The sequence below is a fragment of the Halomonas rhizosphaerae genome, assembly GCF_030012485.1.
GTDB classification, from domain to species: Bacteria; Pseudomonadota; Gammaproteobacteria; order Pseudomonadales; family Halomonadaceae; genus Halomonas; species Halomonas rhizosphaerae.
In genome coordinates this window covers 1-56,366 of record NZ_JASCQQ010000035.1, presented here as the reverse complement: position 1 = coordinate 56,366, position 56,366 = coordinate 1, and the positions used below count along the sequence as shown (strand labels likewise).

The 56,366-nt window shown below is 66.8% G+C and carries 51 protein-coding genes and 3 pseudogenes (1 of these 54 running past the window's edge); 29 read left to right on the top strand and 25 right to left on the bottom strand.

The window, feature by feature from the left end:
* On the top strand, positions 1-392 hold the 3' portion of the coding sequence (locus QLQ86_RS16370) for a DMT family transporter (protein WP_282736437.1). 520 nt of this gene lie to the left of the window's left edge; only the last 392 of its 912 coding nucleotides appear in the window; its start codon lies off the left edge, out of view; its stop codon occupies positions 390-392.
* Here QLQ86_RS16370 and QLQ86_RS16365 read toward each other — a convergent pair whose 3' ends face one another.
* The gene (locus QLQ86_RS16365) at positions 393-1,010 is read right to left on the bottom strand and encodes a class I SAM-dependent methyltransferase (protein ID WP_282817671.1); all 618 of its coding nucleotides are present in this window, start codon (positions 1,008-1,010) and stop codon (positions 393-395) included. It lies immediately after the preceding gene.
* A gap of 172 nt (positions 1,011-1,182) precedes the next feature.
* Between QLQ86_RS16365 and QLQ86_RS16360 the strand changes: the two genes are divergently transcribed.
* The 6 genes from QLQ86_RS16360 (at position 1,183) to zapE (ending at position 8,763) form a co-directional block, all read left to right on the top strand.
* Entirely contained in the window at positions 1,183-2,397 is a 1,215-nt protein-coding gene (locus QLQ86_RS16360; RefSeq protein ID WP_282817670.1) for an aspartate aminotransferase family protein, read from the top strand.
* Positions 2,398-2,447: 50 nt separating this feature from the next.
* Entirely contained in the window at positions 2,448-3,536 is a 1,089-nt protein-coding gene (locus tag QLQ86_RS16355; protein WP_282817669.1) for an arginine N-succinyltransferase, read from the top strand.
* Positions 3,536-4,582, top strand: a complete 1,047-nt coding sequence (astA, locus tag QLQ86_RS16350) for an arginine N-succinyltransferase (protein WP_282736441.1) — start codon at positions 3,536-3,538, stop codon at positions 4,580-4,582. The genes QLQ86_RS16355 and astA overlap by 1 nt, the downstream gene beginning before the upstream one ends.
* Positions 4,582-6,051 carry a succinylglutamate-semialdehyde dehydrogenase gene (astD, locus tag QLQ86_RS16345; RefSeq protein ID WP_282817668.1) on the top strand — a complete coding sequence of 490 codons (1,470 nt, stop codon included), beginning with the start codon at positions 4,582-4,584 and terminating at the stop codon, positions 6,049-6,051. Before astA ends, astD begins: the two co-directional genes overlap by 1 nt.
* Before the next feature lie 142 nt (positions 6,052-6,193).
* Complete coding sequence (gene astB, locus QLQ86_RS16340; RefSeq protein WP_282817667.1) at positions 6,194-7,558, top strand: N-succinylarginine dihydrolase; 1,365 nt, start codon at positions 6,194-6,196, stop codon at positions 7,556-7,558.
* 2 nt (positions 7,559-7,560) lie between these two features.
* Positions 7,561-8,763: a cell division protein ZapE gene (zapE, locus tag QLQ86_RS16335; RefSeq protein ID WP_282817666.1), complete on the top strand. Its 1,203-nt coding sequence runs from the start codon at positions 7,561-7,563 to the stop codon at positions 8,761-8,763.
* A 52-nt stretch (positions 8,764-8,815) separates the two neighbouring features.
* Here zapE and QLQ86_RS16330 read toward each other — a convergent pair whose 3' ends face one another.
* Both QLQ86_RS16330 and QLQ86_RS16325 read right to left on the bottom strand, forming a co-directional pair.
* Positions 8,816-9,865, bottom strand: a complete 1,050-nt coding sequence (locus tag QLQ86_RS16330) for an SPFH domain-containing protein (RefSeq protein WP_282817665.1) — start codon at positions 9,863-9,865, stop codon at positions 8,816-8,818.
* Between the two features lie 2 nt (positions 9,866-9,867).
* Positions 9,868-10,362, bottom strand: a complete 495-nt coding sequence (locus tag QLQ86_RS16325; RefSeq protein ID WP_282736446.1) for a nodulation efficiency, NfeD-like protein — start codon at positions 10,360-10,362, stop codon at positions 9,868-9,870.
* A 164-nt stretch (positions 10,363-10,526) separates the two neighbouring features.
* On the opposite strand from QLQ86_RS16325, the gene QLQ86_RS16320 reads away from it, so the two are divergent.
* On the top strand, positions 10,527-11,273 hold the full coding sequence (locus QLQ86_RS16320; RefSeq protein ID WP_282817664.1) for a trimeric intracellular cation channel family protein: 747 nt from the start codon (positions 10,527-10,529) through the stop codon (positions 11,271-11,273).
* Positions 11,274-11,275: 2 nt separating this feature from the next.
* On the top strand, positions 11,276-12,358 hold the full coding sequence (locus QLQ86_RS16315) for a DUF3541 domain-containing protein (protein ID WP_282817663.1): 1,083 nt from the start codon (positions 11,276-11,278) through the stop codon (positions 12,356-12,358).
* Here the strand turns inward: QLQ86_RS16315 and QLQ86_RS16310 are convergent.
* The 6 genes from QLQ86_RS16310 to QLQ86_RS16285 form a co-directional block, all read right to left on the bottom strand.
* Positions 12,348-13,187, bottom strand: a complete 840-nt coding sequence (locus tag QLQ86_RS16310; protein WP_282817662.1) for a PEP-CTERM/exosortase system-associated acyltransferase — start codon at positions 13,185-13,187, stop codon at positions 12,348-12,350. The genes QLQ86_RS16315 and QLQ86_RS16310 overlap by 11 nt on opposite strands.
* Positions 13,184-16,063, bottom strand: a complete 2,880-nt coding sequence (locus QLQ86_RS16305) for a bifunctional diguanylate cyclase/phosphodiesterase (protein WP_282817661.1) — start codon at positions 16,061-16,063, stop codon at positions 13,184-13,186. The genes QLQ86_RS16310 and QLQ86_RS16305 overlap by 4 nt, the downstream gene beginning before the upstream one ends.
* A 30-nt stretch (positions 16,064-16,093) precedes the next feature.
* Positions 16,094-17,299 (bottom strand): porin family protein, encoded by a 1,206-nt coding sequence (locus tag QLQ86_RS16300; RefSeq protein ID WP_282817660.1) that lies wholly within the window; start codon positions 17,297-17,299, stop codon positions 16,094-16,096.
* Positions 17,268-17,711 carry a hypothetical protein gene (locus QLQ86_RS16295; protein ID WP_282817659.1) on the bottom strand — a complete coding sequence of 148 codons (444 nt, stop codon included), beginning with the start codon at positions 17,709-17,711 and terminating at the stop codon, positions 17,268-17,270. Before QLQ86_RS16295 ends, QLQ86_RS16300 begins: the two co-directional genes overlap by 32 nt.
* 375 nt (positions 17,712-18,086) lie before the next feature.
* Positions 18,087-19,571, bottom strand: a complete 1,485-nt coding sequence (gene nhaD, locus QLQ86_RS16290; protein ID WP_282817658.1) for a sodium:proton antiporter NhaD — start codon at positions 19,569-19,571, stop codon at positions 18,087-18,089.
* Between the two features lie 124 nt (positions 19,572-19,695).
* Entirely contained in the window at positions 19,696-23,160 is a 3,465-nt protein-coding gene (locus tag QLQ86_RS16285; RefSeq protein ID WP_282817657.1) for a translocation/assembly module TamB domain-containing protein, read from the bottom strand.
* A 141-nt stretch (positions 23,161-23,301) separates the two neighbouring features.
* Between QLQ86_RS16285 and QLQ86_RS16280 the strand changes: the two genes are divergently transcribed.
* Complete coding sequence (locus QLQ86_RS16280) at positions 23,302-24,015, top strand: DUF3581 domain-containing protein (protein ID WP_282736455.1); 714 nt, start codon at positions 23,302-23,304, stop codon at positions 24,013-24,015.
* Positions 24,016-24,046: 31 nt separating this feature from the next.
* Here the strand turns inward: QLQ86_RS16280 and QLQ86_RS16275 are convergent, their stop codons facing one another.
* On the bottom strand, positions 24,047-24,943 hold the full coding sequence (locus QLQ86_RS16275; protein ID WP_282817656.1) for a universal stress protein: 897 nt from the start codon (positions 24,941-24,943) through the stop codon (positions 24,047-24,049).
* 111 nt (positions 24,944-25,054) lie between these two features.
* The gene (locus QLQ86_RS16270) at positions 25,055-26,071 is read right to left on the bottom strand and encodes an acyltransferase family protein (protein ID WP_282736457.1); all 1,017 of its coding nucleotides are present in this window, start codon (positions 26,069-26,071) and stop codon (positions 25,055-25,057) included.
* A 131-nt stretch (positions 26,072-26,202) separates the two neighbouring features.
* Here QLQ86_RS16270 and QLQ86_RS16265 point away from each other — a divergent pair, with 131 nt between their 5' ends.
* From QLQ86_RS16265 to QLQ86_RS16245, 5 genes are all read left to right on the top strand, one after another.
* A complete protein-coding gene (locus tag QLQ86_RS16265; RefSeq protein WP_282817655.1) occupies positions 26,203-27,117 on the top strand; it encodes an alpha/beta hydrolase in 915 nt (304 codons plus the stop codon).
* 109 nt (positions 27,118-27,226) lie between these two features.
* Positions 27,227-28,195 carry a magnesium transporter CorA family protein gene (locus tag QLQ86_RS16260; RefSeq protein ID WP_282817654.1) on the top strand — a complete coding sequence of 323 codons (969 nt, stop codon included), beginning with the start codon at positions 27,227-27,229 and terminating at the stop codon, positions 28,193-28,195.
* Between the two features lie 95 nt (positions 28,196-28,290).
* Entirely contained in the window at positions 28,291-29,523 is a 1,233-nt protein-coding gene (locus tag QLQ86_RS16255) for a DUF3422 domain-containing protein (protein ID WP_282736460.1), read from the top strand.
* A gap of 102 nt (positions 29,524-29,625) precedes the next feature.
* Positions 29,626-30,078: a hypothetical protein gene (locus QLQ86_RS16250; protein ID WP_282817653.1), complete on the top strand. Its 453-nt coding sequence runs from the start codon at positions 29,626-29,628 to the stop codon at positions 30,076-30,078.
* 118 nt (positions 30,079-30,196) lie between these two features.
* Positions 30,197-30,781, top strand: a complete 585-nt coding sequence (locus QLQ86_RS16245) for a GNAT family N-acetyltransferase (protein WP_282817652.1) — start codon at positions 30,197-30,199, stop codon at positions 30,779-30,781.
* 39 nt (positions 30,782-30,820) lie between these two features.
* Here QLQ86_RS16245 and QLQ86_RS16240 read toward each other — a convergent pair whose 3' ends face one another.
* From QLQ86_RS16240 to QLQ86_RS16220, 5 genes are all read right to left on the bottom strand, one after another.
* Positions 30,821-31,981 (bottom strand): MFS transporter, encoded by a 1,161-nt coding sequence (locus tag QLQ86_RS16240; RefSeq protein WP_282817651.1) that lies wholly within the window; start codon positions 31,979-31,981, stop codon positions 30,821-30,823.
* A 185-nt stretch (positions 31,982-32,166) separates the two neighbouring features.
* Positions 32,167-33,204 carry a GGDEF domain-containing protein gene (locus QLQ86_RS16235; protein ID WP_282817650.1) on the bottom strand — a complete coding sequence of 346 codons (1,038 nt, stop codon included), beginning with the start codon at positions 33,202-33,204 and terminating at the stop codon, positions 32,167-32,169.
* A 176-nt stretch (positions 33,205-33,380) separates the two neighbouring features.
* The gene (locus tag QLQ86_RS16230; RefSeq protein WP_282817649.1) at positions 33,381-33,566 is read right to left on the bottom strand and encodes a DUF1289 domain-containing protein; all 186 of its coding nucleotides are present in this window, start codon (positions 33,564-33,566) and stop codon (positions 33,381-33,383) included.
* A complete protein-coding gene (locus QLQ86_RS16225) occupies positions 33,563-34,552 on the bottom strand; it encodes an ion transporter (protein WP_282817648.1) in 990 nt (329 codons plus the stop codon). Before QLQ86_RS16225 ends, QLQ86_RS16230 begins: the two co-directional genes overlap by 4 nt.
* Complete coding sequence (locus QLQ86_RS16220; RefSeq protein ID WP_282736467.1) at positions 34,549-34,776, bottom strand: DUF3820 family protein; 228 nt, start codon at positions 34,774-34,776, stop codon at positions 34,549-34,551. Before QLQ86_RS16220 ends, QLQ86_RS16225 begins: the two co-directional genes overlap by 4 nt.
* Positions 34,777-34,812: 36 nt before the next feature.
* Between QLQ86_RS16220 and QLQ86_RS16215 the strand changes: the two genes are divergently transcribed.
* Positions 34,813-35,295 carry a metallophosphoesterase family protein gene (locus QLQ86_RS16215; protein ID WP_282817647.1) on the top strand — a complete coding sequence of 161 codons (483 nt, stop codon included), beginning with the start codon at positions 34,813-34,815 and terminating at the stop codon, positions 35,293-35,295.
* A gap of 85 nt (positions 35,296-35,380) precedes the next feature.
* Positions 35,381-36,013, top strand: a complete 633-nt coding sequence (locus QLQ86_RS16210) for an SDR family oxidoreductase (protein WP_282817646.1) — start codon at positions 35,381-35,383, stop codon at positions 36,011-36,013.
* 35 nt (positions 36,014-36,048) lie between these two features.
* Here the strand turns inward: QLQ86_RS16210 and QLQ86_RS16205 are convergent, their stop codons facing one another.
* Entirely contained in the window at positions 36,049-36,816 is a 768-nt protein-coding gene (locus QLQ86_RS16205) for a DUF1499 domain-containing protein (protein ID WP_282817645.1), read from the bottom strand.
* Positions 36,817-37,161: 345 nt separating this feature from the next.
* On the opposite strand from QLQ86_RS16205, the pseudogene QLQ86_RS16200 reads away from it, so the two are divergent.
* The 10 genes and pseudogenes from QLQ86_RS16200 to QLQ86_RS16145 form a co-directional block, all read left to right on the top strand.
* A pseudogene (locus QLQ86_RS16200) lies at positions 37,162-37,323 on the top strand (oxygen-insensitive NADPH nitroreductase); the annotation flags it as partial.
* A gap of 102 nt (positions 37,324-37,425) precedes the next feature.
* Positions 37,426-37,635 (top strand): hypothetical protein, encoded by a 210-nt coding sequence (locus QLQ86_RS16195; protein WP_282736471.1) that lies wholly within the window; start codon positions 37,426-37,428, stop codon positions 37,633-37,635.
* Complete coding sequence (locus QLQ86_RS16190; RefSeq protein WP_282817644.1) at positions 37,636-38,025, top strand: hypothetical protein; 390 nt, start codon at positions 37,636-37,638, stop codon at positions 38,023-38,025.
* A gap of 129 nt (positions 38,026-38,154) precedes the next feature.
* The gene (locus tag QLQ86_RS20125) at positions 38,155-40,425 is read left to right on the top strand and encodes an NADP-dependent malic enzyme (RefSeq protein ID WP_326521290.1); all 2,271 of its coding nucleotides are present in this window, start codon (positions 38,155-38,157) and stop codon (positions 40,423-40,425) included.
* A gap of 36 nt (positions 40,426-40,461) precedes the next feature.
* On the top strand, positions 40,462-43,140 hold the full coding sequence (gene aceE, locus QLQ86_RS16175) for a pyruvate dehydrogenase (acetyl-transferring), homodimeric type (RefSeq protein ID WP_282817643.1): 2,679 nt from the start codon (positions 40,462-40,464) through the stop codon (positions 43,138-43,140).
* A gap of 17 nt (positions 43,141-43,157) precedes the next feature.
* Positions 43,158-44,444: a dihydrolipoyllysine-residue acetyltransferase gene (aceF, locus tag QLQ86_RS16170; protein ID WP_282817642.1), complete on the top strand. Its 1,287-nt coding sequence runs from the start codon at positions 43,158-43,160 to the stop codon at positions 44,442-44,444.
* Between the two features lie 14 nt (positions 44,445-44,458).
* Entirely contained in the window at positions 44,459-46,555 is a 2,097-nt protein-coding gene (lpdA, locus tag QLQ86_RS16160) for a dihydrolipoyl dehydrogenase (protein ID WP_407650109.1), read from the top strand.
* Between the two features lie 111 nt (positions 46,556-46,666).
* Positions 46,667-48,274: an SLC13 family permease gene (locus QLQ86_RS16155; RefSeq protein ID WP_282736475.1), complete on the top strand. Its 1,608-nt coding sequence runs from the start codon at positions 46,667-46,669 to the stop codon at positions 48,272-48,274.
* A 219-nt stretch (positions 48,275-48,493) separates the two neighbouring features.
* Entirely contained in the window at positions 48,494-48,772 is a 279-nt protein-coding gene (locus QLQ86_RS16150) for a metallophosphoesterase family protein (protein WP_326521289.1), read from the top strand.
* 31 nt (positions 48,773-48,803) lie between these two features.
* Positions 48,804-49,163, top strand: a complete 360-nt coding sequence (locus QLQ86_RS16145; RefSeq protein ID WP_282817641.1) for a hypothetical protein — start codon at positions 48,804-48,806, stop codon at positions 49,161-49,163.
* A gap of 21 nt (positions 49,164-49,184) precedes the next feature.
* Here the strand turns inward: QLQ86_RS16145 and QLQ86_RS16140 are convergent.
* The 5 genes and pseudogenes from QLQ86_RS16140 to QLQ86_RS16120 form a co-directional block, all read right to left on the bottom strand.
* Positions 49,185-49,268, bottom strand: a pseudogene (locus tag QLQ86_RS16140) (hypothetical protein); the annotation flags it as partial.
* 42 nt (positions 49,269-49,310) lie between these two features.
* Entirely contained in the window at positions 49,311-49,928 is a 618-nt protein-coding gene (locus tag QLQ86_RS16135; RefSeq protein WP_282736477.1) for a TPM domain-containing protein, read from the bottom strand.
* Positions 49,929-49,990: 62 nt separating this feature from the next.
* Positions 49,991-50,764 (bottom strand): TPM domain-containing protein, encoded by a 774-nt coding sequence (locus QLQ86_RS16130; RefSeq protein WP_282817640.1) that lies wholly within the window; start codon positions 50,762-50,764, stop codon positions 49,991-49,993.
* Positions 50,761-51,381: a LemA family protein gene (locus tag QLQ86_RS16125; RefSeq protein WP_282736479.1), complete on the bottom strand. Its 621-nt coding sequence runs from the start codon at positions 51,379-51,381 to the stop codon at positions 50,761-50,763. Before QLQ86_RS16125 ends, QLQ86_RS16130 begins: the two co-directional genes overlap by 4 nt.
* Before the next feature lie 309 nt (positions 51,382-51,690).
* Positions 51,691-52,833, bottom strand: coding sequence for an endonuclease/exonuclease/phosphatase family protein (locus QLQ86_RS16120; protein WP_282817639.1), 1,143 nt, complete (start codon positions 52,831-52,833; stop codon positions 51,691-51,693).
* Positions 52,834-53,238: 405 nt separating this feature from the next.
* Between QLQ86_RS16120 and nfsA the strand changes: the two genes are divergently transcribed.
* Positions 53,239-53,970, top strand: coding sequence for an oxygen-insensitive NADPH nitroreductase (nfsA, locus tag QLQ86_RS16115; RefSeq protein ID WP_282817638.1), 732 nt, complete (start codon positions 53,239-53,241; stop codon positions 53,968-53,970).
* Between the two features lie 9 nt (positions 53,971-53,979).
* On the opposite strand, the gene QLQ86_RS16110 is transcribed toward nfsA, so the two are convergent.
* Positions 53,980-54,507: a YgjV family protein gene (locus tag QLQ86_RS16110; RefSeq protein WP_282817637.1), complete on the bottom strand. Its 528-nt coding sequence runs from the start codon at positions 54,505-54,507 to the stop codon at positions 53,980-53,982.
* A gap of 51 nt (positions 54,508-54,558) precedes the next feature.
* Positions 54,559-54,726, bottom strand: a pseudogene (locus QLQ86_RS16105) (dihydrodipicolinate synthase family protein); the annotation flags it as partial.
* A gap of 125 nt (positions 54,727-54,851) precedes the next feature.
* On the opposite strand from QLQ86_RS16105, the gene QLQ86_RS16100 reads away from it, so the two are divergent.
* A complete protein-coding gene (locus QLQ86_RS16100) occupies positions 54,852-55,202 on the top strand; it encodes a hypothetical protein (RefSeq protein WP_282817636.1) in 351 nt (116 codons plus the stop codon).
* Between the two features lie 192 nt (positions 55,203-55,394).
* Here QLQ86_RS16100 and QLQ86_RS16095 read toward each other — a convergent pair.
* Positions 55,395-56,366: BCCT family transporter (locus QLQ86_RS16095; protein WP_282817635.1), on the bottom strand; the 972-nt coding region annotated here is incomplete at its 5' end.

Here is a 56,366-nt window from a genome sequence, read left to right as displayed (position 1 = left end):
AGCACATGGCGCGCTTTCCGCGCTATGGCGGGCTGCTGGTCATGCTGGTCATCGCCAACCTGGCGCTGGCGCCCATCGCCCTGCTGGAGGGGGCCTGGCAGGTGGTGCCGCGGCTCTCCACCGCCGAGCTGGCCGGGCTTGGCTATCTCGGCATCTTCCCCTCGGTGGTGGCGCTGCTGCTCTACAACAGTGCCCTGGCCGACATCGGCCCGACGCGGGCCGCCGTCTATCTCAACCTGCTGCCGGTCTTCACCATGCTGGGTGCCTGGTGGTGGCTGGGAGACCACATCCTGCCGGTGCAGGTGGTCGGCAGCCTGGTGGTGATCGCCGGCGTCTGGTGCACCATCTCGCCACCCCGTCAGCGGGTGCCCCGTCCCGGCCGCCCCGACTGATCAGGCGGGGCGCGCCAGGAGGGCACGGAACAGCGAGCCCATCATCACCGGTGTGTCCTGCTCGATGACGAAGTCGGCCGCCTCCAGCAGCGGCCGGGCCTGGCGGGTGATGTCGGTGGCGATGGCCGAGGTGAGGGCGTTCAGCCCGCGTCGCGCCGGGCCGGCCGGACGGTTGTCGGCCTGGAACTTGTCCATCACGCAGAGCTGGCCGTCCGGCTTCAGCACCCGGCGGGCCTCGGCGAGCCCCCGCGCGGGGTCGGGCATCACCGCGAGGATCAGGTGCATCACCACCACGTCGAAGTGGTCGTCGGGGTAGTCGAGGCGTTCGGCGTCCATGATCTCGGCCTGTACGTCCCGGCCCAGCGCCTCGGCGCGCTGCCCGAGGCGCCTGACCATGGCCGGAGAGAGGTCGGTGGCGTGCAACTCGACGTCCCGCGGCAGCCAGGGCAGGTCGAGCCCGGTGCCGGCGCCGACCAGCAGCACCCGCATGCCGGGTTGCCAGGTCACCTGGCCCAGTGCCATGCGGCGGGCCCCGCGGAAGGCGCGCTCGGCCACCAGGTCGTAGACCGGGGCGTAGAGCCCGTAGCGGATCCGGTTCCAGGCCGTGGTGTTGAACATGTCGGACTCCTCGTCGGCGGGGGGGCGCGGCGCGCATGGGGCGGCATGACGGCTGCCTTTTACACAACTCGCCGTCCCATTGCTGAAAGCTTCCCGCGGCGGCGCTCCCTATACTCGAGTGTTAGTTGACCCGAATGATAGTTGATCCGTCATGCCAGGAATGGAGAGCGACATGAGCCAGACCCCGACCCGCGCCGACTTCGACCACTACATGGTGCCCAACTACGCCCCCCAGAAGGCGGTCCCGGTGCGCGGCGAGGGGAGTCGCCTGTGGGACCAGGAGGGGCGCGAGTACATCGACTTCGCCGGCGGCATCGCCGTCAACGGCCTGGGGCACTGCCACCCGGTGCTGGTCGAGGCGCTCACGGCCCAGGCGAACAGGCTCTGGCACCTCTCCAATGTCTACACCAACGAGCCGGCCCTGGCCCTGGCGCGCAGCCTGGTCGAGCGCACCTTCGCCGACAAGGTCTATCTCTGCTCCTCCGGGGGCGAGGCCAACGAGGCGGCCCTCAAGCTGGCGCGGCGTTGGGCCCATGACCACCATGGCGAGCACAAGCATCGCATCGTCTCCTTCTCGCAGTCCTTCCACGGCCGGACCTTCTTCACCGTCAGCGTCGGCGGGCAGCCCAAGTACTCCCAGGGCTTCGGTCCGGTCCCGGGGGGCATCGTCCATGGCCACTACAACGACCTCGACAGCGTGCGCAACCTGATCGACGACGACACCTGCGCGGTGATGGTCGAGCCGATGCAGGGGGAGGGCGGCATAATCCCCGCCGCGCCGGAGTTCCTGCAGGGGCTGCGCGACCTGTGCGACGCCTTCGATGCGCTGCTGATCTTCGACGAGGTGCAGACCGGGGCGGGGCGTACCGGCTCGCTCTATGCCTACCAGCAGTACGGCGTGACCCCGGACATCCTGACCAGCGCCAAGTCGCTGGGCGGCGGCTTCCCGGTGGGCGCCATGCTGACCACCGACCGGGTGGCCCCGGCCATGGCCATCGGCACTCACGGTTCCACCTACGGCGGCAACCCGCTGGCCTCGGCCGTGGCCCTGGCCGCCGTGGAGTTCATCGATACCCCGGAGGTGCTCGAGGGCGTCAAGCGGCGCCATGACCTCTTCCGCGAGCACCTCGAGGCGATCAACCGCCAGCATGGCGTGTTCCGGGAGATCCGCGGCATGGGCCTGCTGATCGGGGCCGAGATGGCGCCGGAATACGAGGGACGGGCCAAGGACATCCTGCCGCTGGCCCTCGAGGAGGGGCTGATGGCGCTGATCGCCGGTCCCAACGTGCTGCGCATGGCGCCCTCGCTGGTGATCCCCGAGGCCGATATCGCCGAAGGCATGGCGCGGCTGGAGCGGGCGGTGGCGCGGCTGGTGGCGGGGCAGTGAGCCCCGGTTCCGCGATGCGTGACGACTCATCCCCTTCCGGAGACCCTGCCATGCTGGTCATACGCCCCGTCCGCCCGGCGGACCTGCCGGCCCTGGAGCGGCTGGCCGGCAGCGCGACGCCACGGCTGACCAACCTGCCGGCCCACCGCGACCGCCTGGAGGAGCGCATCGCCCGCTCCCAGCGGGCCTTCGCCGGCGAGGTCGAGGCCCCCGGCGACGAGCACTACACCTTCGTGCTCGAGGACCTGGAGCGCGGCGAGGTGGCGGGGACCGCCACCATCCGGGCCCAGGCCGGCGCCCGCGAGGCCTACTACACCTATCGCCAGGAGACGCTGATCCACGCCTCCCAGCAGCTCGATGTGCGTCGCGAGGTGCCGACCCTGGCGCTCTCCCACGAGGTCTCCGAGGCGACCCTGCTCTGCGCCCTGTCGCTGGATGCCCGCTACAAGGGCACCAGCGCCGAGAGCCTGCTGCGCCGGGCGCGGCTGATGTTCATCGCCCAGTACCCGGAGCGCTTCGCCGGGATCCTGGCGATGGCCTTTCCCGGCTACCTGGATGAACAGGGCGAGTCGCCGTTCTGGAACAGCGTGGGGCGTCACTTCTTCGTGCGCGACTACCAGGAGATCAACTACCTGGCCGGCGTGCGCTCGAAGAGCTTCATCGCCGAGGTCATGCCGCAGTTCCCGCTCTACCTGGCATTGCTCACGCCCCAGGCTCGGGCCGCCATCGGCCGCGAGCACCCCGACCACGAGCCGGCCCTGACCGAGATGCTGGCCGAGGGCTTCCTGCGCTCCCGCCACGTGGACATCTTCGATGCCGGCCCGGTGATCAAGGGTGAGCGGGAGCGCCTGGCCAGCTTCCGCCGGGCCGCCTGGCACCCGGTGCGCATCCGTCCCGCCCACGCGCTGCCCGATGCCGAGCCGGCCATGGTCGCCAACCAGCGCCTCGGCGACTTCCGCTGCGTGGTGGCGCGCTATGCCTTGTCGCCCACGGGCCAGCTCATGCTCTCCCCGGAGCATGCCGAGCGACTGGGCGTGGAGGAGGGGCGTGCCGTGCTGGCCGCCCCCCTGGCGCTGACCGGGGCGGGCGACGGGAGTCTCGACGCGCACGATCCGGGTTATGACGAGGGAGAGCTGTGATGCGTATTCGACCGATCGCCGAGGGCGACCTGGACGAGCTGCAGGCCCTGGCCCGGGAAACCGGGGTGGGCTTCACCTCGCTGCCCGACAACCGCGACTTCCTGGCAGCCAAGATCGCCTCGACGGTGGCCGCCTTCGAGGAGCGCACGCCGCAGGACCAGCGGCTCTACTTCTTCGTGCTGGAGGACGAGGCGAGCGGTCGGCTGGCCGGCTGCTGTGCCATCGAGGGCCAGGTGGGGCGCGAGATCCCCTTCTACCACTACCGGCTGGGGACCCTGGCCCACTCCTCGGTGCAGCTCGACCTGCATCGCACCATCGACACCCTCTTCCTGAGCTCCGACCATACCGGCGACGCCGAGGTGGCCTCGCTGTTCCTGCGCCCCGAGTACCGCGGCCCCGACCGGCGCCACGAGCGTAACGGCGCGCTGCTGTCGATGATGCGCTGGCTGTTCATGGCCGAGTTCCGCGACCGCTTCCCCGACAAGGTGCTCGCCGAGATGCGCGGCGTCTTCGACGACCAGGGGCGCAGCCCCTTCTGGGAGTGCCTGGGCAGCCACTTCTTCCCGCTCGACTTCGACGAGGCGGACAAGCTCACGGGGCTCGGCCAGAAGAGCTTCATCGGCGAGCTGATGCCCAAGTTCCCGATCTACACCCCCTTCCTCAGCGAGGCGGCGCGGGCCTGCATCGGCCAGGTCCATGTCCATACCCGGCCGGCGCTGGCCATGCTCAAGAAGGAGGGGCTGCGCTGGGAGGGCTACATCGACATCTTCGACGGCGGCCCCACCGTGGAGGCCTACATCGATGACGTGCGCGGCGTGCGGCTGTCTCGGCGCTGCCGGGTGGAGGTCAAGGCCGGAACGCTCGAGCGGTCGCCACGGCCGCGCTGGCTGGCGGCCACCACCGGGATGGCCGGCTTCCGTGCCGCCTGGCTGGGACGAGGGCCCGACGCCGAGGGCGTGGTGACGCTCGACGAGGCCGAGGCGCGTGGGCTGGAGGTCGCCTCCGGCGACACCCTGCGCATACTGGATACCGAGGAGGAGGCGTGATGAAGGCAACACGACAGCTGTTGATCGGCAGCACCTGGCAGGCGGGTGAAGGGGAGGCCTTCACCAAGCACGACCCGGTGTCCGACGAGCGCCTTTGGGAGGGCGCCGCCGCCACCGAGGCCCAGGTGGACGCCGCGGTGGCGGCCGCCCGGGACGCCTTCCCGGCCTGGGCGCGCACTGCCTTCGACGAGCGACAGGCGCTGGTGGAGCGTTTCCGCGGGGTGCTGGAGCGTCACCGTGAGGACCTGGCCACGGCCATCGCCCAGGAGACCGGCAAGCCGCTCTGGGAGGCCCGCACCGAGGTCGGCGCGATGATCGGCAAGGTGGCGATCTCGATCCGTGCCTACCAGGAGCGCACCGGCGAGCGCAGCCGCGACCTGGGGGACGCCACCGCCGTGCTGCGCCATCGCCCGCACGGGGTGATGGCGGTCTACGGCCCCTACAACTTCCCCGGCCACCTGCCCAACGGCCACATGGTGCCCGCCCTGCTGGCCGGCAACACCGTGGTCTTCAAGCCCAGCGAGCAGACCCCGCTGACCGCCGACCTCACCCTGCAGTGCTGGCAGGAGGCGGGGCTGCCGGAGGGGGTGATCAACCTGGTGCAGGGCGCGGCCGGGACCGGCCAGGCGCTCTCGGCAAACCCCGGCATCGATGGCCTGCTCTTTACCGGTAGCGCCCGTGTGGGGGGCCTCCTGCATCGCCAGTTCGCCGACCAGCTGGACAAGATCCTGGCCCTGGAACTCGGCGGCAACAACCCGCTGGTGGTGAAGGACGTTCCCGACCAGGAGGCGGCCGTGCTGACCATCCTGCAGTCGGCCTTCCTCTCCGGCGGTCAGCGCTGCACCTGCGCCCGGCGGCTGATCGTTCCCGAGGGCCAGGTGGGGGACCACCTGCTGGATGCCCTCAGTGACGCCATCTCACGGCTGCGGGTGGCCAGCCAGTTCAGCGACCCCGCGCCCTTCTACGCCGGCCTGGTCAGCGTGGCGGCCGCCGATGGCCTGCTCAAGGCCCAGGACGACCTGGAGGCGCTGGGGGGTACGGTGCTGGCGCGCATGGCGCGCGTCGAGCCCGGTACCAGCCTGCTCAGCCCGGCGCTGATCGACGTCTCCGGCCTGCCGGTGCCCGACGAGGAGCACTTCGGCCCGCTGCTCAAGGTGCATCGCTATCGTGACTGGGACGAGGCGCTGCGCCTGGCCAACGACACCCGCTACGGCCTCTCCGCCGGGTTGATCGGCGGCGAGCGGGGCGACTGGGACGACTTCCTGCTGCGCATCCGCGCCGGCATCGTCAACTGGAATCGTCAGACCACCGGCGCCTCCGGCGACGCGCCCTTCGGTGGCGTGGGCGAGAGCGGTAACCATCGCCCAAGTGCCTACTACGCCGCCGACTACTGCGCCTACCCGGTTGCCTCCATGGAGAGCGATGACCTCCACCTGCCGGACCAGCTGCCGCCGGGGGTAATCCTATGATTCTGCAAGTCATCCCATCGCTGTCTGCGGCACTGCCAGTGCGCTCTTTCACTGGCGCCGCCGACTACTGCGCCTACCCGGTCGCTTCCATGGAGAGTGAGGCGCTGGTCCTGCCCGAGACGCTGCCACCGGGGGTGACGCTATGAGCCAGCCGATCCCGGATGTGCGCGAGGTCAACTTCGATGGCCTGGTCGGCCCGACCCACAACTATGCCGGCCTGGCCCTGGGCAACGTCGCCTCCATGACCCACGGGGGCCTGGAGGCCAATCCCCGGGAGGCTGCGCTGCAGGGCCTGGGCAAGATGAAGGCGCTGATGGAGGCCGGCTACGCCCAGGGCGTGCTGCCGCCCCAGCAGCGCCCCGACCTGGGGGCGCTTCGCCAGCTCGGCTTCTCCGGCAGCGATGAACGGGTACTGGCCCGGGCGGCGGGCGAGGCCCCGCAGATCCTGCGCGCGGTCTGCTCGGCCTCGAGCATGTGGACCGCCAATGCCGCCACCGTGACGCCCTCTGCGGATGCCCCCGACGGCCGGGTGCACTTCACCCCGGCCAACCTGCAGTCGAGCTTCCACCGCTTCCTGGAGCCAGCCACCACCGCCCGGGTGCTGGCGGCGATCTTCCGCGACGAGGCGCGCTTCGTCCACCATCCGGTGCTGCCGGCGACCCCGGCCTTCTCCGACGAGGGCGCGGCCAACCATACCCGCCTCGCCGCCGACCACGGCGAGCCCGGGGTGCACCTCTTCGTCTATGGCCGGGCGGCCTTCGGCTGGGGGGCGGAGGAGGGCGTGGCCCCCCGGCGCTACCCGGCGCGGCAGACCCTGGAGGCGAGCCAGGCCATTGCCCGCCAGCATGGTCTCACGGAGACCCGGGTGGTGTTCGCCCAGCAGCACCCCGAGGCCATCGACGCCGGCGTCTTCCACAACGACGTCATCAGCGTGGGCAACGGTCCGGTGCTGCTCTACCACGAGCGGGCCTTCCTCGACGAGCAGGCCACCCTGGACGAGCTGAGGACCAAGATGGCCACGCCGCTGGTCCCGATACGGATTCCCGAGGAGGCGGTCAGCCTCGAGGACGCCGTGGCCTCCTACCTGTTCAACTCCCAGCTGCTCTCCAACCCGGATGGCACCATGACGCTGGTGGTGCCCGGGGAGTGCCAGGAACGCGAGAGCGTCTGGCGCACCATCCAGGATCTCCTGCTGGCCGGCCACACTCCCATCAGCGAGGTCGTGGTCAAGGACGTCAAGCAGAGCATGCGCAACGGCGGCGGGCCTGCCTGCCTGCGCCTGAGGGTGGTGCTCTCGGCGGCCGAGCGCGCGGCCCTCTCCGGGCGGGTGCTGCTGGACGACGCCCTGCACGGCGAGCTTACCGCCTGGGTCGAGCGTCACTACCGCGACCGCCTGGCGCCCAAGGACCTGGCCGATCCGCAGCTGGCCGAGGAGACGCTGGCGGCGCTGGACGAGCTGACGGGGATCCTGAAACTGGGCCCGGTCTATCCCTTCCAGCGGGGGTGAGTATGGCGACGCGGCGAGTGCCCGGTGGCGGCGGCCGGGAGGCGGTCGACATGGACGGGGAGGCGGAGGGCATGAGGGCGTCAGCGTCGCCGGGGGACGCCTATCGCCGGGCGGTCGAGCAGGGCGGCTTCGCCTCGGACGAGGCCCAGTGGCAGGCGGTCGGCCATCTCGAGGCGTGCTTCCATGCCGTGCAGGAGGCACGGCGCGGCGCGGCCATCCCGGGGGTCTACCTCTGGGGCCCGGTCGGGCGGGGCAAGACCTGGCTGATGGATGGCTTCCATCGGCAGCTCCGGGTGCCCTCGCGTCGCCAGCACTTCCACCACTTCATGCGCTGGGTGCACCGGCGCCAGTTTCAGTTGCGCGGCACCGCCGACCCCTTGATGGCGCTGGCCCGGGAGCTGGGCGACGAGATTCGGGTGTTGTGCCTCGACGAGCTGTTCGTCGGCGATATCGCCGATGCGATGCTGCTCGGCCGGCTGCTGAGCGCGATGTTCGATCACGGGGTGACGCTGGTCTGCACCTCGAACCAGGCCCCCGACCAGCTCTATGCCGATGGCTTCAACCGTGAGCGGTTCCTGCCGGCCATCGCCGCCATCGAGCGCCATATGCAGGTGGTCGAGCTGGATGGCGGCCGCGATCACCGGCTACACCCCGGCAAGGCGCACCCGCGCTTCTGGGTGAAGCAGCCCGATCGGTCGAGTGCCCTGGAGGCGGTGTTCGAGCGGTTGAGCGCAGGCGAGGCACGCGACGACGATCCCATCGAGCTGGGACATCGGCGCATCGCCGTGCGGTGCCGCAGCGAGACGGTGGTCTGGTGTCGCTATGCGGATCTGTGCGAGCAACCGCTATCGGCGCTGGACTTCATCGCCCTGGTCGACCGCTTCGACCATGTCCTGATCGGCGAGGTGCCGCGGCTGAGCGACACGCATCGCATCGGTGGCATCGCACGTGGTACCGAGGATGGCACCGAACGCGTGACGGCCGGGGAACGGGAACTGCCGCCGCTGTCCCGCAAGGACGACGGCGTGCGGCGCTTCATCGCCCTGGTCGATGAGTGCTATGACCGACGCACGCCGCTCTACCTGGAGGCCGAGGTGGCACTGCCCGACCTCTACCCCCTCGGCCACCTGGCCTTCCCGTTCCGGCGTACCCTGAGTCGCCTGCAGGAGATGCAACTGGCGCGCTTCGGGGCAGAGGCCGGCTGAACCGACGGGCCGGGCAGGACGCCCGACGCGATGCTGCGGGGGCCGGGGATGCTCAGCCGCCCGTGGCGGCCCCCCCGACCACGCCGCCGCGCAGCCCGCTCTGGTTGCCGCTGGCCCTCAGGTGGCTGGCCACGGCGTCTTCCGGGGAACCGGCCATCTCGCGGAACATGCCCATGGAGCCGAGCAGGGCGCTGGACTCGTAGGGCACAAACACGCGCTCGCCCTCCTTGGCCATGGTCGGCAGGACCTTGATGTAACTCTGGCCCAGCAGGTAGCCGACCACGGTGCGCTTGTTCTCCTCGCTGTCGCCGATGGCATTGAGCACCAGCTTGATCGACTCCTGCTCGCCCTGGGCGCGCAGGATGGCGGACTCCTTGTCGCCCTGGGCGTTGAGGATCGCCGACTCGCGCTGCCCCTGGGCCTTGGCGATGGCCGCGGCCTTCTCGCCCTCGGCCTCGGTCACCGTGGCGCGACGCTTGCGCTCGGCGGCCATCTGCAGGCGCATGGCGGTCTCCACCTCCTCGGGCATGGCGATGTCCTGCACCTCGACCCGCGAGATCTTCACCCCCCACTTGGAGGCGGGTTCCTCCATGGCGGCCTGGATCTCGTTGTTGACCTCGGCCCGGGACTCGAACAGCTTGTCGAGCTCCATCTTGCCGACCACCGAGCGCAGGGTGGTCTTGGCCAGCACCTCCACCGCCTGGCTCATGTTCTCGACCTCGTAGACGGCGCGCTTGGGGTCGATGATCTGGTAGTAGAGCGCGCCGTTGATGGTCACCGTGACGTTGTCGGTGGTGACCACCGGCTGGCCGGGGAAGTCCATCACCGTCTCGCGGCGGTCGATGCGGATCTCGTCGCTGGTGATGGCGTGATAGTCATCGCCCATCTTGCGGTAGCGGATCATGGTGATGGCGCGAGGCTGCTCGATGAAGGGAATGATGATGTTGATCCCGCTCTCGAGCAGCCGGTGGAACGACCCCAGTCGCTCGATGACCAAGACCTCGGACTGGCGCACGATCACCAGCCCCTTGACGATGATCAGGATGCCGATGACGACGACGATCAGGCTGAGAATCAGGCCCGGGCCGAGTGGTAAATCCATGTTCACTGCTCCCTGTGTGGTGCGGATGAGACGCTTGTCGTGGAGGAATCGGAGGAGATGGGCGAGACGAGGGCGGTGGTGCCGTCGAACCGCCTGAAGGTCACCCGGGTACCCGCTGGCAGCTCGGTGGCGCCGGTTTCCACCACCCGCAGGCGGTAGAAGTCGCCGTTGACCTTGATACCGGTGGCCCCGTCGAAGTCGCGCTTGAGGGTGGTGTAGGTACGATGCTTCTCCACCCCGGTCCCGGTGGTGCCGTAGGCCACGCCACGGGGCGAGAAGCGAGGCCGGATCACCATCACCGCCAGCGGCACCAGCAGCCCCGAGAACACGCCCAGGCCCAGCAGCTGCCAGGGCAGTGACAGCCCCAGGGCGGCCAGGCCAGCGGTCAGGGCGGCGGCCCCGCCCAGCGCCAGCAGCACCAGGCCGCCGGACATCAGTTCCGCCAGGCCCAGCAGCAAGGCGATGGCCAGCCAGATGATGGCGGGATTCCAGCCCATGTCGGCTCCTTGTCGAGTCGTGTGACCCAGGCAACATAACCCGAGGCCCTCGCCATATCGAGGCATGGTCGCGAACTTTTTTGTGGCCAGCAGAAGAGCGCTGGAGCAGCGTGGGATCGGACAGATGCGCTATGCTGCCGCCCAACTGACAAGGGAGAGACACTGTGACGGGCGTGGTCTACTGGCTGGACATGGCGGGGGTGATCGTCTTCGCCCTCTCGGGCGTGATACTCGCCTGCCGCTCGCGGATGGACCCCTTCGGCATGCTGGTGCTGGCGGCGGTGACCGGCATTGGTGGTGGCACCCTGCGAGACCTGGTGCTGGGCGTGCGTCCGGTGTTCTGGGTGACGGATCCGACCTACCTCTGGGTGATACTCGCCACGGTGGGTCTGTCGATCCTCGGCTTCCATTACATCCATCGCCTCTCGCGGGGCTTCCTGCCGGTGGCAGACGCCTTCGGCCTGGCGCTCTTCACGGTGATCGGGGCCCACAAGGCCCTGATGCTGGAGTCGCCCGGCGTGGTGGCGGTGCTGATGGGGCTGCTGACCGGTGTGGCCGGTGGCATGGTTCGCGATGTGCTGGCGCGTCGGGTACCCATGGTGCTCCGGCAAGAGGTCTATGCCACCGCCTCGATTGCCGGTGGCGTGGTCTTCGTGGGCCTGGAGGCTCTCGCCGCGCCGCTGGCCGTCTCCATCGCCACGGGGCTGGTGGTTACCCTGGGGTTGCGGCTCTCGGCGATCCACTGGCACCTGTCCCTGCCGGTGTTCGCCTGGGTGGTGGTACAGCCGTCACCGACTTCCCAGGACCCTGAGGGTGACGGGCAGGAGCAGGCGATGCCCCACGGGCGTCCCAAGGCCCGGGTCAAGCTGATCCCGCCCGGGCGCAGCAGACGAAGGGGGAAGGCGAAATGAGCATGAACCTGACGATTCGAGGAAGGCCCCGCACGCCTGCCGTGCTCGTGACCTGGCTGATGGTGGCGCTCCTGTCGCTGGCCGGCTGTTCCCTCCAGCAACGGGACTTCCAGCAAAGTGAACAGGGGCTGGACCATGCGGCCGTGGCCGGGGCGATCCGCGAGAACTACGAGGCAGCGCTGCCCGACCTTCCCCGGAGCAAGCAGCGCCACTATGCCCAGCGACTCTACCGGATCACCGGCGACGCCCGTTACCTGCCCCTCAATCGGGTCTATGGTCACCGCCTCGTGGGCCGGATTCGCGAGGAGATCAAGGCGCTGGACACGCCGGGCCACGCCGAACGACGGGCCCGGGAGAAGGTGGCTGCCTATCCGACGGGCAGCGAGAAGCAGCGTCGTCGCAAGCGGATGCTCGCCGAGTGGGGAGAGATCGCCTACGCGAAGAGCCTGGCCTTTGACCTGACCCAGGCGAAATACCATGGCCTGTTGAACGAGGCCGACCTTCCCGGCCATCAACGGGCGCTGGACTACCTGGCGAGCGTCGACTTTCGTACCTTCCTGCTCGATTCCGACGTGATGGCGGTCTATGCCGCCCAGGTGGCCAACCTGGTGTATTACCTCGAGGACCTGGGCGTGACCGACCTGCGCGAGGAGGTCATCACCGCCTTCCGCCACCAGTACCCACCGCGGCGCGACCCGGGGCTCTCGACGGCCGAGTACCGCAACAAGATCTACGGCATGACCCACTTCGTGATCGCCGCCAGCGACTACTACCAGCAGCCGGTGTCAGCCGAGGAGTTCCGCTGGGTGCTGGACGAGTTCGCCGCGAGCCTGGATCGCATCCTCGCGGATACCAAGGAGGATATCTACACGGAGGTGGGCATCAGTTTCCTGCTGGCCGGGGAGGAGGATCATCCGGCCGTGACGCGACTGCAGGATGCGTTGGTCGAGGCCTATGACCCCGGAGCGAGGATGGTGCCGTCAGAGCAGGGAGGCACCGACCTGGCCAGCGGCGAACACCGCAACGTGCTGGCCATCATGCTGCTGGACTGGCCAAGATATTTACATATGGGACCTATGCTCTAGTATGTGAATAACTTGGAGAGAATTTGGGGTCGCTGTTTTCATGAATTTGTGACGAAAGCTCTTCTTTTATATGGTTGTAAAGAGGTGTTATTTCTTCGGGAAGGTTGTCTTCGGCTCGGTGTTGATCTATGTAGTAAGCTGCTCTGGTCCCGCAGTAGTCTATAGTTTCTCCTGCCTTTTGAAAGTGAAGGCCTGATGCTTTTAGCAGTCTATTAAATTTTGGTTCGATCATTGCAAAGACATGCCTTCGTCCAGAGAGGCCAACTATAGCAGTTGCGGCAAGGAATAAGCTCAAACCAATTAGTGCTGGTTCTTGTTTTTCACTTATTGAACATATTCTGTTAATGTCTTCATCTCTTATGCCCGTAGGTGGTTTTGATCTTTTTCTGAATGAAGGATGGACGGCAAGACGGGATACTTCACAAACTGTGCTTTTTGGGAAAGTGTTTGGATTCAAATCATAGCCTTGAAAGCTGCTTTTGCAATACTCTTCTAGCGGGAGGATGTGTGGTGAGCTATTGGCCTTGGTGTCTATAATCACTACCCTCAAGCAGCCAGCATCCATCCCACTTTCTTTGTGCTGGAGAAGGCAAAGTATTGAGTTCTGGTCATGTGAATCTTTTTCTAGCGGCGCATTTATTTTTTCTCCAATGTTGTAATGGAGTTCTTCGTGGAATACTTCATGCCTAAGTGAGAAGGCGCGCTGCTTCTCTTCTGGCGTGTGTGCAATGATGAATTTGAATCTCTCAGAGAAAGTGCGAGGGTCAATTCTTCTTTTTCGAAGAGTTGCTACAGATGCTTTTTCAGTGTTGGTTTCGAATGTGCTCATTGGTCATCATCTTTAGAGTTTGCGTATTTGGTTTTTTTGCCAAAAAGAGTTTGTGAATCATTAAAGGTGTCGTCCAGCCTTGATGGTCTTCCAAGATGGAAGCCTTGGCCGTATGTGATCCCGTAGTCTTGAAGGATTGGTACTAGAGTTTCTTGATCCACAAACTCAGCAATGGCCTGCTTTCCGAAACCTTTTGCTATATCCGCAATGGCTCTTACGATAACTTGGCTTTCAGGATTGGTAGTTAGCGTCCGTATAAAAGAACCGTCGATCTTGATAAAGTCCACCGGCAGCTGCCCCAGGTAATGGAAGCTGCTGAAGCCCACGCCGAAGTCGTCCAGGGCGGTTCGGCAGCCAAGGTCGCGGACCGCCTGCAACACGCCGCGTGCAGTGGAAAAATCGGTCACGGCGGCGGTCTCGGTCACCTCGAGGATGAGGTGGTGGGGGTCGGCACCGCTGGCGGCCAGTTCGTCGGCCAGGTACTGTTTCAGGCCTTCATCATGCAGGGACTGGCCGGACAGGTTGACCGCCAGGCTGATGCCTCGCTCCTGGAGTTGGCTGAGTATCCGCAGGCTGTGGCGCAGCACCCAGCGGTCGACCTGCACGATCTGGCCGCTGCGCTCCGCTACCGGGATGAAATAGGCGGGAGACACCAGGCTGCCATCGGCATCGCGCATGCGCAGCAGCACCTCGTAGTGCTTCACGTCGCGATCCTCCAGCCGCATGATCGGCTGCACCATCAGCTCGAAGCTCTCCTCTTCCAAGGCGCTGCGTACGCGTTCGACCCAGTAGACACGCTCCTGCAGTTCGTCCTTGGCATTCTCTGTCCTGGAGAGCAAGTGCCAATGCTGGATGCCACTATCCTTGGCCTTGTACATGGCCACGTCGGCACTGGCCATCAGGTCGGCCGGCGTCGCACCGTGGGTCGGGAACAGGGCAATGCCGATGCTCGCGGTGACCCGGTGACGTCGCCCTGCGGCCGTGAACCCCAGGCTGTCGAGTAACCGGTCGATATGCTGGGCAACCTGGACCGCCTGGTCCTCGTCGGCATGCTCCAGCAACAGCGAGAACTCGTCGCCTCCCAGGCGGGCGATGACGCCGCGATGGCCCAGGTTGAGCAGGAGGGTCTCGGCCACCTCTCGCAGCAGACGGTCTCCGACATGGTGGCCGCTGAGCTCGTTGACCTCCTTGAACTGATCCAGGTCCAGCAGCAGCACGGCACCATGCGACTCCCGCCACAGTGCCTTCTGCAGGGCGTCCTGGAAGTAGCGCCGGTTGTAGAGCTCGGTCAGGGGGTCGCGTTCGGCCAGCCAGGTCAGGCGGGCCTCCGCGGCCTTGCGCTCGGTGATGTCGAGCCCCACCGAGATCCGCGACATGCTCCCGTCAGTGCCGGACGGCAGCGGGGCATGGTACCAGGCGATGGTATGAATGCGGTGGTCCGGGGTCTGCAGGGTGCGTTCCTCCTGCTGCGGCGTGCCGAAGGCGCCGACCGGAGAAGGGCTGCCCGCCTCGAACACGTCCACGAAGTGGCGGCCCAGCAGGGAGGGCTCGTCCAGGTCCAGCATCGAGCGGGTGTAGTCGTTGACGAGGCTGATCCGTCCCCTGCTGTCCTGGGCGATGATGAAGACCCGGGCGGTATCCAGCAGGCTGTTCACGAAGTCCCTTTCCTGGGCCAGTTCCTCGACGCGCTCCGCCAGCTGGTCGCCGCGTTCCTGAACCTCCTGCTCCAGCATCTCGAGCTGTCCCGAGAGCTCCAGCGTGGTGCCTTCCAGCACGTCGATCTCGTCCGGCAGGCGGTGACGGACAGTCGGAATCGCGGCCCGGACATCGTCGAATCCCCCGCTGGCCAGTGTCGGCAGCAAGCCGGCGATCCGGCGCAGGCGGGCCATGGGCCGCAGCAGGATCAGCAGCAGCACCAGCTCCGCGGCGATCCAGCCCGCGAGGCCTACCCCCAGCAGGATGCGAGTGTCCTCGTTGATGGCCCTGATCTGGGCCGAGATATCCGAGACCAGCAGGAAGTACCCGGTGCTGCGCCGGTCCGCGTCCTCATCCATGCGGACCGCACTGAGCTCCAGGTACTGGCCCCGGTGCTGAAGCTGCAGGGGGGCTTGCAGTAGAGCGCTGATCGGTCCGAGTCGGGCTGCCCGTTGCAGGACGGGCAGGCTCTGCTCCTGGCGCGTCAGGGCCAGGAGATACCCATTCCAGGGGGCGAGATGGCGTGCCTCGGGAAGGTCTCGGCTCTCCAGCGAGCCGGTCACCAGAAGGGCCACCTCGGCGTTGGAGACCTCCCTGGCCTGGCGGGTCACATCGGCCAGCGACCGGGATAGCACGACCAGGCCGACGCTATCGCCATTCACCAGCACCGGAACGGCGGCATACTGTTGGCAGTCCGTCGTGCAGCGCAATGCCGTGATAGGCATCTCGGTGTCCATGATTCGCTGTACCCAGGCCTGGATAGGCAAACTGCCCTCCGGCTGGCTGGAGCCCCAGCGGCCCATGGTCCGTCCCCGGGTATCCACCACCAGGATCTCGTCGATGCCGGCCTCGAGCTGCAGGGTCGGCCACTGGGACGCCAGTGCCTCCTCGACTTCCTCCGCGTTGCCCGCCTCCAGGGGTGGTCCGAGGCGTGGCGAGGCCGCGGCCAGGCCCGCCAGCTGGCGAAGGTTCTCCGCCGAACGCTGAAGGGCCAGGCGGATCTCGCGCTGCTGGCGCTCATGGTGCTGGTTGCGGCTCTCCTGGAACTGGCGGGTCAGGTTGTCATGGCCCAGCCAGGTGAACAGCGCCACGAGCCCGACCAGCAGCAGGCTGCTCAGGGCGACGACACGCCATGTCAGGCTGAGTCGACGACGAGACCGGAGGGATGCGGGGAGGGTCATCTCTGCGGATTCCTGGCCAGATAGAGGACGTCAGAAGCGCAATGAGAGCTGGAACAGCAGCATGTTCCAGTGGCGCTCTGTTTCCGAGGGATCAGGATTATCTTGTAGGGGTAACCAGCCAGTGCCGTCGATACGGTGGTATTCGGCCGCGAGAAGAACACGTGGGTTTAGGTTCCATTGCAGACCAAGAGTAATGTCTTCGGCAAATCGCGAGTGTGCTGGTCCCAGGTTCTGCATCTCATATTCACTGCCTGAGCGGTCGCTTTTGTCGCTGACTAAATTGTCATAACGAATCAGCCACTGCCAATTGTCATGGAAGCGGCGTGAATATTGGATGTACCAGCTTTCGCCAGTAATGTCTGACTCGCGTATTGCGCCGGAGCCCGATAAGGAGAGGTTGCGAATGGCATATTCACCTGTAAGTGCCCAATTTTCCATGTCGTATTGGAGAGATAATATCCAGGGTTGGAAATTAAGCTCACCATTGCTGGGTCCAAGATTGATATCTAGATTTACGTCGGCAGTGCTGATGGCTGCAGTGAAATGGCCATTATTGTGCTCATAAATAAGCTGGGCAATTGAGGAGGTTTCGCCACTGACTTGAGAGTCTAGGGAAGGCGGGAAAAGCTGGGTTGCTAAATCTCGAGTTGTTGGTGTGCCCATGCCGCCTTTGAAACGAACTACGCCACTGTTAAATCGCTCCTCGGCATATACACTTGCACCATCTGCAGAGAGCCCCAATGATCGGGTTCTGTCGAAATAAATGGATTGAGGTAGCAGGATGCTGGGGCGAGTAAAGGCCACATCCCGAGTCTCGTTGTAGAAGCCGAAGGGGTTCTTGAAACGGCCGACCTGGATGCCGAAGGTGCGCTGCTGGTTCGAAAGCATCTGATAGTCGATAACACCATAGTCGAGGACCGGGCGTGCATCGCTGCCATCCCCCCCTGCGCGCCGGCTCAGTACCTGGGCGGCCAGCAGCACGTCCTCGTGGGGCCGCAGCGAGGCATTGGCGCCAATCTCGGTGAACTTGAAACTGCCTTCGTCCTCGCTGCTGGAACCAAAGAAGTTGTTGTCGTCGGTGATGACCAGCGCCTGGCTCAGGAAGCCATGCACCTGGAGGGTATCCAGTACGCCTTCGTCGCTGCGGGCCTGAGCAGACAGGCCCAGGGCCAAAACGGCGGCCATGGCGGTTATGGAGCGGAGATCACTCCATCGAAATGACTTGGACGCGATCATCCAGGTACTCCCTTTCAAGATATCCCAGGGCGCCGGGGGTGGTGGCGACCTGCTCGCGCATCTCCGCCTGGTCGCGAACACGGTCGGGCGCCTGGCCGGTGCCCGAGAACACCATGCGATCCCAGGCGAGCTGCAGCTGGTGCGGATAGACGGCCAGCTGCTCCTTGGCAAAGCGCGCATGCACGGGGTGGTTGTTGTCGAGCACGAAGACCCGCAAGGCCTGGCCGTTGGGCCAGGTGCGCTGTCTCATGGCGAAGATGGCGCGGGTGGTATCGCGCTTCAGCTGGCGGGTATTCACATCGGGGTGTGCCACCAGCAGGATCTGTGCCTCTTGGGCAATGGCCGGTGAGCCGGCCGGCAACAGGCCGGCCAGCATCACGGTGGCCAGGGCCAGGAGGCTCAGGCGCCGCATGAAGTGCGCCTCCCCGGCTGGCAGGCATCGGCAACGGCGCCTGCCGCCGCCAGGGAGCGGATCAGGACGAATGATGGCATCGGGGGTCGCGTTCCCGTTGTCTGATGAGCGCCAGGTTCATGCACCATGCAGGCGCGGCTTGCCCGTTACGTGTGTATGAGTCCATGACGCCTTCTCCCTGCAGCCCCTTGGGGCATTATCTTTTTTTATGCCCGATGCGTATCAGTTGTTTCCCACGATAGGCATCAGGAAGACCATCGTGCCTTTCTGACACGGGTCATTCTTATACGCTACATCACTTTAAGGAAATTTACAGGCCTGCGTATCAACGCGGAGCGAGAAACCCGGCGACGGAGGGCCGCCGGGGGGAAGGGGTCAGCCGAAGACGTGGAAGCTCTCGGCATTGATCCACAGGTGGGCCATCACGCTGGCGATGTAGCCCAGGGCGATCACCGGGGTCCAGCGCAGGTGACCCATGAAGGTGTAGTTGCCGCGGGCCTGGCCCATCAGGGCGACGCCGGCCGCCGAGCCGATCGACAGCAGGCTGCCGCCCACCCCGGCGGTGAGGGTGATCAGCAGCCAGTGGCCATGGGACATCTCCGGCTCCATGGTCAGCACGGCGAACATCACCGGGATGTTGTCGACCACCGCTGAGATCACCCCCAGGGCAATGTTGGCGCCGGTGGCGTTCCAGCCGGTGTAGAGGGCCTCGGAGAGCATGCCCAGGTAGCCCATGAAGCCGAGGCCACCCACGCACATCACCACGCCGTAGAAGAACAGCAGGGTGTCCCACTCGGCCCGCGCCACACGGTTGAAGACATCGAAGGGCACCACGCTGCCCAGGCTCTCGAGCTTCTTCCAGTCACCGCGCTGGCTGTAACGGGTACGCTTGCGCTCCAGGGAGCGCGGCAGGGTGCGGCGCAGGTAGTAACCGAAGAACTGCAGGTAGCCAAGCCCCGTCATCATGCCCAGCACCGGCGGCAGGTGCAGCAGGGTGTGGCAGGCCACGGCGGTGGCCACGGTGAGCAGGAAGAGGGCGATGATGCGGCGGGCGCCGCGCTTGAGCCAGACGTCCTCTTCCATGCTGGCGGGCTTGCGGTTCTTGATGAAGAAGCTCATCACCACGGCCGGGATCACGAAGTTGATCAGCGACGGGATCAGCAGGTCGAAGAACTCGTAGAACTGCACGATACCCGCCTGCCAGACCATCAGGGTGGTGATGTCACCAAAGGGGCTGAAGGCGCCGCCGGCATTGGCCGCCACCACGATGTTGACGCAGCAGAGGTTGATGAAGCGCTTGTCGCCCTCGGCGACCTTGGTCACCACCGCACACATCAGCAGCGCGGTGGTCAGGTTGTCGGCGATCGGCGAGATCACGAAGGCCAGCACACCGGTGATCCAGAACAGCGAGCGATAGCTGAAGCCCTTGCGGACCATCCAGGAGCGCAGCGCATCGAACACCCGGCGCTCGTCCATGGCGTTGATGTAGGTCATCGCCACCAGCAGGAACAACATCAGTTCGGTGAACTCGAGCAGGGTCACGCGGAAGGCGTGCTCCGATTCGGTGGGCATGCCCGCCTTGACATAGACCCAGCCGATCAGCGCCCAGATGATGCCGGCCGCGACCAGGACCGGCTTCGACTTGCGCATGTGGATCTTTTCTTCGGCCATGACCAGGGCGTAGGCCAGCACGAAGACGGCGACGGCGAGCATGCCCACGAAGGAGCCGGTCAGGTCGAGCTCGCCGGTGGCGGCGAGCACGGGCCCGCTGGCCAGCAGCGAGAGCATGGTGAGCACGAGCATGCCCGGCCAACGGGCGATTTGCCGTGGCCGGGGGGGTATACGACAGGTTGTCAGCATGGCTGCGATCATCCTGAGGCAGGAGGTGGGGGAAGGGTTAGAAAGCGGCAGAATCTTATCACAGCGTGTTGCGATGCAGTATGCCACTTATTTATTACCCCCGATTCTTTGGTAGGGGGAGAGGTCAGTCGCTGTTCCCGTCGGGCCGAGCCTGGGTCTCCAGGGCCTGCTGCCACTGGCTCACGGTGACCTCTTCCAGGTCCTCTTCGGGCGAGGGACGGTGGCGTTCATACCAGCGTCGCGGACGCAGCAGGCGAACCTCGGGATGCCCCTTGTCGAGGGAGACACCGGCGGCGAGGATGCCCAGGCGCGCATAGAGCGAGCCGTCCGGCGCCTCGTCACGAAAGACCAGGTCGGCGAGCATCTCCAGGGAGTCGCCAGCCAGGCGCGCCTCGCGCAGCTGCAGGGTATCGTCGTCGAGGTGGAGCAGGGCGTTGCCACGGATGTCGTTGACCGTCAGTCGCCGACCCAGCCACTCCCATTCCCGGGCACGGGACAGGAACAGGCGCGCCAGCAGGCCGCTGTCGCGCATCGCCATGTCGAGCCGCGCATCCAGTTGCAGGGGGCGGGTCCAGTCAAGACGGCCCTCGGTGATGTCGAGCTGCGCCCACCAGCCGGCCTCGCCGCGCGTCTGCTCATCCCGGCGCTGGATGTTGTCCAGCCGCAGCCGGGAGCCGGAGGCATCGAAGCGGCGAGTGACAAGGTTGCCATCACGCAGGCGGGCCTCGAGCCGCAGGTCGCCCTCCAGGCGCTGATCGCCGAGCCGGATGGCCGTGTCGAAGGCCTGAAGGCCGAGATCCCCGCGAGCCTGGAGCCCCTCCAGGTGGAGGTCCACTTCCAGCCCGGCACGGCCGCCCAGCAGTGCCAGGCCCGACTCCTCGGGGAGGTAGGCGTTGTAGCGAGAGAGGTCATCCACCTCGGCGATGGGCAGGCGGATGCGGGTGCTGAAGTTCTGCAGCGAACGTTCGTCGGGGTCGAGGCCGAAGCGCGGCGTCTCGGTCTCGAGGCTGAAATGACGACCTTCGACGTGGGCGTTTGCCTCGCCGATGCGGTGCAGGCTGAAACGGGGCAGCGTCAGGGCCAGTCGGGCTCCCGGAGCCTCGCGTTCGCCGTCGATCTCGGCCTCGAGGCGGCCCTGGCCACTGGCGACGAAGTCAAGGAAGCCGACTGCCAGGTCGTCCGCCTCGACCCGGAGCTGGCTGCCCGGGCGAAGGTGGTCATCCGCGAGGCGCAGCTCGGCCCGGAATCGGCCGCTGCCCTCCAGGGTCAGGCCGTGGGCAGGCGGGAGGAAGTCGTCGAGGAATCCAAGGTTGGCGACCAGGCCATCGAGCACCAGTTGCCCGTCCATTCCCGGCGCGGCTCCTTTCCGTCCCGGCATCGGCAGCGGCCCGATGCGGGCCTCGCGTGCCACGATCCGGGTACGCAGGCGCGGACCCGATGCCGTCGCTGCCGCCTGCATCGACAGCCGTGATCCGGAGAGGTCCAGGCGACCGTTGTCCAGGTCGGCCTCCTGAATCTGGAGGTCCAGTGCCAGTTCGCCTTCCACCTCCCGGCCGAGCAGGCGGCCGGTGATGCGCTGGCCGGCCAGGTCGGCCTGGCCACGGGCCTGGCCCCCCTCGACCGTGACCCGACCCCGGGTGGTGCCCCGTCCGGACTGCAGCGTCACCGGTGCGGCCGCAGGCAGGTAGGCCTGCAGCACCGTGACATCGGGCATCGTGGCGTCTTCCCAGGCGAGCGACAGGCGTGGTCCCGCCAGCGCGGCACTGAGCCCTGGGGCGTCGCTCTCGGCCGTCAGGACCAGGCGCCCATCGCGCATCAGCAGGCGACGGTCGGAGGATCTCGCCACACGGGTCTCTTCCAGGCTGGCGTCCAGCCGGGCCCTGGGTCGACCCAGGGCTTCCTGCCAGCTGGCGGTAACGCTGCCCCGCCCCCAGGCCTCCAGGTCGAACAGGCGGGCCCGCAACGACTGGGTGGTCACGGCCAGGCGGCTGCCCGAGGCCACCCGGCCCCGCTCCAGTTGCAGGCTGGCCGCCAGGTCACCGCCGCCCTCCAGGGTCAGGCCGCCGTCGACGGCGTGGATCAGGAAGTCATCGAGGACATCGAGCCGGGCCACGCGTCCCCTGATCACCACCCGGCCATCCAGCGGCGGTGGGCCCTGTCCCCCGATGAGCCTGGCCAGGGGCACCATCGAGGTCAGGTTGGCCTCTTCCAGGGTGACCTCGGTGGTCAACGGCAGCTCGTCCTCCTCACCGCGCGCCGAGACCTCGAGGTGGGTGCCCGACAGGTCGAGACGCCGCTGGCGCGGGTCGACCTCGGGAAGGGCCAGGTCCAGGGTCATGCTGCCTTCCAGCGGACGTCCGGCCAGGGTCAGGGCCACCTGGTCGCCGGCCAGGTGGAAGTCGCCCTCGAGCAGGCCATCCCGGTACGCCAGGTACCCCTCCAGTCGCGCACTGCCGCTCTGCAGCGTCAGTGGGCCGCCCTCGGGGAGGTAGACCGCCAGGGCGCCCACGTTGGGCAGCCGGGCATCCTCCCACTCGAGCCGGGCGGAGGCCAGTCGTCGCGGGGCGTCGGCGAGGTCGGCACCGGGCAGCCGCGCGGAGAGCCGGAAGCGCCGGCTGGTCATGAAGGGATCGTCCAGCCCCGCCCGCAGCATCCGCATCTCGTCGAGGGTCACGCCGAGTTCCATGACCGGCCCCTCCTCGCCTTCCACGACCCGGCCGGCGACGCGGCCCCCGCCGCTCAGCCGATGGCGGTCGGACGTGCCCTCGGCCCGCTCCCGGCCTGGCCGCTTTCCCTCCTCGGGCTCCGGGGGCGGCGACAGCAGCACCCGTTCGTCCAGTTCCACCATCAGCGATGGGGAATCCAGCGTGAGGTCGCTACCCGGGGCGAGCTCGCCACGCTCGAGCGACAGCTCGCCGCTCAGCCTGCCGTGGCCGGCCAGGTCGAGCCAGCCCAGCTGGCGCAGGTAGGGATTGAAGACGTCCCAGGCGTCGGCCGTGGCATCCAGGGACAGCGTGCCCGACACGAAACGGGCCGCCGCCAGGTCGGGGTGTTCACGCAGGCGAAAGGGCGCCACCTGCAGGTCGGTTGCCAGGCGAATGTCGTTGGCCAGCACGGTACTGCCGCGCCTGACCCGGGCCTCTGCCAGGGAGAGCTCGAGGCCCTGGATCGATACCCGGCCTTCGTCAAGGCGCAGGCCGGAGAGCGCGATACCACCATCGCCCTCCAGGCGGTGGTGGCCCAGGCGAAAGCGGCGAAGCCCCTGTGCCGTGAAGGTGGAGACCTCCAGCCGGCGCTCGAGCAGCGCCGCCAGCGAGACCCGTAGACGTGCCCGGTCCACCGCCAGCTCGAGGGCCGGGTCCTCGCTCTCGACGTACAGTGCCTCGAGGGCGAGGTGGCCGGGGAAGGCGCTCCATCCCGACGCCCAGCGGATCGACATGCCGGACTTCTCGGCCAGCCACACCTGGGTGTATCGGGCGTTGATCAGCCCGTTGGCCACCACCAGGTAGAGGGCCAGGGCCAGCAGGGGCAGGGCCAGCAGCCAGGTCAGGCGTCGGCGTCTTGAGCTATCGGCATCCAGGCGCTGCATGTGACTTCCTCGACCCGCGGTGTCCCGGATCATGGTACACGGCCTCGTCGGCCTGCGTTGTCGCGGGGTTTTGTGGCATCATCTGCCCTCCCGGCAATCGCCGGCAGGGTACAGACCGCCAACGACTCAGGCATACAGTGCATGTTTCTCGATGATTTCCATACGCTTACGGATGGGCGTATCCGCATTTCCGCACGGCAGGCCAGCCAGTTCGCCAAGCGCATTGCCGGCGACTACAACCCCATCCACAACCCGGATGCACGTCGCTTCTGTGTGCCCGGTGACCTGCTGTTCGCCCTGGTGCTGGCACGCTTCGGCCTCTCCCAGCGCATGACCTTCCGCTTCCTGAGCATGGTCGGGGACGGCACGCCGCTGTGCTTCAGCGAACAGGACGATGGCCGGATCCGCGTCTGCGACGAGAGCGGCAAGTGCTATCTGGAAGTCGAGCGCAGCGGCGAGGCGACCCGTGACGAGTCGGTGGTGGAGGCCTTCACCCGCAGCTATGTCGCCTTCTCGGGCAAGAACTTCCCCCACTACCTCAAGCCGCTGATGGAAGAGAAGGGGGTGATGTTCAACCCGCGTCGCCCGTTGGTGATCTACGACAGCATGGGCTTCTGCCTGGACCGCCTGGATGCGCCCGCGCCGGGCCTGGAATTCGTGGATTCCTCGCTGGAGGTGAGCGGCAAGCGCGGCGATGCGCTGCTCGAGTTCCGCATCATGGCGGGCAACGAGGCGATCGGCACCGGCTCCAAGAAGCTGGTGGTCAGCGGGCTCTGCGACTACGACGCCGAGGCCATGGACGAGGTGGTCGCGGAGTTCTACCGTCTCAAGGCCTACCACGAGGCCGAGGCCTGAGGCGACACCCCGGAGACTTGTCACTCGGTGCTCAGGCCACCACGGTGACCGGGCAGGGCGCCAGGTCGATGACCCGATGACTGACGCTACCCAGCAGGGATGACTGCCACTTGCCCAGGCCACGGCGGCCCATGACGACCATCGGCGCCGCCTCGGCGTGATGCCGGGCCCGGGCGACGATGGCCTCGGGAACGCGTTTCCCCTCGCTCACCACCTCCTCGATGCCGCGCGGCACCTCGCCCAGCGCTTCCCTGGCCCGCTGGAAGGCCTCGTCGGACGGGCTGTCGTCCGCGTGCTCGGCAGCCGCCGAGAGGCCGTCCGGCCGACAGAAGACCAGTTCCACCGGCACGTCGGCACGGCGGGCCAGCTCGCCTGCCAGGGCGGTCGCCTTCAGGCAGTGAGGGGAGCCATCCACCGGCACCAGCACCTGCCCCAGGCGTGACGCATCGGACGGGCCAGCCTGGGCGTGCACGATGGTCACCGGGCAGCGGGCTCGATGCACCACCTCGTTGCTGATGCTGCCCTGCATGAACTTGCCGACCTCACTCAGCTGGCGTGCCCCCAGTACCAGCAGGCATCCGGGCTGCCGGGCAGCATGCTCGAGGATGACGCGGTCGGGGTGGCGGATGAAGGTGGCATCCTCGAGGATCACCTCGGCGGGCGGCTGCGTCAGGTCCGGGTCGAGCGCCTGCCGCGCCCGGGCAAACGCCTCGGCGGCGATGTCCTGGCGTCGCGCCCTGTCGTGGTCGGCTTCCGCCTGGCGGTTGGCGGGTATATCGCTGAGCTCGGCGGGGTTGAGCGGCATCACGTGGAGCAGCTGCAGCGGCGTCTCCAGCAGCCTGGCCAGCAGGCTGGCGTGGCGGGCGGCTGCCTGCGCCGAGGGTGATCCATCCACGGGCACGATCACCAGCGAGATCGGCTCACTCATCGATATTTCCTCCCCGTTCCAGAACCGCGGACCTGCAGGCACTGTAATCGACAGCCGGTGTCGAGGGGTAGGCCCGGGGCGCCATCCCCTGGTGTTCCGCTGCCTGTCGCCTCAGGCCACCCGCAAGCGCTTGCCCAGCAGGATGCTGCTCCAGTCGGCCTGGTTGGCCAGCCGATTGAGCAGTATCGACCCGCCCATGCCCACCAGCGCCAGGGCGATCACGTACAGCCACAGCGGGATGGGGACCTGCCAGCCGATGAAGTCCACGACCGAGAAGAACAGCGGGTGGGCCAGGTAGATGCCGAAGGAGTACTCGTTGACCTTCTTGACCAGGGGCGTCGCCCTCAGGCCCACCAGCCAGCGCATGGCCCACAGCAGCGAGAAGATGAACAGCGGCACCACCCAGGTCTCCTTGGAGGAGTACTCCAGCTCACCGCGCAGGGTGAAGGCGACGATGCCGCCCACCAGCACGACCAGCCAGCCGGGGTGCGACAGACGGCGGAACCAGGCCTGTTCCTGGAGGTCCGGGTAGTGCTTGACGATCAGCAGGGCCAGGAAGAACAGGTAGATCCAGCCCAGCGGCGCGATCCAGTGCAGGTAGCCCGGTGGCTCGATCGCCTGCCAGCGAAAGAAGCCCCACCAGCCGATGCTGATCACGGATCCGACCACCAGCCAGGGGCCGGAGGGCAGCCAACGCTGCAGGTCGAACCGGTTGTAGAGCCAGAACAGCACGTAGAACTGCATGGCGATGATCAGGAAGTAGCCATGCCAGCCGGCAAAGACCAGGTATTCGGTCATGTGGTAGCCGAAGCTGACACGCTCTTCGCTGGCCAGCATGCGCAGGTATTCTGCCAGGGAGTAGATCATCCCGTAGACGACGTAGGGCACCATCACGTACTTGAAGCGATTGGCGAGGAAGTTGTGCGGCGTCTCGTTGCCGTAGCGGGCCGAGAACAGGAAGATCGAGATGAAGATGAAGATCGGCGTGCCCAGCACGGTGGGGATCCGCGCCAGGTCGAGACTGAGGTGTTCCAGGTAGTTATCCTCGACGCGCCCTACCAGATGGAAGATGAAGACCGCCAGGCAGCCATAGAATCGAAGCCAGTAGATTTCCTCGATGCGTTTCATGGGCTCTCCGTGGCCGCCGATGGATATTGGTGGAACGCGTCGCGCCGATCTGGTGTCCGACCGCGGGTAACGCCCCGAATTCCCTGCATGAAGGAATTCCCTCTCATTCTCTCGCACCTGGAGGATCGCGCATGATCCGCAAGATCGGAGTGACCACCCTGTTGCTGCTGGGCCTGCTGTCGGGTGCCACGGCCTCGGCCAGCGGCCAGGTCAGCGAGCAGCGTTTCCACTCCGAGCATCTCGGGCGCGAGTATCCCTATACCCTCTATCTGCCCGAGGGCTATGCGGTCAGCAACCAGGCCTATCCTGTGGTCTATCTGCTGCACGGCTCCTTCGGCAGCGAGAGCGACTGGGCCCGGAAGGGTCGACTGCGCCGCACGGCCGACCGGCTGATCCGGCTGGGCGTCATCCCGCCGGCCATCATCGTCATGCCCGGCAGCCAGAGCTGGTGGATCGACGGCCACAACGAGCCGGCGCGCTCGGCCTTCCTGCAGGAGCTGGTTCCGCATATCGAGGAGAACTGGCACGTGGTGCCCGACCGCGAGTGGCGAGGGGTGGCCGGCCTCTCGGCGGGAGGCTTCGGCGCGGTGAACTTTGCCCTGTCCTACCCCGGTCTCTTCGGTGCCGCGGCCGCCTTCAGTCCCGCCAGCTACCATCCGCTGCCTCCGGACAACTCCTCCGCCTGGCGCCATCCCGCCTTCATAAGGGACGGCGAGTTCGACACCGGCCTCTGGGAGCGGACCAACTATACCGCGCACCTCGATGGCTACCTCTCCCAGGAGCTCGTCGTTCCCCTCTACCTCACTGCCGGGGATCGCGACCGGCTGAATGCCGTGCACCATGCCCGGCTGCTCAAGAGCGCGCTGGAGCCGCACCAGCTCGGCCAGGTGCACCTGGATGTGCTGCCCGGTGGCCACACCTGGCGGGTATGGCGCGCCAGCCTGCCGCGAGGGCTCGACTTCATGTTCCGCCATCTCCAGGGGCCGGTGCCGATCGAGAGCGAGGATGCCCGGGTCGAGGACCCCGAGCCTGCCACGCCGGGCTGACACCCGCCAGGCCGGCAAGGGAGAACAGCATCTTCTCGGCCGGTGCTGGGCAAGGGCGCCAGCCGTGCCGTAAGGTTCAGGGATTGTCTCGCCGGAGGATGACGACCCGATGATGCGTACGCTGCTGCTGGAGGCCGATGGCCGTGTGACGAGGGGCGGGGAGGAGCTGATCGCACGCTGGCGCGACGAGGCCGGGAGTCGTATCTGGATCGACCTGCAGGGCGAGAGTCAGGGGCGCGAGCGGGAACTGCTCGAGGCCTTCGACTGCCACCCTCTGGCCATCGACGACGCCCACCGCGAGCGCCACCCGCCCAAGATCGAGGAGTTCGAGACCCATACCCTGGTCCTCTATCGCGGCATCTCCTCCTTCGATGCCGAGCTCAACTTCGCGCCCCAGCAGATCGCCTTCTTCCTCGGCGAGCGCTCCCTGATCAGCCTGCATCCCGGCCTGGCGCTGAGCATCGACCGTCTGCTGGCCCACGAGGGCGAGACGCTGCTGCGCCGCTCCCCCGAGCATGTGGCGCTGCGGGTCATGTACGTCTCCGCCGGCTACTACCTGGACAGCCTGCTCGAGTTCGAGAATGCCCTGAGCGACCTGGAGGACGAGCTGATGGAAGACGGCAGCGACGCCCTGATGCGCCGGGTCATCGCCTACCGCTCCCGGCTGGTGAAGATGCGTCGGGTGTTCCGCTACCATGTCGGCATCACACAGGAGCTCACCGCCTACGACTACGAGCACCTGCCCCGCGATAACGAGGACACCCTGCACGCGATCAACGACGTGCACGAGCGCTTCGAGCGCCTGTACAGCCTGACCCAGATGTACTACGACATCTGCGGCGACCTGATCGATGGCTACATCTCGCTCTCCTCGCACCAGCTCAACATCACCATGCGGGTGCTCACGGTGATCACCGCCATCTTCGTGCCGCTCACCTTCATCGCCGGCATCTACGGCATGAACTTCGCGCACATGCCGGAGCTCGCCTATCGCTTTGGCTATTTCGTGGTGCTGGGAGTGATGCTCGCCATCGGCCTCGGCCTGCTGTGGCTGTTCCGGCGCAGGAAGTGGCTGTGAGCCTGGCCGCCGTCGCGGCACGTTGACGCGGCACACTTGGCCCGGGCGAGGCCAGCCTCTAGTCTCGGGGGACTTTCCCCTATCCTGGCCCCGACATGCACCCACAGCGCGCCCGACTGCATAACGAACTCCACGCCCGGCCCTCGATCTACTTCGAGGAGCCGGCGCACCTCCACCACTATGCCTTCCTCGATGATGACGACATCGCCGCGGACATCCTCGGCCGGGTCGCCGAGGTGGTCGGCAGGACCCCCGACATCGAGGCGGCCCAGGAGATCCTCGATCTCGGCGACCAGACCCTGAAGTGGGAGCGCCACACCGAGTTCTTCACCCTCACGCTGCTGGTGCCCAAGCCAGCCCGGGGCGAGCCCTGGCCCTCACCCCCGCCGCTGCTGGCGGAGATCGCCGCCGAACACAGCCGGGCGCTGATCAACGCCAGCCTGATCCTGGTGGAGGCCGAGGCCGCCTGGGGCGGCGACGCCGAGGCCTACGGCTTTCGCGACCCCGCCGGTTCCAGCGTGGGCGATGGCGACGCCACCGTATGGAGCGACTTCCGGCTCACGGCGGCCGGCGTCAACCGCCTGTTGCTGGTCAACCGCGGCCTCAATGCCTTTCGCCTGGGACGCATGACCCGGCGGCTGCTGGAGATCGAGACCTATCGCATGATGGCCTCGCTGGCCCTGCCGGTGGCCAAGGAGATGAGCCTCGAGCTGCGCGACCACGAGCTCGAGCTCGGCGAGCTCTCGGAGCGCAATACCGAGGACGAGGAGGAGAGCTCCCGGCCGCTGCTGGCGGCCATCTCCGCGCTCTCGGCGCGGCTCGAACGCTCCGGGGCCCGCTCTCGCCAGCGCTTCAGCGCCACCGAGGCCTATGCGCGGATCGTCTTCAACCGCATCGAGGAACTGCGCGAGGAGCGCCTCGGCGACCGCCCCCGGCTGGGGACCTTCATCCTGCGCCGCTTCCGGCCGACGGTGCACTACTGCGCCGCGATCAACCAGCGCCAGGAGAGCCTGGCGGAGAGCGTGGCGCGGCTCAACGACCTGCTGCGGACCCGCGCCCAGGTGGAGATCGAGGCGCAGAACTCCGAGATCCTGCAGAGCCTCAACGAGCGCACCAGCAGCCAGCTGAAGATCCAGAAGGCCGTCGAGGGGCTGTCGATCATCGTGATCAGCTACTACCTCTTCAGCCTGTTCAAGCTGGGGCTGCAGAGCCTCGACGCCCTGGGCGTGGCAATCGAGCCGAGTGTCGCCGCCGCCGTGCTGGGGCCGCTGGGGCTGGGGATCATCGGCCTGCTGGCCTGGCGGATCCAGCGCGTCAAGAATCACTGATGGCAGGGCCCCTCACCCCGGCAGGGGACAAGGGTTGGCACTATGCTGGGAACAGGCCCCTCAGGGCCTGAGGCTCACCTTTACCCCTTCGGGAGGTGCATCATGACAACGCCAACCATCCTTTCCAGCCCCCTGTCTCGCTGGATGCTGCTTTCCCTGCTGTTCGCCGCCCCCCTGGCCCTGGCCAGCGAGGGCCATGACCTGACCTTCCAGGGCGACGCCAGCTTCGGCGGCCCCCACGGCGGCCAGGCGATCCAGGTGGCCGTGGTCGACGCCGAGTCCGGCGAGGTGCTGGCCGAGGAATCCGGCACCGTCTCCGCTGACGGCGACCCGGCATTTTCCTTCGACTTCCCCGGCGCCCTGCAGGACGGCAAGGGTCACGAGGTCCACTACTGGATCGACTCCAACTTCGGCGGTGGCAGCGAGGGCAGCTGCGACCCCATGGAGAATGACCACCAGTGGAGCGTATCGCTGGAGCCCGCCAGTGACGCGGTCACCCACGTGGAAAGCCACGACCCCGGCGCACAGTCGGAGGTCTGCGCCACCTTCGAGTAACGCCCGCAACGTCCAGGCCCGCGGGGCCGCTGGTCGGCCGTGCGGGCCCTGTTGCCCTGGCCGCGACGCGGCCCACCGAGCTGCCAGGGCCGTGGCGTGAGGGTGCCGGGAGGTGATCATGCGATTACGTGATGCGGTCCGGGCCGATGCCCGAGACCTGGCCTACCTGATCAACCTGGCGGGGGAAGGGCTGCCCGAGTACCTCTGGGGGCTGATGGCCGAGGGGGGTGAATCCCCCCTGGAGGTCGGCATGCAACGTGCCGCCAGGCAGGAGGGCGGTTTCAGCTACCGCCACGCCAGGGTGTGCATCGACCGGGGGCGGCTGGTCGGGATGATCCTCGCCTATCGGCTGCCGGAGGCCATCGACCCCGAGGACCTGGAGGAGTGTCCCGCCGTGGTCGAGCCGCTCCTGCGCCTCGAGGCCAGGGTCCCGGGCAGCTGGTACATCAACGCCATCGCCACCCTGCCGGCGGCACGCCGCAAGGGCATCGGCCGCCTGTTGATGGCCCAGGCCGAGGCCTCGGCGATCGCCGCCGGCTGCGACCAGATGAGCCTGATCGTGGCTGCGGAGAATGCCGTTGCCCGGTCGTTCTACCAGCGGCTGGGCTTCCTCGATGCCGCGTCCCTGCCGCTGGTTCCCTGGCCCGGCTGCGCGCAGGGTGGTGACTGGGTACTGATGACCCGTCGCCTGGAAAGTGGCTAGGCGACCTCGTGCCGGGCGCCGGGCCAACGCCCCTCGACCTCATGGACGGGGGGAGGTGCGCGCCACCCTGGCCTGCAGGGCAGACAGCGCCATGGCCAGCAGGCCCACCAGTGCCATCAGCAGCAGCGGGAAGCTGCGTGTCCCGAGCCCTTCCAGCAGCGGGCCGGCCAGCGAGGGCACCGCCATGGCGCCGCTGCCGGCGGCCAGGAAGATCATCCCGGTGGTGCGACCGCTCATCGCCATCAGCTGGTTGCTCAGCCCGAACAGGGTGGGAAAGATTGCCGAGGCGGCGAGCCCGAAGAGCAGCGAGACCGCCCCCAGCGGCAGCCAGTCCAGCTGCAGCGCCAGGGCGCTGGCCAGCCCCAGGGCCAGGCAGCCGCGCAGCACCCACCAGGGCGAGAAGCGGCGCAGCAGCGGGATCGCCAGCAGGCGCCCCACCGAGAGCGCCAGCCAGAACAGGGTAGCCAGCATGGCGGCCGCCTCGCCGGGCATGCCGCGCAGGGTGGCATAGGCGGTGACCCAGCCGGCGAAGGTGATCTCCATGCCCACGTAGAGGCCGAACATGAACAGGAACAGGGCCAGCCGCCAGGCATCGGCGGGTGGCACGAGGGCATCGTCCGCGCGGGCGGCCGGCGCCCGGGGGCTCTCCAGGCGGGCCAGTGGCCAGAGCAGCAGCAGCGTATAGAGTGCCACCGCCCAGAAGGCCCAGGCGAAGTGGCCGGTCAGCGCCAGCATCGCCACCAGCACCAGGGGCACCAGCGTATTGCCCAGCCCGAAGCAGAAGTGCAGGGCGCTGATCCAGGGCGGCGAGTCCTTGCCGTGGGCCCACAGCAGCAGGGTGTTGGCGCCGGCATTGGCCGAGACCTCGGCCAGGCCCAGCACGAAGACGACCCCGGTCAGCACCGCCAGTTCCTGCCCGAACGGCACCGCCACGAGCCCTGCCGCCATCAGCAGCAGCATGGCGGCGACTACGCGGTGGCCCGGGAAACGGTCCACCAGCCGCCCCGAGAGCAGCGAGCCGAGCATGTTGCCCAGCGCCCGGGCGGTGAACAGCACCGAGATCTGGCCCATGGTCGAGCCGGTCATCGCCGCCAGGTGCGGTAGCGCCGGCCCGAGCAGGCCGCCGCTCATGCCGACGGCCAGCATGACCAGGAAGTAGCGGTGGGTGACCCGGCGGGCGTGGGGCGTCGTGGCCGGCATGTCCCCTCCTTGGCAGGCGGCAAAGGGCGCGATTGTGCCATCTTTGCCGGCCCGGCGACTCCTCCCCGCCGCGCTTCGCCGGGGACGGGTGGGGGAGACCGACCACCTGTGGTGGCTGCTGACGCTGCCGTGGCGGGGCCGTTCTTGTCTTCTTGCAGCTGCCAGTTCGGCTCCGGGGTCCTGCTTCAGGCCGCCGCCCGGGCCGACACACGATTACCGCCCGAGCTCTTGCTGAGGTACATGGCGCTGTCGGCGTGGCCGACCAGCTCCTCGAACGATTCGCCCTGTTCGGGGTAGGAGGCAACGCCGATGCTGATGGATTGCGGGTTGTGCCATCTGGCATTGATGACGCGCTCCATCATTTTCTTGCCCCCGACCGCATCGGTATCGGGAAGCAGCATCACGAACTCGTCACCGCCATAGCGAGCCAGGAGGTCGCTGCTGCGCTTGCACGCCTGAAGCCGTTTCGCCAGGCCCAGGATGGCGCGGTCACCGGCGGCGTGTCCCTGGGTATCGTTGATGACCTTGAGGCCATCCATGTCGATGACGACCACGCAATAGGGACGCTGCGCCCGTCTGGCCATCTCGTGGATCGGGCTGGACAGGTCGTCGAAGGCACGGCGGTTGAACAGGCCGGTCAATGCGTCCCGGCTGGCCATCTTGAGCAGGGTGCGGTTGGAGAGGTGGATGGTATGGACCAGTGCTGCGGTGAGGTAGCCGACGATCAACAGGGCGATGATGCTGGTGCCGACCGGTGCCAGGCTGTCGGTGGCCAGGATGTCGGTGCCCTGCAGATGGAGCAGCAGGAGCTGGCAGGCCGCTATGGCCGCCACCTCGAGCATCGTGACCATGACGCCAAGGGTCAGCGCGCTGGTGACGATCGCCAGCAGGTAGAGACTCGCCAGCGGACCGGTGACGCCCTCGGTGCCGTGGAGAAACCAGGTGATGAAGCCGATCATGGCCCAGGTGTGCAGGGCCAGCAGCCAGCGCTGCCTTTCCCCGAAGAAACGCAGCCGGCTGGCCAGCAGGCTGAAGCCGAAATAGCTGATGGTAGCCACCAGCACCCCCAGGCCCCCCTCGGCGGGCAGGCCCATGATCACCAGATAGAGGATGACGATCGTGACCAGCAGCCATTCGATCTGATACAGGCCGGCCGAGAAGCCCTGGATCTGGACGCCCTCAGGATCCCATTCCAGAGGTGGCAGGGGGTCTTGTTCGGACATGGCGCTCTCTCGTTGGACCGGGGCATCCGTTGCGTCACGCTATCCCATGTGACGCGGCACTTCACGCCGAACGCGTCATCGGACTTTCCACGCACCGGGCCGGCCGGTTGCGGCTCCCGCCCCCGAGACAGGCCTGGATGGCTGCGGGCCCCTCTGCGCAGGCTATCCTCGCCCGGCTAGACCGGTTCGGTCCGTCCCTCGCGTGCCAGCCGCTGCCAGACCGCCACCCGCTCGGCCTCGTCCATGCGGGTCCAGCGGGCGATCTCGTCCAGGGTGCGCCCGCATCCCTCGCAGTGCGTGCCCTCCGGCGTTAGGCGACAGACCTGCACGCAGGGGGAAGGGCGGTATTCGGGGGGGATCACTCATACTTTTCACGCCACTGCCTGACGGCGATCTGTTCCTTGAGCATCTCGAGCGTGTCGATCATCACCTGCTCGGTCACCCGGTCGGTGTGCTTGTCGACCTGCAGCCAGGTATCGAAGCCGCTCTCCGTCATGTGCTCCACCAGGTGCCCGAACTCCGGTGAGCGCATGCCCCTCACGGCCTCGTCCAGCAGCCGACAGGCCAGGTCGCGGAGTGTCTCGTCCAGCCCCCTGGCCACCTGGCTGCCCATGGGTAGGCGTTTCAGGCGCCGTATCTCGGGGCTCTCGGCCAGGGTGCGGCCCACCAGGGCGGCGACATAGCGCATCAGCTCATCGCGGTTCGCGACATAGGCACTGTCGGCCATCTCCTCCAGGCGGCGGGAGACCTCGGCGATCAGCTGATGCTTGCGCGGCAGGATCACATCGCCGACGACGCGGCGGGAGAGCGAGTCGCTGGCGCGGACCTGCTGCTGCACATTGTCGAGCAGTCGGATGGCGATGCGATCGGAGAGCTCCTCCAGCAGGATGTCGTAGTACTTGGCATAGACGCCATACAGTCGCCAGCGACGGATATCGATCATTCCCACCCGCTGCAGGCGATGCAGCAGCGAGATGACGCGCAGCACCCGCAGCAGGCGAAAGCCGCCAAGGGGAATGCAGCCCAGCACGTCATACCAGTGCACGAAGGGATAGAAGAACCAGCGATGGTAGCGCCGCTCGGCGATGGCCACGGTCCAGCCCAGCAGCACATCGAGCAGGAAGATGCTGACGAAGGCCAGGTCGATGGCGATGAAGTTGGCGTGGATGTGCTGGTCGTAGGCGGCATGCCAGCCCGGGGCCACGGCCGCGAAGGCATCGTTGAGCGGCGGCAGCAGGAAGAGGGTATCGAACAGCAGCAGCGCCAGGTTGGCTATCACCAGGACCAGGATCAGCAGGTCCCAGGCGATATGCAGGCGCTCCAGGGCCAGGCCGACGGGCCGCTTCACCGTTTCCCCCCGGCGGTCGTGCGCAGCGGGTCGAGCAGCTCGCTCAGGCCGTTGTGGTCGATCTCGTGCATCAGGTGCAGCAGTCGGCCGATCTGTCCCTCGGGAAAGCCCTCCCGGGCGAACCAGTTGAGGTAGGGGCCGGGCAGGTCGGCGATCAGGCAGCCCGCGTGCTTGCCGAAGGGCATGCGCAGGGTGACCAGTTTCTCAAGGTCTTCAGGATTCACTATGCTGGCTCCATGACGGACAGAGGCGACCTTACCATGCCGGATGTGAGGCTCGAAGGGCCCATCGGAGTGATTTCCGATACCCACGGGCTGCTGCGCCCCGAGGCGCTGGCGATGCTCCAGGGCTGCGAGTTGATCCTGCATCTCGGCGACGTCGGCAGCAAGGACGAGGACGCCGCCCTCCTCGAGCGGCTCGCCGAGCTGGCGCCCCTGCACGCCGTGCGTGGCAACCTCGACACCGCGGCCTGGGCCGAGCGGCTGCCCCACACCCTGGACCTGAGGGTCAATGGCTGGCGGCTGCACCTGGTGCACGACATCGCCCATCTCGACGCGGCCATCGCCTGCGACGCCGTGCTCCACGGCCACTCCCACAAGCCACGGCACGAATGGCGGGGTGAGCGGCTGCTGTTCAACCCGGGCGCCGCCGGCAAGCGCCGCTTCCGGCTACCCATCACCCTGGGCAAGCTGTGGGCGGACGCGCGCGGCCTGCGCGGGGCGATCCAGCACCTGCCGCTGTGAGGCGGCCACGCCTTGATCCCGCACACCTGTGCCCGCATGCAGGAGGGTGTAACCCCATGCCCCTGACCCAACGCGAGGAGAGCCCATGACGACCCTGGTGATCGGCGCCAACGGCCAGATTGGCCGCCAGTTCTGCGCGCTGGCGCAGGCCGCCGGCGAGCCCATCAAGGCAATGATCCGCGACCCGGCCCAGCAGCCCTGGTTCGAGGAGCGCGGCATCGAGACGGTGATCGCCGACCTGGAGGGCGACTTCCGCCCCGCCTTCGACGGCTGCGACCAGGTGGTCTTCACCGCCGGTTCGGGCCCGCATACCGGCCCCGACAAGACCCTGCTGATCGACCTCTACGGGGCGATCCGCGCCGTCGACATCGCTCGTGAGGTGGGCATCGGGCGCTTCCTGATGGTCAGCGCCATGCGCGCCGAGAATCCCCAGGAGGCGCCGGAGAAGCTGCGCCCCTACATGGCGGCCAAGTTTGCCGCCGATGCCCACCTGCGCCTGGCCGGGGTGCCCCACGTGATCCTCAAGCCGGGCCGACTCACCGACGAGCCCGCGACCGAGCGCGTCGCCACCTCGCTCGCCGAGACCGGCGGCGAGAACCGGGTCTCGCGGGCCAACGTCGCCCACGCCCTGCTGCACCTGCTCAAGGCCCGGGAACGGGTCGACCGCGAGTTCGTGCTGCTCGACGGCGATCGGGAGATCGGCGAGGCGCTGGCATAGCGCGGGCAGCGGCCGGCTGACCTGACCATTGCCCCTTACTCCAGGCGTTGCTCCAGGTCTGACAGGAAGGCCCGGATACGCGCCGCGTTGGTGCCCACGTCGCTGGTGCCGAGCCGCGAGGCGGAGCGCATGTCGACCCGGACCCCGTCCGGCGTCTCGGTCAGGCGGACCACCACGTCGTCCTTGAAGCCGAACCAGGTGGTGGTATCGGTGGCCTCCAGCCTGGCGTCGCCCACCGCGGCAATCTCCCAACCGGCGTCGCGGGCCGCGGCCTCGGCGGCGGCCAGCACCTCGGGGAGGGGAGCGTCGAGCACCAGCGGCTGGATGTCCGGGTAGGCCTCGCGCTGCTGGCGGGCGGTCGCCTCGCCGGGGTAGTCCACGGCATTGGGCGCGGCCTTCCGGGCCGCGACCAGGGCCTCGAAGGCCGGCGGGTCCTGCAGGTCGGTGGTGATGTCGTGGATGGGCGGCACCGCCTGGGCCTGCTGCAGCTGCATCCAGGGCACCGCGACCAGCACCAGGCCGGCCAGGATCACCAGCCCACCGAGCAGCGCCGGCAGAGCGCGGCGGGTGAAGGCGGCCATGACCAACCCCACCACACCCAGCCCGGCGGCGCCGAGGGCGACGAAGGCGCCGTAGCGCAGCATGCTGAAGGCGTCCCCCAGCGCGAGCAGCCCGGCGCGATAGGCCGGCCCCGCGCCGGCCATGGAGAGCGCCGCCAGGATGGCCAGGATGCCCCCGGCCAGTGCCACCTTGAAGGCCAGTCCCGTGCCTCGATGTCCCGATGTCATGTGGTCACGCGTCATGCCGGTTCCTCGCATCTTTCTGCCCATGGCGAATAGAGGCCCTCGGCCAGGAGAGACCCCTCTCCTGCGCCGGGCGCAGCTGGCCGCCAACATGCCACGGCGGGGTCCCGCCAGCGAGCGCCCGCCTGGCCCGCTCCGGCACGCGGCAACGTATCGGCACGACGTCTCCAGGGCCTTGGCCGAGAAAGGAAACCCTGAAAGAGAGTAAGCTGGCTAGCTAAACTCGCCGGACACTGGACCCCGTCGTTCGGGCCGGCCGACCCTGGCAACGACCCAAGAGACGCCATGAATCCCACCATCGATCTGCTCAAGTCCCAGCGCTCGATTTGCAAGCTCAATGACTAGCAGGTCGAGGCCTTCGACGCGGCCATGCAGGCCTACTACCAGGCGCGCAGTGGCGGCAACAAGAACACCGACTGGTCACACAACCTCCAGCCGCTCTTCGACACCAAGCTACGCCCGCATATGCGCGACTTCCTGATCAAGCGCGGCTTCGAGATGAAGTGATAACAGCATAGAAGATAAGGCTGTCGCTCGTACTAAAGGCGTTTGCGGCGCGTTGCGATAAATCGACTAGCATGAGTACAAACAACGGGCGGAGGCATTCTGATGGTCGAACAGAATCGCCAACCGGGAGAGTCCGAAGAGTCGTACGTGGAGCAAGAGCCAGTCGGTCGATCTGCCAGGATGACGTGGGGCCTGCGCGCCTTCGGGTTGATCGTGGCGTTGGTGGTATGGATCGCCATGAGTTTCGCCGAGGGACTGTCGTCGGACGCGCGCTGGGTCGTAACGATCGCCACCCTGATGGCGATCTGGTAGATGATCGAGGCGATCCCGCTCTCGGCCACGGCCCTGTTGCCGATCGGGCTCTCCGTGCTCCGCTTGGTGGCGGAGCGCAGCGGCGAATCCGTGAAAACCACCACGCCCGGCCATGACCATCACCAGGCCTGCCACGTTGACTTCATCTTCGACGACAACATCAAGCGGTTCGGTGTCTGCTTGCTTATCGCGATCGCCTGGCCGGCGAGCATGGGCGGCCTCGGCAATGCTACCGGTCGGCATGCCCCGAACGCCATCGTCTTCGACACCGGCGCGGTCAACATCGCCCGGATGGCGCGCGGCGGCGTCATTCTCAACGTCCTCGGGATCGCCTTGATCACCCTCTTCTGCTACATGCTCGGCGGCTTTGCGTTCGGGCTGCAGTTCTGATCACCGGCAGTGGGCGGTGCCGCGCCGGGTTTCTGTCCGGAGCCGCCCAGTTGCCCCGACGCCCCGGCCGGTGGCAAAGCGGTATCGACGCCGCTGTCGCCGCTAGTAAAAGCGAGTGAGGTAAAGCACATGGCAGACGATTTGCGCGACAGCGCCTTGCAGTACCATCGATTCCCCCGCCCCGGCAAGCTGGCGATCCAGGCGATCAAGCCCATGGCCAGCCAGCGGGATCTGTCGCTGGCCTATTCGCCCGGGGTGGCCGCGGCCTGCGAGGAGATCGAACGTGACCCCTTGCAGGCGGCCGAGTACACCGCCCGCGGCAACCTGGTTGCCGTGGTCAGCAATGGCACGGCGGTGCTGGGGCTGGGTGCCATCGGCGCCCTGGCCTCCAAGCCGGTCATGGAAGGCAAGGCCGTCCTGTTCAAGAAGTTCGCCGACGTGGACGTGTTCGACATCGAGATCGAGGAGCGCGACCCGGACAAGCTGATCGAGATCATCGCCGGTCTGGAGGCCACCTTCGGCGGCATCAATCTGGAAGACATCAAGGCACCGGAATGCTTCGAGATCGAGCGGCGCCTGCGCGAGCGGATGAAGATCCCGGTCTTCCACGACGACCAGCACGGTACCGCCATCGTCTCGGCGGCCGCCCTGCTCAATGGCCTGCGGGTGGTGGGCAAGGAGCTCGGCGATATCCGCCTGGTCTGCAACGGCGCGGGCTCCGCGGCCCTGGCCTGTCTGGACCTGGCGGTGTCCCTGGGGGTACGCAAGGACAACATCCTGGTCTGCGACCGCAGTGGCGTGATCCACACCGACCGTACCGAGGACCTCGATCCCTACAAGGCGCGATACGCGGCACGGACCGAGGCCCGCACCCTGGCCGATGCCGTCAACGGGGCCGACGTGTTCTTCGGTCTCTCGGCCGGGGGCGCGCTCAAACCGGAGATGGTGGCGACCATGGCCGATCGCCCATTGATCCTGGCCATGGCCAACCCCATCCCGGAAATCATGCCGGAGGACGCCAAGGCGGTACGTCCGGATGCGGTGATCGCCACCGGGCGCTCGGATTACCCCAACCAGGTCAACAACGTCCTGTGCTTCCCGTTCATCTTTCGGGGCGCCCTGGACTGCGGCGCCACCACCATCAACGAGGAGATGAAACTGGCCACCGTCAAGGCCATCGCCGACATGGCGACCACCACGGTGCCGGAAACGGTGGCGGTGGCCTATGGCGGACAGGCGCTGAGCTTCGGCCCGGAGTACATTCTGCCCAAACCCTTCGACCCGCGCCTGATCGACACCATCCCGCCGGCGGTGGCCAAGGCCGCCATGGACAGCGGTGTGGCGGCTCGACCCATCGCCGACCTGGAGGCGTATGCCCGCTCGCTGTCAAAACTGGTCTACCGCTCCGGCAATGTGATGGAGCCGGTGTTCGAGCGGGCTGGACAGAATCCACTCCGCTTGCTGTACGCCGAAGGCGAGGACGAGCGCGTCCTCCGCGCCATGGAGGTCTGCGTCAGTCAGCACTATGCCAAACCCGTGCTGATCGGCCGCCGTGCGGTCATCGAGGCCCGCATCGAGGAATTGGGCCTGCCGGTGAAGCCCGGCGTCGATTTCGAGCTGATCGACGCGCAGGACTATCCCGGCTACCCCGAACTGGCCAGCGAGTACCACAAGCTGATGGGACGGCGTGGTGTACAGCCGGAGGCCGCCGAAAAGCGAGTAAGGAGCCGGGCCACCATCCTGGCCTCGCTGCTGCTGCGCCGGGGCGAGGTGGACGCCATGATCGCCGGTCCGGTGGGCACCTACCACGAGCACCTGGACTTGGTGCTGGACGTCATCGGCCTGCGCGAGGGCGTCAGCACGCCTGCCGCCCTGCAACTGCTGATCCTCGAACGGGCCACCCTGTTCATTGCCGATCCCTTCGTCAATTACGATCCCGATGCCGGTCAGATCGCCGAGATCACCCTGCTGGCCGCGGAGCAGGTTCGCCGCTTCGGCATCACGCCCCGGGCTGCCCTGGTCTCCCACTCCAATTTCGGCAGTTCCGACTTCGACAGTGCCGGGAAGATGCGCCAGGCACTGGCACTGATCCGGGAACGCGCGCCGGATCTGGTGGTGGACGGCGAAATGCAAGCTGACTCGGCGCTATCCACGGGCGTGCGCGGGCGCATCCTGCCCGATTCGCTGCTCGACGGCGAGGCCAATCTGTTGATCATGCCCAATCTGGACGCGGCCAACATCGCCTTTACCGCCCTGAAGGTACTTGGTAACGGCGTGTCCGTGGGGCCCATCCTGCTGGGGGCCGCCAAGCCGGTTCATGTGCTCAACCGCACGGTCACCGCACGGGGGATCGCCAACATGAGTGCCTTCGCCGTGGTCGAGGCACAGGCCGATCGATAACTACAACAATTCCGACCCAACCAAGGGAGACGCTCCATGGCCTTCGAAAACTACAACGACTTCGATCCACAGGAAACCCGGGAGTGGCAGGAAGCCGTCGACGTGGTGGTGGAGCGGGTGGGCGCCGAGCGGGCCACCTATCTGCTGCACAAGGCAGTGGAAGAAGCCTATCGGACCGGTGCCGAGGCGCCGGACACGACCCGCACGCCCTATGTAAACACCATACCGCCCCACAAGGAGCCCAAGCTGCCCGGCGACGAGGCCTTGCTGCAGCGGCTGACCGCCTATCTGCGCTGGAACGCCATGGCCATGGTGGTGCGCGCCAACAAGAAACCCGCCGAACCCGGGGGACATATCGCCAGCTACGCGTCCTCAGCGGTGATGTACGAGGTGGGCTTCAACCATTTCTGGCATGCCCCCAGCGACAGCCACGGGGGCGACATCATCTACGTTCAGGGCCATTGCGCGCCGGGTATCTACGCGCGGGCGTTTCTGGAGGGACGGCTCACCGAGGAGCAGCTGGAGAACTTCCGCCTGGAAGTGGATGGCAAGGGGCTCTCCTCCTACCCCCACCCTTACCTGATGCCGGACTTCTGGCAAGTCTCCACCGTGTCCATGGGGCTGGCGCCAATCATGGCCATCTATCAGGCACGCTTCATGAAGTACCTCCAGCACCGGGGGCTTGCCGATACCGAGGGACGCAAGGTCTGGGCGTTTCTGGGCGACGGCGAGATGGACGAGCCACAATCCCAGGGCGCCATCGCCCTGGCCAATCGGGAGAAACTGGACAATCTGATCTTCGTGATCAACTGCAACTTGCAGCGTCTGGACGGCCCGGTGCGCGGCAACAGCAAGATCGTCCAGGAACTGGAAGGCAACTTCCGGGGTGCGGGGTGGAACGTCATCAAGTGCCTGTGGGGGTCGGGCTGGGACGAACTGCTGGCCAAGGACACCAAGGGATTGTTGCGCAAGCGCATGGAGGAGTGTGTCGACGGCGAGTATCAGAACTTCAAGGTCAAGGGCGGCGGCTACATCCGCGAGCACTTCTTCGGCAAGTATCCGGAGCTCAAGGAAATGGTCGCCCACATGTCGGACGACGACATCTACTACAAGCTGATTCGCGGTGGCCACGACCCGCAGAAGGTTTACGCGGCCTATCACGCGGCGGTCAACACCAAGGACAAGCCCTCGGTGCTGCTGATGAAGACCGTCAAGGGCTATGGCATGGGCGAGGGCGGTGAGGGCCAGAATATCACCCACCAGAAGAAGAAACTGGGCGAGGATCACCTCAGGCACTTTCACCAGCGCTTTGACCTGCCCTTCAGTGACGAACAGGTCACCAAGGCGGAATTCTTCAAGCCCCCCGAGGACAGCGCCGAGATGCAGTTCCTGCACGAGCAGCGCAAGGCGCTGGGCGGCTACCTGCCTCAGCGCCGGCTCAACGGCGATGTGCTCAAGGCCCCGCCTTTGGACATGTTCAAGCAGGTACTGGCGGACACCGGTGAACGTACCATGTCCACCACCATGGCCATGGTGCGCATCATGGTGTCCCTGGCCCGGGACAAGACCCTGGGGCCGCGGCTGACCCCGATCGTCGCCGACGAGTCGCGCACCTTCGGCATGGAGGGCATGTTCCGACAGATCGGTATCTACGCTCCCGAAGGGCAGAAGTACGTGCCCATGGATGCCGAGGAGATCATGCCCTACCGGGAGGACCAGAAAGGCCAGATCCTGCAGGAGGGCATCAACGAGGACGGGGCCATGTCGTCGTGGATCGCCGTGGCCACCTCGTACAGCAACCACGGGGTCACCATGATCCCGTTCTACGTCTACTACTCCATGTTTGGCTTCCAGCGCATCGGCGACCTGGCCTGGGCGGCCGGCGACATGCTGGCACGCGGTTTCCTGATCGGCGGTACCTCGGGGCGCACTACCCTGAACGGCGAGGGCTTGCAGCACCAGGATGGCCACAGCCAGCTGTTCGCCCAGTTCATTCCCAACTGCATGGCCTATGACCCCACTTTCCACTACGAGGTGGCGGTGATCGTGCGCGATGGCATCAAGCGCATGTACGAGGACCAGGAGAACGTCTTCTACTATATCACCACGCTGAACGAGAACTACCATCATCCGGCGCTGCCCGAAGGTGCCGAAGACGCCATCATCAAGGGCATGTATTCGTTCAGCAAGGCCGAGGAAGGCAAGGGCAAGAGCAAGAGCCCGCGTGTACAGCTGCTGGGCTGCGGCAGCATCCTCAACGAGGTGATTGCCGCGGTGGACCTGCTACGCGACGACTGGGGCGTGGCGGCGGATGTCTGGAGTTGCCCGAGCTTCAATGAACTGGCCCGCGATGGCCACGCCGTCAAGCGCTGGAACCGGCTGCATCCCGGGAAGAAACCGCGCAAGAGCCACGTCGAGCAGTGCCTGGAAGGCACCGAAGGCCCGGTCATCGCCTCCACGGACTACATACGCATGTTCGCCGAACAGATTCGGCCCTTTGTGCCGCGGCGTTACGAGGTGTTGGGCACCGATGGCTTCGGCCGTTCCGACAGCCGTCAGGCCCTGCGCAGCCACTTCGAGGTGGATCGTCATTACGTCACCGTGACCGCGCTGCAGGCCCTGGTCGAGGAGGGCAAGCTCAAGAGCGGCAAGGTCCGGGACGCCATCGCCAAATACGGCATCGACCCCGAAAAGCCTAACCCCCTGTACGCCTGAGCCGGAGGAGAAGAACAGTGGCCATCCAAGAAATCAAGGTACCGGACATCGGCGACTTCACCGATGTCCCGATCATCGAAATCCACGTTCAGGCCGGTGACAGCGTCCAGGTCGAGGACCCGCTGATCACCGTGGAGTCCGACAAGGCCTCAATGGATGTGCCCGCGCCTAAGGCCGGCACTGTCAAGGAGGTCAAGGTCAAGGTCGGTGACTCGGTTTCCGAGGGCAGCTCGATATTGCTGCTGGAGAGCGCGGCGGGAGCGGGAGTAAAGGCCGCGGCTCCCGCCGGGGAAGAAGGGCAGAAACCGCCGCCGGCGGCGGCTCCCTCAGCCGCACCTTCTACTACACCCTCGAGCGCACCGCCGACCGGCCAGATTGCCGATTTCAGCCGGGTTCACGCCAGCCCTTCGGCTCGCCGCATAGCCCGCGAACTGGAAGTGGACCTGAACCGAGTGCCGCCGACCGGTCTCAAGGGTCGAGTCACCCAGGAGGACATCCAGAACTTCGCCAAGGGCGGCACACCGGCGACGCAGCCGGCGGCTGCGTCCTCGTCCGGCGGAGGAGAAGGCATGGATCTGCTGCCCTGGCCCAAGGTCGACTTCAGCAAGTTCGGTCCGGTGGAAACCAAGCCGCTGTCGCGCATCAAGAAGATCTCCGGCGCCAATCTGCATCGCAACTGGGTGAGGATTCCCCACGTTACCAACCACGACGAGGCCGACATCACCGACCTGGAAGCCTTCCGGGTGCAGTTCAACAAGGAAAACGAGAAGGCGGGCATCAAGGTCAGCATGCTGGCGTTCATGATCAAGGCCGCGGTCGCGTCCTTGAAGCAGTTCCCCGAGTTCAATGCCTCGCTGGACGGCGACAATCTGATACTCAAGCAGTACTACCATATCGGGTTCGCCGCCGACACGCCCAACGGCCTGGTGGTACCGGTGATCCGCGATGCAGACCAGAAAGGTGTGGCCGAGATCGCCCAGGAAATGGGGGCGCTGGCCAAGCTGGCCCGCGACGGCAAGCTCAAGCCCGATCAGATGCAGGGTGGCTGTTTCACCATTTCCTCGCTGGGCGGGATCGGCGGGATCTACTTCACGCCCATCATCAACGCCCCCGAGGTGGCCATCATGGGCGTGTGTCGCTCCTACTGGAAACAGGTCTCGCCGGACGGCAAGCAATCGGCCTGGCGCTTCATGCTGCCCCTGTCGCTGTCCTGGGACCACCGGGTGATCGATGGCGCCGCCGCGGCCCGTTTCAACGTCCATTTCGCCAACCTGCTCGCCGATATGCGGCGCATCGTGATGTAAGGGGAAACGACACCATGGCAATCGAAATCAAGGTTCCCGACATCGGTGACTTCAAGGATGTCGAGGTCATCGAAGTGCTGGTCGAGCCGGGCGATGCGATCGACATCGAGTCCCCGCTGATCACCCTGGAGACCGACAAGGCCTCCATGGATGTGCCGTCCCCGGTGTCGGGCACGGTCGGAGAGCTCAAGGTCAAGACCGGCGACAAGGTCTCCGAAGGCTCGACCATCATGATGCTGGAACCGGCCGAGACCGGCCCCCGAGTGGCGGACCACGACCCTCATCCGGCGGTGCATGGAGAAGGTTCTGCCACGGCGGCGCCCGGCGATGCCGGCGGGGGTTATGGCGGCAGCAGCCTGGAAGAGGTTCGGGTACCGGACATCGGCGATTTCAGCGATGTCCCGGTCATCGAAGTCTTGGTGCGCGCGGGCGATACCATCCGTGCCGAGGATCCGCTGATCACCGTGGAATCCGACAAGGCCTCGATGGACGTGCCCGCGCCCAAGGCTGGCAAGGTCTCCGACGTGCTGGTGTCGGTCGGCGACAAGGTCTCGCAAGGCTCGGCGATCCTGATGCTGGAAGCGGAGGGAAAATCTCCCGCCTCCCAACCGGCACAGGGATCGGGAGAGCGGGCCGCTGCGCCCGCCCCCCAGGCGGCCACCCATACCGGCGGGGCCGACATCGAGTGCGAGATGCTGGTGCTGGGTGCCGGCCCGGGCGGCTACTCGGCCGCCTTCCGGGCCGCCGATCTGGGGATGAAGACCGTGCTGGTGGAGCGCTATGCCACCCTCGGCGGGGTCTGCCTGAATGTCGGCTGTATCCCCTCCAAGGCGCTGCTGCATGTCGCGGCGGTCACCGACGCGGCCACTGCCATGGCCGATCACGGCATCGCCTTCGGCAAGCCGAAAATCGATCTCGACAAGCTGCGCGGCTGGAAGGAAAAGGTCGTCGGCAAGCTCACCGGTGGGCTGGCCGGCATGGCCAAGGCACGCAAGGTCGACGTCGTGCGCGGGGTCGGGACCTTCCTCGACCCGCATCACCTGGAAGTCGCCTCGACCAGCGGCGACGGCCAGGAGCCGACCGGCGAGAAGCAGGTAGTGAAATTCGACACGTGCATCATCGCCGCCGGTTCGCAGTCGGTAAAACTGCCCTTCATTCCCGACGACCCGCGGGTGGTCGATTCCACCGGCGCGCTGGAATTGACCTCCATCCCCAAGCGCATGCTGGTCATCGGCGGCGGCATCATCGGCCTGGAGATGGCCACGGTCTACTCTACCCTGGGCACCCGCATCGACGTGGTCGAAATGCTCGACGGGCTGATGACCGGTGCCGACCGCGATCTGGTCAAGGTCTGGGAGAAGGTCAATACGCCGCGCTTCGACAAGGTGATGCTCAAGACCCGGACCACCGCCGTGAAGTCCCAGAAGAACGGCCTCAAGGTCAGCTTCGAGGGCGACAACGCCCCGGCCGAACCGCAGACCTACGACATGATCCTGCAATCGGTGGGGCGCAGCCCCAACGGCCACAAGATCGGCGCCGACAACGCCGGGGTGGCGGTCGACGAGCGCGGCTTCATCAATGTCGACAAGCAGCTGCGCACCAACGTCGGGCATATCTTCGCTATCGGCGACATCATCGGCCAGCCGATGCTGGCTCACAAGGCGGTTCACGAGGCCCATGTTGCCGCCGAGGCCGCCGCCGGACAGAAGAGCGTCTTCGATGCCCGCCAGATTCCCTCGGTGGCCTACACCGACCCGGAAGTCGCCTGGGCCGGCAAGACCGAGACCGAATGCAAGGCCGAAGGCATCAAGTACGGCAAGGCGGTTTTCCCCTGGGCGGCCAGCGGTCGGGCGATCGCCAACGGCCGCGACGAGGGCTTCACCAAGTTGCTGTTCGACGAGGAGACTCATCGCATCATCGGCGGCGCCATCGTCGGTACCCAAGCGGGGGATCTGATCAGCGAACTGTGTCTGGCCGTCGAGATGGGCTGCGACCCGGTCGACATCGGCAAGACCATCCACCCGCATCCGACCCTGGGCGAATCGGTCGGCATGGCCGCCGAACTGTTCGAAGGCGTGTGTACCGATCTGCCGCCGCAGAAGAAACGATAGGGGGGCTTCCATCGGGCTGCTGATGCCGCCGCACTCACGCGTCTACCCAACCTCAGCCGTTAACCCTGGAACGACTGAACATGAATGCAAACAATGGGGGAGGACATAAAAATGACCGAACAACCTCGCCAGCCGGAAGGATATGACGAAACAACCGGCGGTCGATCCGCCAGGATGACATGGGGCCTGCGCGCCTTCGGATTGTTCATGGCGCTGCTGGTCTGGCTCGCCATGGGCCAGGCCGAAGGGCTGTCGTCGGACGCGCGCTGGGTCGCGACGATTGCCACCCTGATGGCAATCTGGTGGATGACCGAGGCGATCCCGCTCTCGGCCACGGCCCTGTTGCCGATCGTGCTGATTCCGATGCTGACGGCGCGGACCGTCGGCGAGGCCACGGCGCCCTACGCCAGCTCCATCGTGTTTCTGTTCCTCGGCGGCTTCCTGATCGCCATCGCGATGGAGAAATGGAACCTGCATCGCCGCATCGCGCTGTTGACGCTCGCTCGGGTCGGGGTCGAGCCCAAACGGATCGTGCTTGGCATGATGCTCGCCACGGGCTTCCTGTCGATGTGGGTCTCGAACACCGCGACGACGCTGATGATGCTGCCGATCGGGCTGTCCGTGCTGCGTCTGGTGGCGGAGCGCAGCGGCGAGTCCTTGGAAACCGTCTCCCCCGGCCATGACCCCGCAGGGCACGCGCACGACCACCACCGGGCCGGCCATGTGGACTTCATCTTCGACGACAACATCAAGCGGTTCGGTGTCTGCCTGCTCCTGGCGATCGCCTGGTCGGCGAGCATGGGCGGCCTCGGCACCCTGCTCGGTAGCCCGCCGAACGCCATCGTCGCCGGCTACGCGGCCGACGAGCTGGGTCGCACCATCGGCTTCCTCGAGTGGATGATGCTCGGCGTGCCGCTGGCCTTCACCTTTATCCTGGTGGGCTGGGTGCTGATGACCCGTGTACTCTACCGCTTCGATATCGCGGATATTCCCGGCGGCAAGGAAATGATCGACGGCGAGATCCACAAGCTCGGCCCGCTCAGTCAGGGCGAGAAGATGGTGATGATCGTCTTCGGCTCGGCGGCGTTCCTGTGGGTCGTGCCAGGACTGCTCGCCACTCTCCCCGGGGTGGGTGAGCGACTGGGACCGCTTGGCGACCTCGACGACACCGCCATCGCCATCGCCGCCGGTATCGCGATGTTCATCCTCCCCGCGCGAGGTCGCAGCGAGGCGGTGCTGAACTGGCAGGATGCCGAGGACGGGCTGCCCTGGGGCGTATTGCTGCTGTTCGGCGGCGGCCTGAGTCTCGCCGGCGCGGTCGCGGGAACCGGCCTCGACAGCTGGTTTGGTCAGCAGATTACCGGGTTGCAGGTGCTGCCGATCCTGCTGCTGGTCGCCGCCATCACTACCATCGTGCTCTTTCTCACCGAGGTCACTAGCAACACGGCCACGGCCGCGACCTTCATCCCCGTGCTCGGGGGGGTGGCGGTCGGCATCGGCGCCGACCCGATGACGCTGCTGATCCCGGCAGCCTTCGCCGCGACCTGCGCCTTCATGTTGCCGGTCGGCACGCCCCCGAACGCCATCGTCTTCGGCACCGGCGCGGTCACCATCGGCCAAATGGCACGCGGAGGCATCGTCCTCAACATCATCGGGATCGCCTTGATCACCCTCTTCTGCTACATGATCGGCGGCTTCGCGCTCGGGCTGCAGTTCTGACCCAACGGCTTTCGGCCTGACGCTCTGGCCCAGCAGCCATCTCAGGCCGATCTTGTCCATGGGGTGATTCGCTCTCGAGAAGGAGGCGATTGCCGACCGGGCGCTGGCCAAGGCCGGTTTCTGGCAGCGCTTCGGCGCTGCCGGGCGGCGGTCGCAGTACCCGTTATCGAGTGGCCCTGCAGGGCTTGCCGCCGAAGGGCAACGAGTGAGGAGACGGGTATGCAGCCAATCGACACCGAGCGGCCGATCGGCGTCATCAGCGATACCCACGGGCTGCTGCGCCCCGAGGCGTTGATCATGCTCGAAGGCTGCGGGTTGATCCTGCACCTGGGCGACGTGGGCAGCCGCGACGAGGATGCCGCCATCCCCGAGTGGCTAGGCGAGCTGGCCCCGGTGGAGGCGGTGCGTGGCAACATCGACACCGCACCCTGGGCCGAGCGGCTGCCCCACACCCGCGACCTGGTGGTCAGCGGCTGGCGGCTGCACCTGCCGCTGTGAAAGCGGCTGATGAAACAGGGACCTGGAGAGAATGAGCCTGACCGAAGAAACCGAACTGGCCCCGCGCCTGCGAGAGCTGCTCGAGGGCCTGCCCGAGGATCGCCTGCCGTTCACCTACCAGCAGCTGGCCGAGGCGCTCGGCTTGGCCCCGCCGGGCACCATCCGGCGGGTTGCCGGGGCGCTCGAGACCCTGATGGAGGAGGACGCGGCGGCTGGTCGCCCGATGATCGCCGCCCTGGTGGTCAGCCGCCGCGGGGACCTGCCGCGCCAGGGCTTCTTCGACCGGGCCGTCCCGCTGGGTCGCTTTCCCGTCGAGCCGCAGCGCCACGCCGAGGCCTATCGGGCCGAGTACCGCGAGGCGGTGGCGCTGCGTGGGACAACGGCCGGCTGAGTGCCTTCGCTTTCCAGCCCTTTACTCCAGCCTCTGCGCCAGGTCCTCCACAAGGGCCTGGATGCGTGCCGCCTTGGTGCTCACGTCGCTGGCGCCAAGCCGCGACGCCGAGCGCTCGTCATGCCCCGGAAAATCGGCAGAAGAGGGTCAATCCAGCACGATCAGGTGATTGGGCAGTTCATTGCGCTCGTGGGTGGCCGGTACCTCTTCCTTGAGGTGTTCGCCGCAGGCCTCGATGCACTCCAGGAACCCCCGCAGGGTCTCGCCGGCTTTCACCTGTCGGGTGAACGCCGCCACGATGGATTGCCAGGTCTCGTCGCTGATACGCGCCGAGATGCCCCGATCGACCAGGATTTCCACATAGCGCTCGGCTTCGGAGACGAAGATTAGCATCCCCGTTCCCCCCTCGGTGTGGTGCAGGTCCTGTTCCAGGAACTGCCGCCGGGCGAGGTTGGCCGCCCGCCAATGGCGAATCGATCGCGGGATCAGCCGGGTGGTGACGGTGGGAAGGCGGAACACCAGTCCCAGCACGATGAAGGTCGCCCACTGCACCAGCGTCAGCTCCCAGGCCGTCCACCAGCCGGGAAAGTAATTGATCGCACCGGGCACCACCAGCGCCAGGAGCCCTGCCCAGAGCAGCGGGATATAGGCATAGTTGTCCGCCCGCGGTGCCAGCACGGTGACCAGCTCGGCATCGGTATCGCGTTCGACCCGATGAATCGCCTCGGCTACCTGGCGTTGCTCGTCTTCACTCAATAAGGCCATGGGGGTCGTGATCTCCGAATCCTGATTGTCATGTCGGTGTCGCCACCGGCCGGAAGGCCGGGTTACCAGCCACCGGACGCGCCGCCGCCACCGAAGCCGCCGCCGCCACCGCCGAAACCACCCCCGCCGCCGAAGCCGCCGCCACCGCGCGACCTGCCGCCAAGCGCACCGCCCAGCAGCATGCCGGCCAGCAGGCCGCTGCGACCGCCCCGTACCAGGGTCATGACGATCACGAACATCACGAAGAAGAGAATCGATGCCGGTCCCTTGGGCCCCTGCTCTCCGGCCGGGGCGCTGGAGGTGGCGCTGGTGTCCATGGGCTCGCCGCCCAGCACCTGGATCATCGCCTCCACGCCCTCGGTGATGCCGCGGGCGTAGTCGCCCTCGCGGAAGGCCGGCGTCAGGGTCTGGTTGATGATCACCGAGGACTGGGCGTCGGTCAGTCGACCCTCGAGGCCATAGCCGACCTCGATGCGCACCTTGCGCTCATTCGGCGCGACGATCAGCAGGGCGCCGTTGTCCTCCTCTTCCTGCCCGATGCCCCAGTGGCGCCCCAGCTGATAGCCATACTCCTCGATGGTGACGCCCTGCAGGTCCGGCAGGGTCGCCACCACCAGTTGCTCGGTGGTGGCCTCCTCGTGGGCCGCGAGCCGCTCGCTCAAGCGTGATTCGGTGGCCTGATCCAGCAGCTCGGCCTGGTCCACCACGCGACTGGTCAGTTCGGGAAAGTCGAGTTCCTGTCCTTCAGGTTCCTGGGCATGGACGTCCTGTGCCTGAAGACCCAGGGCCCCCGTCATCAGTAACGCCAGTAGTGGAATGCGCAGAAGATCGATCATTCAAACTCCACCTGGGGGGCCTGGTCCGCGTTCTCGGTCGTGGCCTCGAAGGTCTCGCGAAGCGGCATGTCGCTGTAGAGGATGCTGTGCCACAGGCGACCGGGGAAGGTGCGGATCTCGGTGTTGTAGCGCTCGACCGCGGTGATGAAGTCGCGTCGTGCCACGGCGATGCGGTTCTCGGTGCCCTCGAGCTGCGATTGCAGGGTCAGGAAGTTCTGGTTCGACTTCAGGTCGGGGTAGCGCTCGGACACCGCCATCAGGCGGCTCAGTGCTCCGGTGAGCTGCTGCTGGGCCTGCTCGAACTGGCGCATCTTTTCCGGGTCGTCCAGCGACTCGGCATCGATCTGGATGGAGGTGGCCTTGGCCCGCGCCTCGACCACGGCGGTCAGGGTCTCCTGCTCCTGACGGGCAAACCCCTTGACCGTCTCGACCAGGTTGGGCACCAGGTCTGCCCGGCGCTGATACTGGTTCTCCACCTGGCCCCAGGCCGACTTCACCTGCTCGTCATAGGTGGGGATGTTGTTGACGCCGCAGCCCGTCAACAGCAACGCCATGATCAGCACGAGGGCCAATCGCCAGACGCGAGGGTCGGGAAGCGCGGTGTGTCTCGTCAGCATGGGGGCGTTCATCCCTGTGATTGCGATTCGATGATCTCCAAGGTACAGCTCAGGTTGAGACGAAGGAAGCGATGCATGGAGACACTTTGTTCGGTAGCGAACAAGGACGGCCCGTGCCGCCCTTGGGGGCAACAAGGGGGCGAAGAACGGCGGCGTGCGAATATGCAACGGTTCGTCCCAAGCGGTTCCTGACGTGTGCACCGTCGGCGTTGACCGCAGTAGCGGCACTTACGTCTCTGACCCGGTGTTGTCGGTCGACACGATTTCCGGTCGCAACCAGGGCGTCGTCCCCTTTGCTTCCGGCCTTCTTCAATCCGCCTGAGACGAGCTGACATCGTGCTCGGCGGCATCTTCGGCACCTTCCTCGACCATCTCCTGGGCCTTCTGCTCCTCCTCCACAGAGGCCTCCGGCTTCGCATGGTCCTTGTGCGCGACGGCCAGGGTCGCGGTGACGGCGAAATGGTCGGAGCCGGAGACCCTTACCCGGTCGAGGCCGATCAGGTGGAAACCGTCTGAGACGAACAGGTGGTCGATCGGGTATCGCAAAAATGGCCGCTCCGCGGGATAGGAGCTCAGCAGCCGTCGGCCACGGCGAGGGTCCTTCAGGTCGCTCAGGTCAGCGAACAGGCGGGTGGTGTCGGACCATGCGACGTCATTGAAGTCGCCGGTGACGATCCAGCGATTGTCCGAGTCCTCTTGAACGTGGCGGGCAACGAGCATCAGCTCAGCATCGCGGACCCGGCTGTCGCGACGCTCGCTCGTCTCGTCGTTGTGGCTGATCTGGTCCTGCAGCCCTGGCGGGACGGGGTGGGTGCCGATGTAGCGTACCGGCCCGATATCCGGCACATCCAGGGTCACGAAGATCGATGGCCGACGATCAGAGATCAGATGCTTGATCTCCTGCTCCAGCAAGGGGAACCGCGACCAGAGCATGATGCCCAGCCCCTCGCCACGAACCTCCCCGACCCGATGCGCATAATGCTCATCCAGCGGCGCCATCCCCTCGGCCCAGGCGCGATCGACCTCGATCAGCAGCAGAAGGTCGGGATCCTCACGCTGGACCAGTGCCACCAGCTCGTCGAAGTGGTCGTTGGTGTAGGTGACATTCGCCGTCAGGACTGTCAGGGCCGTCCGGTCTCCGCCGGGTTGAGTCTCGGCGGTGGGGACCTCGGTCGGCCAGACAGGCGTGAACGGCAGGATATGCGACAGCTGCCATGCCCCCGTCGCGAGGATCACTGCCAACCACACGGCATGCTCAGTGCGTGGCCGATTCCACCATGCGTGAACTGCCAGCAGCGCCAGTGGCACGATCACCGCCACACTCAACTGAAGCCGCGGGAACTCCCACAACTGTATCCACCACTGACCGCTGGGAATCATCGGCAGCAAGCTTACCGCCAGCATCAGCAGTGCCAGCACTCGGATAGTCCAGAGAAGAAGCGTTGCAGCCATGGCACCTCATCAATCAGGCGACACCGGCGACCGACGTAGTCCCGGTCTTACCTGCTTCAACTGCCGCAGATTTCCTTCCGATTCGAGCAGACCCGTACCCGGTCCTGCTGCTTGTTCTTGCCGTCTCGATGACCAGCGTGCCGCAACCCCCGACACGCCGAAGCAACCGCGTAATCACTATAAACCATCTCGTGTCGGGCAACAGGCGGGGGTCTCAATGACCCAGTGCAGCGCCGGACGCATCAGGGACGGTGTTGCCATGCCCCCCATTGCTCCTGCCATCTCACTGCTGACGCTATGGCCGCTGGGCGATGCAAAGCCTCGCCGAGTGATGGAGAATGTGCCGTTACCCGATGGCCGCCGCGCGCCTTGGCGACGCTGTCCGACACCCTGCAACGAGGTCCCATGAATCCCACCATCGAACTGCTCAAGTCCCATCGCTCGATCCGCAAGTTCACCGACCAGCCGGTCTCCCGCGAGCTGATGGAGACGCTGATCGAGGCCGGCCAGGCTGCAGCCACCTCCAGCCACGTCCAGGCCTACAGCGTCATCCACGTGAAGAATCCGGCGAACCGCGAGGCGATCGCCGAGCTGGCCGGCGGCCAGTCCTACGTGGCCACCTGCGGCGCCTTCCTGCTGTTCTGTGCCGACATGAAGCGACCCACCGAGGCCGCCGAGCGCACCGGTGCCCGGGTGGTGCGCGGCATGACCGAGCAGTTGCTGGTGGCCAGCGTGGACACCGCGCTGATGGCCCAGAACGTGGCCATCGCGGCGGAATCGGAAGGGCTGGGCCTCTGCTATATCGGCGGGATACGCAACAACCCCCAGCAGATCAGCGACCTGGTGGGCATCCCGGACCACGTCTTCCCGGTGTTCGGCATGTGCCTCGGCTACCCGGCCCACGACCCGGACGTCAAGCCGCGCCTGCCGGTGGAGGCGATCCTCAAGGAGGACGGCTACACCGACGACCGCGAACTGGTGGCGGCCTATGACGAGACCATGCACGCCTACTACCAGTCGCGGAAGGGCGGCCCCAAGGACGCCACCTGGTCGCGGAACCTCACCCCGCTGTTCGATACCAAGCTGCGCCCCCACATGCGTGAATTCCTGGTCAAGCGCGGCTTCGAGATGAAGTGAGCCGCGGCCTCAGCCGTGGACGTAGCGCAGCCGGGCATCGCGGCGCAGGCGCAGCATGGTGATCACGTTGGTCAGGAAGATCAGGCTCTCGGCGATGGTGCCGCCGATCGAACCGGCCAGCAGGTTGCTGATCACCCAGCACAGCGCCGCCACGGCCAGCGCGGCGCGCATGGCGATCCCGCTCAGCATAAACATGCCCCAGGTACCCAGCAGGCCCGCTGCCAGGGCGGGAATGTCCCGCGGGCCGCTCCAGGTCAGCGCCGCCACCGCCAGGGTGGCGGACAGCATCACCAGCATGAGCAGGCGATGGCGCGGGAAGCGGCGCACCAGGGCGATGCGCAGCACGATCAGCGCCGAGATCCCGGCCGCCACCCAGCTCTCGAACAGCGCGAACTGCGCGGCAAAGGCGACGTTGGCGAACAGCAGCAGCACGAACAGCCTGTCGTCGCGCTTGCTGGCAAATGCCACGAGGCAGAGTGCCAGGGCCACCAGGCTGACGCCCTGGCCCAGCAGCCATCTCAGGCCGATCTCTTCCATGGGATATCCGCTGCCGAGGTGGAGAATGGGGAAAACCGCGCCATGCTAGCACGCCGGTTCGGCGCGGGTGAGATAGGCATAGTTCCCCGTCGAGCCGAGCGCCCCGATCGAGTCCTCGCCCGCAGCGGCTAGCCCCTCGACCAGTCGGACGAATGCCGCCTCGTCGATGGCGCTCTCGTTCATGGGCGTCAACGGAAAGGCACTCAGGCCGGTGAGCATCGCGGTCTCCTCGTTCGATAGGCGGGCGGCGGACTTGCTCGGGAGTATGCCACGGCGGAGACTCGCCACCACGCCTCCGGGCTGCGCACCGGAGTCTTGCCGCCAACCCGTGGAGGGCTGATTGCATGGGAAGCCAAGCCGACCCCGACCTGGCACCGCGCCTGCGCGAGCTGCTGACGGGCCTGCCCGACGAGCGGCTGCCGATCACCTACCAGCAGGCCGCCGAGGCGCTGGGCCTCGCGCCGCCGCGCACCATCCAGCGCGTCGCCCTGGCCCTGGAGGCGCTGATGCGCGAGGACGTCACCGCTGGCCGGCCGATGATCGCCGCCCTGGTGGTCAGCCGCCGCGGCGACCTGCCCCGACAGGGCTTCTTCGACCTGGCCGTGGCGCTCGGCCGCTTTCCCGCCGACCCGGCAGGCCACGCGGCGGCCTATCGGCAGGAGCTCCGGCAGGTGCTGGCGGAACGACCGCAATGAGGCGAAGGGCGTGAGGGAAACTCAAGGAGCGCCCTGGTCGGGGCAGCACCTTGCGCCTGGCGGCCCGGGTTTGAGGGGGGAGTCATTGTTCATTCCGTCCCGTTGATCGCTGCACGTATAGCCTGGGTGTCTTTGCAGGGGCACGGCAGACGCCCCCGGATGGGGGCGTCGTAAGGTGGGAAAGGCCGTGTGTCAGGTCGCGCCCGCAAGCACCAGGTCGCGATGTTCCTGGCGCAGGCTCTTTACAAGGCCCACGCACATCACCATCAGGACCAGGGAGAAAGGCAGGCCGGTGGCCACGGCGCCGGCCTGCAGGGCGCCGAGTGCGGCGTCGCCGCCGCCGTAGAGCAGGATACCGGCGATCACCCCTTCCAGGGTGGCCCAGAAGACCCGCTGGCCGCGCGGGGCATCGGTCTTGCCGCCGGCGGTGATGCTGTCGATCACCAGCGAGCCGGAGTCCGAGGAGGTGACGAAGAAGATCAGCACCAGCAGGATCGCCAGGCTGGAGGTCAGGGTGGTCAGCGGCAGCTGCTCGAGCATGTGGAACATCGCCAGGGAGACGTCGCTGATGCCATGGGCCAGCTCGCCGACGCCGGCCGCGGACTGGGCCAGGGCGGTGCCGCCGAAGGCGCTCATCCAGACGATGGTGACCACGGTCGGTACCAGCAGCACGGCGGTCAGGAACTCGCGGACCGTGCGCCCGCGCGAGACCCGGGCGATGAACATGCCGACGAAGGGCGACCAGGAGATCCACCAGGCCCAGTAGAACACCGTCCAGCCGTGGTACCAGGTGGTGTCGTCTCGGCCGATCCAGTTGGAGAGCGGCACGACATGGCTGGCGTAGGCCAGGGTGGTGTCCCACAGGCCGTTGAGGAACAGCAGGGTGGAGCCGGTGATCACCACGAAGGCCAGCAGGGCGAAGGCGATCACCATGTTGATGTTGGAGAACAGCTTCACGCCCCCGTCGATGCCCCGCCATACCGAGAACAGCGCCACCACCGTGACGCCGACGATGATCGCCAGCTGGGTGCCGAGGGTGTTGGGGACGTCGAACAGGTAGTTGAGGCCGCCGGCGGCCTGGGAGGCCCCGAAGCCCAGGGAGGTGGCCAGGCCGAAGATGGTCGCCAGTACCGCGGTGATGTCGATCAGGTGGCCGGCCCAGCC

What these genes read in the sequence shown, in the direction of transcription:
- QLQ86_RS16250 (WP_282817653.1), top strand. Translation starts at nt 29,626, where the DNA reads ATGACAACGCCAACCATCCTTTCCAGCCCCCTGTCTCGCTGGATGCTG.
- astA (WP_282736441.1), top strand. Translation starts at nt 3,536, where the DNA reads ATGCGTATTCGACCGATCGCCGAGGGCGACCTGGACGAGCTGCAGGCC.
- QLQ86_RS16100 (WP_282817636.1), top strand. Translation starts at nt 54,852, where the DNA reads ATGGGAAGCCAAGCCGACCCCGACCTGGCACCGCGCCTGCGCGAGCTG.
- QLQ86_RS16215 (WP_282817647.1), top strand. Translation starts at nt 34,813, where the DNA reads ATGCCGGATGTGAGGCTCGAAGGGCCCATCGGAGTGATTTCCGATACC.
- QLQ86_RS16355 (WP_282817669.1), top strand. Translation starts at nt 2,448, where the DNA reads ATGCTGGTCATACGCCCCGTCCGCCCGGCGGACCTGCCGGCCCTGGAG.
- QLQ86_RS16190 (WP_282817644.1), top strand. Translation starts at nt 37,636, where the DNA reads ATGATCGAGGCGATCCCGCTCTCGGCCACGGCCCTGTTGCCGATCGGG.
- QLQ86_RS16310 (WP_282817662.1), bottom strand. Translation starts at nt 13,187, where the DNA reads ATGAGCACATTCGAAACCAACACTGAAAAAGCATCTGTAGCAACTCTT.
- QLQ86_RS16120 (WP_282817639.1), bottom strand. Translation starts at nt 52,833, where the DNA reads ATGGCTGCAACGCTTCTTCTCTGGACTATCCGAGTGCTGGCACTGCTG.
- QLQ86_RS16255 (WP_282736460.1), top strand. Translation starts at nt 28,291, where the DNA reads ATGCACCCACAGCGCGCCCGACTGCATAACGAACTCCACGCCCGGCCC.
- QLQ86_RS16210 (WP_282817646.1), top strand. Translation starts at nt 35,381, where the DNA reads ATGACGACCCTGGTGATCGGCGCCAACGGCCAGATTGGCCGCCAGTTC.
- aceE (WP_282817643.1), top strand. Translation starts at nt 40,462, where the DNA reads ATGGCCTTCGAAAACTACAACGACTTCGATCCACAGGAAACCCGGGAG.
- QLQ86_RS16155 (WP_282736475.1), top strand. Translation starts at nt 46,667, where the DNA reads ATGACCGAACAACCTCGCCAGCCGGAAGGATATGACGAAACAACCGGC.
- QLQ86_RS16240 (WP_282817651.1), bottom strand. Translation starts at nt 31,981, where the DNA reads ATGCCGGCCACGACGCCCCACGCCCGCCGGGTCACCCACCGCTACTTC.
- QLQ86_RS16365 (WP_282817671.1), bottom strand. Translation starts at nt 1,010, where the DNA reads ATGTTCAACACCACGGCCTGGAACCGGATCCGCTACGGGCTCTACGCC.
- QLQ86_RS16245 (WP_282817652.1), top strand. Translation starts at nt 30,197, where the DNA reads ATGCGATTACGTGATGCGGTCCGGGCCGATGCCCGAGACCTGGCCTAC.
- lpdA (WP_407650109.1), top strand. Translation starts at nt 44,459, where the DNA reads ATGGCAATCGAAATCAAGGTTCCCGACATCGGTGACTTCAAGGATGTC.
- QLQ86_RS16315 (WP_282817663.1), top strand. Translation starts at nt 11,276, where the DNA reads ATGAACCTGACGATTCGAGGAAGGCCCCGCACGCCTGCCGTGCTCGTG.
- nfsA (WP_282817638.1), top strand. Translation starts at nt 53,239, where the DNA reads ATGAATCCCACCATCGAACTGCTCAAGTCCCATCGCTCGATCCGCAAG.
- QLQ86_RS16205 (WP_282817645.1), bottom strand. Translation starts at nt 36,816, where the DNA reads ATGACGCGTGACCACATGACATCGGGACATCGAGGCACGGGACTGGCC.
- QLQ86_RS16135 (WP_282736477.1), bottom strand. Translation starts at nt 49,928, where the DNA reads ATGGCCTTATTGAGTGAAGACGAGCAACGCCAGGTAGCCGAGGCGATT.
- nhaD (WP_282817658.1), bottom strand. Translation starts at nt 19,571, where the DNA reads ATGCTGACAACCTGTCGTATACCCCCCCGGCCACGGCAAATCGCCCGT.
- QLQ86_RS16285 (WP_282817657.1), bottom strand. Translation starts at nt 23,160, where the DNA reads ATGCAGCGCCTGGATGCCGATAGCTCAAGACGCCGACGCCTGACCTGG.
- QLQ86_RS16275 (WP_282817656.1), bottom strand. Translation starts at nt 24,943, where the DNA reads ATGAGTGAGCCGATCTCGCTGGTGATCGTGCCCGTGGATGGATCACCC.
- QLQ86_RS16150 (WP_326521289.1), top strand. Translation starts at nt 48,494, where the DNA reads ATGCAGCCAATCGACACCGAGCGGCCGATCGGCGTCATCAGCGATACC.
- QLQ86_RS16270 (WP_282736457.1), bottom strand. Translation starts at nt 26,071, where the DNA reads ATGAAACGCATCGAGGAAATCTACTGGCTTCGATTCTATGGCTGCCTG.
- QLQ86_RS16145 (WP_282817641.1), top strand. Translation starts at nt 48,804, where the DNA reads ATGAGCCTGACCGAAGAAACCGAACTGGCCCCGCGCCTGCGAGAGCTG.
- QLQ86_RS16325 (WP_282736446.1), bottom strand. Translation starts at nt 10,362, where the DNA reads ATGGGCTGGAATCCCGCCATCATCTGGCTGGCCATCGCCTTGCTGCTG.
- QLQ86_RS20125 (WP_326521290.1), top strand. Translation starts at nt 38,155, where the DNA reads ATGGCAGACGATTTGCGCGACAGCGCCTTGCAGTACCATCGATTCCCC.
- QLQ86_RS16265 (WP_282817655.1), top strand. Translation starts at nt 26,203, where the DNA reads ATGATCCGCAAGATCGGAGTGACCACCCTGTTGCTGCTGGGCCTGCTG.
- QLQ86_RS16130 (WP_282817640.1), bottom strand. Translation starts at nt 50,764, where the DNA reads ATGATCGATCTTCTGCGCATTCCACTACTGGCGTTACTGATGACGGGG.
- QLQ86_RS16125 (WP_282736479.1), bottom strand. Translation starts at nt 51,381, where the DNA reads ATGCTGACGAGACACACCGCGCTTCCCGACCCTCGCGTCTGGCGATTG.
- astB (WP_282817667.1), top strand. Translation starts at nt 6,194, where the DNA reads ATGAGCCAGCCGATCCCGGATGTGCGCGAGGTCAACTTCGATGGCCTG.
- zapE (WP_282817666.1), top strand. Translation starts at nt 7,561, where the DNA reads ATGGCGACGCGGCGAGTGCCCGGTGGCGGCGGCCGGGAGGCGGTCGAC.
- QLQ86_RS16280 (WP_282736455.1), top strand. Translation starts at nt 23,302, where the DNA reads ATGTTTCTCGATGATTTCCATACGCTTACGGATGGGCGTATCCGCATT.
- QLQ86_RS16330 (WP_282817665.1), bottom strand. Translation starts at nt 9,865, where the DNA reads ATGGATTTACCACTCGGCCCGGGCCTGATTCTCAGCCTGATCGTCGTC.
- QLQ86_RS16110 (WP_282817637.1), bottom strand. Translation starts at nt 54,507, where the DNA reads ATGGAAGAGATCGGCCTGAGATGGCTGCTGGGCCAGGGCGTCAGCCTG.
- QLQ86_RS16300 (WP_282817660.1), bottom strand. Translation starts at nt 17,299, where the DNA reads ATGATCGCGTCCAAGTCATTTCGATGGAGTGATCTCCGCTCCATAACC.
- QLQ86_RS16295 (WP_282817659.1), bottom strand. Translation starts at nt 17,711, where the DNA reads ATGCGGCGCCTGAGCCTCCTGGCCCTGGCCACCGTGATGCTGGCCGGC.
- QLQ86_RS16360 (WP_282817670.1), top strand. Translation starts at nt 1,183, where the DNA reads ATGAGCCAGACCCCGACCCGCGCCGACTTCGACCACTACATGGTGCCC.
- QLQ86_RS16195 (WP_282736471.1), top strand. Translation starts at nt 37,426, where the DNA reads ATGGTCGAACAGAATCGCCAACCGGGAGAGTCCGAAGAGTCGTACGTG.
- QLQ86_RS16260 (WP_282817654.1), top strand. Translation starts at nt 27,227, where the DNA reads ATGATGCGTACGCTGCTGCTGGAGGCCGATGGCCGTGTGACGAGGGGC.
- astD (WP_282817668.1), top strand. Translation starts at nt 4,582, where the DNA reads ATGAAGGCAACACGACAGCTGTTGATCGGCAGCACCTGGCAGGCGGGT.
- QLQ86_RS16235 (WP_282817650.1), bottom strand. Translation starts at nt 33,204, where the DNA reads ATGTCCGAACAAGACCCCCTGCCACCTCTGGAATGGGATCCTGAGGGC.
- QLQ86_RS16305 (WP_282817661.1), bottom strand. Translation starts at nt 16,063, where the DNA reads ATGACCCTCCCCGCATCCCTCCGGTCTCGTCGTCGACTCAGCCTGACA.